The organism is Oribacterium sp. oral taxon 078 str. F0263, assembly GCF_000469565.1.
Lineage (GTDB): Bacteria > Bacillota > Clostridia > Lachnospirales > Lachnospiraceae > Oribacterium.
The window spans coordinates 106419-164089 of sequence record NZ_KI273128.1 but is presented as its reverse complement, the minus strand read 5'-3'; the positions used below and the strand labels follow the sequence as shown (position 1 = coordinate 164089).

At 57.1% G+C, this 57671-nt stretch carries 44 protein-coding genes (1 of these 44 only partly in view); 35 read left to right on the top strand and 9 right to left on the bottom strand.

Annotated elements, in window-relative coordinates; genetic code table 11:
- From HMPREF1986_RS10500 to HMPREF1986_RS10490, 3 genes are all read left to right on the top strand, one after another.
- A protein-coding gene (locus HMPREF1986_RS10500) for an NCS2 family permease (protein WP_021774816.1) crosses the window boundary here: on the top strand, window positions 1–995 show its 3' portion. 364 nt of this gene lie to the left of the window's left edge; the window shows 995 of its 1359 coding nt (coding positions 365–1359); its start codon lies off the left edge, out of view; its stop codon occupies window positions 993–995.
- A gap of 309 nt (window positions 996–1304) precedes the next feature.
- Complete coding sequence (locus HMPREF1986_RS10495) at window positions 1305–2600, top strand: amidohydrolase family protein (protein ID WP_036600319.1); 1296 nt, start codon at window positions 1305–1307, stop codon at window positions 2598–2600.
- 167 nt (window positions 2601–2767) lie between these two features.
- A complete protein-coding gene (locus tag HMPREF1986_RS10490; RefSeq protein WP_036600317.1) occupies window positions 2768–3478 on the top strand; it encodes a nucleotidyltransferase family protein in 711 nt (236 codons plus the stop codon).
- On the opposite strand, the gene yqeC is transcribed toward HMPREF1986_RS10490, so the two are convergent.
- Entirely contained in the window at window positions 3469–4314 is an 846-nt protein-coding gene (yqeC, locus tag HMPREF1986_RS12970) for a selenium cofactor biosynthesis protein YqeC (protein ID WP_196806131.1), read from the bottom strand. The two genes, HMPREF1986_RS10490 and yqeC, sit on opposite strands and share 10 nt — an antisense overlap.
- A 193-nt stretch (window positions 4315–4507) precedes the next feature.
- On the opposite strand from yqeC, the gene HMPREF1986_RS10475 reads away from it, so the two are divergent.
- Window positions 4508–5737 (top strand): polysaccharide deacetylase family protein, encoded by a 1230-nt coding sequence (locus tag HMPREF1986_RS10475; RefSeq protein ID WP_021774811.1) that lies wholly within the window; start codon window positions 4508–4510, stop codon window positions 5735–5737.
- Window positions 5738–5798: 61 nt separating this feature from the next.
- A complete protein-coding gene (yqeB, locus tag HMPREF1986_RS10470) occupies window positions 5799–6635 on the top strand; it encodes a selenium-dependent molybdenum cofactor biosynthesis protein YqeB (protein WP_021774810.1) in 837 nt (278 codons plus the stop codon).
- Window positions 6636–6822: 187 nt separating this feature from the next.
- Here the strand turns inward: yqeB and hydA are convergent, their stop codons facing one another.
- The 3 genes from hydA to ssnA form a co-directional block, all read right to left on the bottom strand.
- On the bottom strand, window positions 6823–8232 hold the full coding sequence (gene hydA, locus HMPREF1986_RS10465) for a dihydropyrimidinase (protein WP_021774809.1): 1410 nt from the start codon (window positions 8230–8232) through the stop codon (window positions 6823–6825).
- Window positions 8233–8348: 116 nt separating this feature from the next.
- On the bottom strand, window positions 8349–11342 hold the full coding sequence (gene ygfK, locus HMPREF1986_RS10460; RefSeq protein WP_021774808.1) for a putative selenate reductase subunit YgfK: 2994 nt from the start codon (window positions 11340–11342) through the stop codon (window positions 8349–8351).
- A gap of 269 nt (window positions 11343–11611) precedes the next feature.
- The gene (gene ssnA, locus HMPREF1986_RS10455) at window positions 11612–12943 is read right to left on the bottom strand and encodes a putative aminohydrolase SsnA (RefSeq protein WP_036600259.1); all 1332 of its coding nucleotides are present in this window, start codon (window positions 12941–12943) and stop codon (window positions 11612–11614) included.
- Window positions 12944–13168: 225 nt separating this feature from the next.
- Here ssnA and HMPREF1986_RS10450 point away from each other — a divergent pair, with 225 nt between their 5' ends.
- From HMPREF1986_RS10450 to HMPREF1986_RS10370, 16 genes are all read left to right on the top strand, one after another.
- On the top strand, window positions 13169–13816 hold the full coding sequence (locus tag HMPREF1986_RS10450; protein WP_036600256.1) for a helix-turn-helix transcriptional regulator: 648 nt from the start codon (window positions 13169–13171) through the stop codon (window positions 13814–13816).
- A gap of 50 nt (window positions 13817–13866) precedes the next feature.
- Complete coding sequence (gene dpaL / locus HMPREF1986_RS10445; RefSeq protein ID WP_021774804.1) at window positions 13867–15063, top strand: diaminopropionate ammonia-lyase; 1197 nt, start codon at window positions 13867–13869, stop codon at window positions 15061–15063.
- Between the two features lie 288 nt (window positions 15064–15351).
- Entirely contained in the window at window positions 15352–16680 is a 1329-nt protein-coding gene (locus HMPREF1986_RS10440; RefSeq protein WP_036600310.1) for a YgeY family selenium metabolism-linked hydrolase, read from the top strand.
- A gap of 233 nt (window positions 16681–16913) precedes the next feature.
- The gene (gene ygeW, locus HMPREF1986_RS10435) at window positions 16914–18119 is read left to right on the top strand and encodes a knotted carbamoyltransferase YgeW (RefSeq protein WP_021774802.1); all 1206 of its coding nucleotides are present in this window, start codon (window positions 16914–16916) and stop codon (window positions 18117–18119) included.
- A gap of 53 nt (window positions 18120–18172) precedes the next feature.
- The gene (gene arcC / locus HMPREF1986_RS10430) at window positions 18173–19114 is read left to right on the top strand and encodes a carbamate kinase (RefSeq protein WP_021774801.1); all 942 of its coding nucleotides are present in this window, start codon (window positions 18173–18175) and stop codon (window positions 19112–19114) included.
- 483 nt (window positions 19115–19597) lie between these two features.
- The gene (locus tag HMPREF1986_RS10420) at window positions 19598–20434 is read left to right on the top strand and encodes a GGDEF domain-containing protein (RefSeq protein ID WP_021774799.1); all 837 of its coding nucleotides are present in this window, start codon (window positions 19598–19600) and stop codon (window positions 20432–20434) included.
- Window positions 20416–21861, top strand: coding sequence for an MBOAT family O-acyltransferase (locus HMPREF1986_RS10415; RefSeq protein ID WP_021774798.1), 1446 nt, complete (start codon window positions 20416–20418; stop codon window positions 21859–21861). Before HMPREF1986_RS10420 ends, HMPREF1986_RS10415 begins: the two co-directional genes overlap by 19 nt.
- A gap of 12 nt (window positions 21862–21873) precedes the next feature.
- Window positions 21874–23157 carry an alginate O-acetyltransferase AlgX-related protein gene (locus HMPREF1986_RS10410; RefSeq protein WP_021774797.1) on the top strand — a complete coding sequence of 428 codons (1284 nt, stop codon included), beginning with the start codon at window positions 21874–21876 and terminating at the stop codon, window positions 23155–23157.
- A 19-nt stretch (window positions 23158–23176) separates the two neighbouring features.
- Complete coding sequence (locus HMPREF1986_RS10405; protein WP_021774796.1) at window positions 23177–23893, top strand: polyphosphate polymerase domain-containing protein; 717 nt, start codon at window positions 23177–23179, stop codon at window positions 23891–23893.
- 82 nt (window positions 23894–23975) lie between these two features.
- Window positions 23976–24659, top strand: coding sequence for a DUF4956 domain-containing protein (locus HMPREF1986_RS10400; protein ID WP_009216136.1), 684 nt, complete (start codon window positions 23976–23978; stop codon window positions 24657–24659).
- Between the two features lie 127 nt (window positions 24660–24786).
- A complete protein-coding gene (locus HMPREF1986_RS10395; RefSeq protein ID WP_009216135.1) occupies window positions 24787–26394 on the top strand; it encodes a CotH kinase family protein in 1608 nt (535 codons plus the stop codon).
- Window positions 26395–28665, top strand: a complete 2271-nt coding sequence (locus tag HMPREF1986_RS10390) for a glycosyltransferase family 2 protein (RefSeq protein ID WP_021774795.1) — start codon at window positions 26395–26397, stop codon at window positions 28663–28665.
- 43 nt (window positions 28666–28708) lie between these two features.
- The gene (locus HMPREF1986_RS10385) at window positions 28709–29725 is read left to right on the top strand and encodes a glycoside hydrolase family 5 protein (protein ID WP_009216133.1); all 1017 of its coding nucleotides are present in this window, start codon (window positions 28709–28711) and stop codon (window positions 29723–29725) included.
- 6 nt (window positions 29726–29731) lie between these two features.
- Window positions 29732–31105: a serine hydrolase domain-containing protein gene (locus HMPREF1986_RS10380; protein WP_021774794.1), complete on the top strand. Its 1374-nt coding sequence runs from the start codon at window positions 29732–29734 to the stop codon at window positions 31103–31105.
- 32 nt (window positions 31106–31137) lie between these two features.
- The gene (locus HMPREF1986_RS10375; RefSeq protein WP_009216131.1) at window positions 31138–31386 is read left to right on the top strand and encodes an acyl carrier protein; all 249 of its coding nucleotides are present in this window, start codon (window positions 31138–31140) and stop codon (window positions 31384–31386) included.
- On the top strand, window positions 31383–32864 hold the full coding sequence (locus tag HMPREF1986_RS10370) for a class I adenylate-forming enzyme family protein (protein ID WP_021774793.1): 1482 nt from the start codon (window positions 31383–31385) through the stop codon (window positions 32862–32864). Before HMPREF1986_RS10375 ends, HMPREF1986_RS10370 begins: the two co-directional genes overlap by 4 nt.
- A gap of 301 nt (window positions 32865–33165) precedes the next feature.
- On the opposite strand, the gene HMPREF1986_RS10365 is transcribed toward HMPREF1986_RS10370, so the two are convergent.
- Entirely contained in the window at window positions 33166–34518 is a 1353-nt protein-coding gene (locus HMPREF1986_RS10365; protein WP_021774792.1) for a uracil-xanthine permease family protein, read from the bottom strand.
- Between the two features lie 520 nt (window positions 34519–35038).
- On the opposite strand from HMPREF1986_RS10365, the gene xdhA reads away from it, so the two are divergent.
- From xdhA to xdh, 4 genes are all read left to right on the top strand, one after another.
- On the top strand, window positions 35039–37462 hold the full coding sequence (gene xdhA, locus HMPREF1986_RS10360) for a xanthine dehydrogenase subunit XdhA (protein ID WP_036600252.1): 2424 nt from the start codon (window positions 35039–35041) through the stop codon (window positions 37460–37462).
- A 72-nt stretch (window positions 37463–37534) separates the two neighbouring features.
- Complete coding sequence (gene xdhB / locus HMPREF1986_RS10355; RefSeq protein WP_021774788.1) at window positions 37535–38425, top strand: xanthine dehydrogenase subunit XdhB; 891 nt, start codon at window positions 37535–37537, stop codon at window positions 38423–38425.
- Window positions 38418–38903 (top strand): xanthine dehydrogenase subunit XdhC, encoded by a 486-nt coding sequence (gene xdhC, locus HMPREF1986_RS10350; protein ID WP_009216124.1) that lies wholly within the window; start codon window positions 38418–38420, stop codon window positions 38901–38903. Before xdhB ends, xdhC begins: the two co-directional genes overlap by 8 nt.
- Window positions 38904–39034: 131 nt before the next feature.
- Window positions 39035–41623, top strand: coding sequence for a selenium-dependent xanthine dehydrogenase (gene xdh, locus HMPREF1986_RS10345; RefSeq protein WP_021774787.1), 2589 nt, complete (start codon window positions 39035–39037; stop codon window positions 41621–41623).
- Between the two features lie 164 nt (window positions 41624–41787).
- Here the strand turns inward: xdh and HMPREF1986_RS10340 are convergent, their stop codons facing one another.
- Window positions 41788–42012, bottom strand: a complete 225-nt coding sequence (locus HMPREF1986_RS10340) for a hypothetical protein (RefSeq protein WP_021774786.1) — start codon at window positions 42010–42012, stop codon at window positions 41788–41790.
- 194 nt (window positions 42013–42206) lie between these two features.
- On the opposite strand from HMPREF1986_RS10340, the gene HMPREF1986_RS10335 reads away from it, so the two are divergent.
- The 10 genes from HMPREF1986_RS10335 to HMPREF1986_RS10290 all read left to right on the top strand — a co-directional run bounded on the left by HMPREF1986_RS10335 (window position 42207) and on the right by HMPREF1986_RS10290 (window position 51621).
- Complete coding sequence (locus HMPREF1986_RS10335; RefSeq protein ID WP_021774784.1) at window positions 42207–42431, top strand: helix-turn-helix domain-containing protein; 225 nt, start codon at window positions 42207–42209, stop codon at window positions 42429–42431.
- 44 nt (window positions 42432–42475) lie between these two features.
- A complete protein-coding gene (locus HMPREF1986_RS10330) occupies window positions 42476–43504 on the top strand; it encodes a PDDEXK nuclease domain-containing protein (protein WP_021774783.1) in 1029 nt (342 codons plus the stop codon).
- A gap of 538 nt (window positions 43505–44042) precedes the next feature.
- On the top strand, window positions 44043–45089 hold the full coding sequence (locus tag HMPREF1986_RS10325) for an ATP-binding cassette domain-containing protein (RefSeq protein WP_036600300.1): 1047 nt from the start codon (window positions 44043–44045) through the stop codon (window positions 45087–45089).
- Window positions 45070–45750, top strand: a complete 681-nt coding sequence (locus tag HMPREF1986_RS10320) for a methionine ABC transporter permease (protein WP_021774780.1) — start codon at window positions 45070–45072, stop codon at window positions 45748–45750. The genes HMPREF1986_RS10325 and HMPREF1986_RS10320 overlap by 20 nt, the downstream gene beginning before the upstream one ends.
- A 30-nt stretch (window positions 45751–45780) precedes the next feature.
- Window positions 45781–46740 carry an L-lactate dehydrogenase gene (locus HMPREF1986_RS10315; RefSeq protein ID WP_021774779.1) on the top strand — a complete coding sequence of 320 codons (960 nt, stop codon included), beginning with the start codon at window positions 45781–45783 and terminating at the stop codon, window positions 46738–46740.
- A gap of 21 nt (window positions 46741–46761) precedes the next feature.
- Window positions 46762–47658 (top strand): MetQ/NlpA family ABC transporter substrate-binding protein, encoded by an 897-nt coding sequence (locus HMPREF1986_RS10310; RefSeq protein ID WP_021774778.1) that lies wholly within the window; start codon window positions 46762–46764, stop codon window positions 47656–47658.
- A gap of 92 nt (window positions 47659–47750) precedes the next feature.
- The gene (locus HMPREF1986_RS10305) at window positions 47751–48926 is read left to right on the top strand and encodes a pyridoxal phosphate-dependent aminotransferase (RefSeq protein ID WP_021774777.1); all 1176 of its coding nucleotides are present in this window, start codon (window positions 47751–47753) and stop codon (window positions 48924–48926) included.
- Window positions 48927–49260: 334 nt separating this feature from the next.
- Window positions 49261–50340 carry a hypothetical protein gene (locus HMPREF1986_RS10300; protein ID WP_021774776.1) on the top strand — a complete coding sequence of 360 codons (1080 nt, stop codon included), beginning with the start codon at window positions 49261–49263 and terminating at the stop codon, window positions 50338–50340.
- A 71-nt stretch (window positions 50341–50411) separates the two neighbouring features.
- On the top strand, window positions 50412–50906 hold the full coding sequence (locus tag HMPREF1986_RS10295; protein ID WP_036600297.1) for a methylated-DNA--[protein]-cysteine S-methyltransferase: 495 nt from the start codon (window positions 50412–50414) through the stop codon (window positions 50904–50906).
- 22 nt (window positions 50907–50928) lie between these two features.
- On the top strand, window positions 50929–51621 hold the full coding sequence (locus HMPREF1986_RS10290; RefSeq protein WP_021774774.1) for a YggS family pyridoxal phosphate-dependent enzyme: 693 nt from the start codon (window positions 50929–50931) through the stop codon (window positions 51619–51621).
- Here the strand turns inward: HMPREF1986_RS10290 and malQ are convergent.
- The 3 genes from malQ to HMPREF1986_RS10275 are packed head-to-tail and all read right to left on the bottom strand — an operon-like array spanning window position 51593 to window position 57569.
- Entirely contained in the window at window positions 51593–53176 is a 1584-nt protein-coding gene (gene malQ, locus HMPREF1986_RS10285; RefSeq protein WP_021774773.1) for a 4-alpha-glucanotransferase, read from the bottom strand. The genes HMPREF1986_RS10290 and malQ overlap by 29 nt on opposite strands.
- On the bottom strand, window positions 53173–55659 hold the full coding sequence (gene glgB, locus HMPREF1986_RS10280; protein ID WP_021774772.1) for a 1,4-alpha-glucan branching protein GlgB: 2487 nt from the start codon (window positions 55657–55659) through the stop codon (window positions 53173–53175). The genes malQ and glgB overlap by 4 nt, the downstream gene beginning before the upstream one ends.
- Complete coding sequence (locus tag HMPREF1986_RS10275) at window positions 55656–57569, bottom strand: alpha-amylase family glycosyl hydrolase (protein ID WP_051273925.1); 1914 nt, start codon at window positions 57567–57569, stop codon at window positions 55656–55658. Before HMPREF1986_RS10275 ends, glgB begins: the two co-directional genes overlap by 4 nt.
- Window positions 57570–57671: the final 102 nt, after the last annotated feature.

Sequence of the window (57671 nt, the reverse complement as noted above, 5' to 3'; positions counted from 1 at the left end):
TCTTCAACGCGATTCCGAAGACACTGAAGATCGCGGTCTCCGTCGGAATCGGGCTTTTCATCACCTTTATCGGGCTTCAGAACGCGCATATCGTCGTGGACGGCGCTACGCTGGTCACGATGTTTTCCTTCCACGGGGCGCTGACGGGGGGGACCTTCCACACGGAGGGAATTACGGTACTGCTTGCTCTGATCGGAACGATGATCACGGCTTTTCTGGTCCTGAAAAATGTCAAGGGAAATATCCTTCTGGGGATTCTGATCACCTGGCTCCTCGGCGTGCTCTGTGAGCTCAGCGGTCTCTACGTTCCGGACCCCGAGCTCAAATTCTTCAGTTTGATTCCGTCCGGCATCCTTTCCATGCCTTCTTCTCTTGCACCGACGCTTTTAAAGATGGATTTCAGCGGACTTCTGTCTCTCAACTTCCTGGTCGTGGTCTTCGCCTTTCTCTTTGTGGATATCTTTGACACTCTGGGGACGCTGATCGGCTGCGCCTCCAAGGCGAATATGCTGGATCAGGACGGGAAGCTTCCGGGCATCAAGGGGGCGCTCTTTGCGGACGCGATCGGAACGACGGCGGGAGCCTGCCTGGGGACCTCCACCATCACGACCTTCGTGGAGTCCTCCTCGGGGATCGCGGAGGGCGGACGCACCGGACTTACGGCCGTGGTGGCGGGAGCTCTCTTTGCCCTCTCCCTCTTCTTCTCCCCGATCTTCCTCGCGATTCCGTCCTTTGCGACGGCCCCCGCTCTCATCATCGTCGGATTTTTCATGATGCAGCAGGTCGCGAAGATCGACTGGGAGGATGCGCTCTGCGCGATTCCGGCCTTTATCTGCATCTGCGCGATGGCCTTCATGTATTCGATCTCTGAGGGAATCGCCTTTGGAATCATCAGCTATTCGCTGCTTCATCTCCTGATGGGGAAGGGGAAAGAGGTCACGCCGCTGATGTATGTTCTATCGATCGTTTTCATTCTGAAGTACGTGTTCCTGTAGGCAGGGGAGGCCGCCGGATCAGCGGCGGATTCCTCGTGAAACGGCGACGACAGGGAGGGCGGTCCGAGAGGACTGCCCTTTTCTCTATATCGGCGGCTGTCCCCGCCGGACGGATTATGTAGGCTTTGGCTTTACAGATGGCTTTACGGTAAAGATCATTGGAAGCTGTCCCCGCCGGGCGGATAGATACCGTTTGGTTTTATGGTCCGGCTTTGCGGCAGAGAGCATTAGAAGCCGTCCCCGCCGGGTGATATAAGCGCTGCGCTTTTTGGCGGCGGATAGGGCATGCTGTGGGAATCGGAGGGAGAGATGAAGAGGGAAGAGAATTTTGTATTGAGAGGAAATATCTGCTATAGTGTGAAAAGCACGGAGCTTCGCTGTGTGCGGAGGGGGGATCTTCTGGTATTGGACGGAAAAGTCGGAGCTATTTTCCCGGAGGGGGAGCTTCCGGAACGCTTTTCCGCCCTTCCCCTTACGGATTATGGGGAGGATATCCTGATTCCGGGTATGACGGATCTCCATATCCACGCGCCGCAGTACAGCTTCCGGGGGACCGGGATGGATCTGGAGCTTCTGGACTGGCTTTCGACCAATACCTTCCCGGAGGAGGCAAAGTACCGGGATCTCTCCTATGCGGAGCGCGCCTACACGGATTTCGTTTCGGATCTCCGGGAGAGCGTCACGACCCGCGCCCTGGTCTTTGCGACGATCCATGTGCCCGCGACGCTTCTCCTCATGGAAAAGCTCGATGAGAGCGGGCTGATCACCATGGTCGGGAAGGTCAATATGGACAGGAACAGCCCGGACTTTCTGAGAGAGACGACGGAGGAGAGCAGGAGGAGCACGGAGGAATGGCTTTCGGAGTCGGCGGGGAGATTTCAGAGGACCTTTCCGATCCTTACGCCTCGATTCACGCCGAGCTGCACGGATGAGCTCATGCGGGAGCTCGGGACCCTGAAGGCCCGGATGGGACTTCCCGTGCAGTCCCATCTCTCCGAGAATCTCTCGGAGCTTGCCTGGGTAAAGGAGCTCTGCCCCTGGGCGGACTGCTATGGCGAGACCTATCGGCGCCCGGGACTTCTCTATGGGGAAGGGAAGACGGTTATGGCGCACTGCGTCTATTCCTCGGAGGAGGAGCTCTCCCTCCTTGCGGAGAGCGGCTCTTATATCGCGCACTGCCCCCAGTCGAACACGAACCTCTCCTCCGGCATCGCGCCGATCCGGCGTTATCTTGATCGCTCCCTCCGCGTAGGGCTTGGGACAGATGTCGCGGGAGGGGCCAATCTCTCCATGCTCCGCGCGCTCACGGATGCGATCGCGGTCTCCAAGCTTCGCTGGAGGATCATGGACGAGACGCTCCGTCCGCTTTGCTTCGAGGAGGCCTTCTATCTCGCGACGAAGGGCGGGGGAAGCTTCTTCGGCAATGTGGGTAGCTTCGAGGAGGGCTATGAGGCGGACATCCTTGTTCTCTCCGGCAGGAGGGAGAGTGTGCGGGAGCAGGGGATCCGGGAGAGACTGGAGCAGCTTGTGTATCTGGGAGGAGAGGGGACGAGGCTCAGGGCAAAGTTTGTTGCGGGAAGGGAAATCGCTCTTGACGCTGTATGAGCCGGGAGCGCGGCGGATTGACGCGGAGACTGCATTTACCGACGCTGCCGGAGATTTCGGCAGGGATTTTTCAGTGAGAGATGGAGATATGCTCCGGAGGAAGAAAACGGCGGCTGAGCTTTCGCTCTGTTTCAGAGGGGCGGATCTTTGGCGGAGAGGAGGGACTTATGGCGGAGAAGATGGGGGAAGGAGAGCCGGTCCTGGGGCTTGTGCTGATGTGCTCCGGCTGGAGCAGACGGTTTGGCAGGAATAAGCTCATGGAGGAGCTCGGGGGAAAGCCCATGAGCGCCTATATCTTTCAGACGCTTTCCTCTCTCCTTTTCTCGCAGGCGGGGAGCGGTGCCCACTCGGAGGCGGTGGGGAGCGGGCTCTCCCCCTCCCGGGAGCGGGGGGGCGTGAGCTTCGATATACCGCTGGTCGTGACGCGCTTTCCGGAGCTTCGGAGGCTGGCGGAGCGCTTTTGCTTCCGGGTCATTATGCATAATGATCCGGAGCAAAGCGATACGATCCGCCACGCGCTCTCCTCCGGTCCGGCGTCCCGCTGGGACGGGGCGATGTTTCTGGCCGGGGATCAGCCCATGCTCTCGGAGCGCTCTCTCCTTCGGCTTGCCTCCTCCTTTTCGCTTTTTCCGGACAAGGTTTCCCGCTTAAGCTTTAACGGAGAGGCCGGAAATCCCGTTATTTTCCCGAAAAAGTATTTTCCGGAGCTCAAGAATCTGACCGGAGACCACGGCGGGGGGGTCATTTTGAAAAACGGGCTGATCCGGCCGGAAGAGATCCTTCTCGTACAGGCGGAGCGGGAATTTGAGCTCTGGGATGTCGATACGGAGGATGGGATACGGAGGATCGAGCAGGTGCTGAGACTTCGCTATGGCTGACAGTTGGCCGCTAGGGGCATGGGAAAGCAGTAGTTCTCCCGGAGACTTGCGGCGATGAAGGGACGCCGGAAAGCCAGGGCGAAGCGGGAGAGGGAGGGGGCGGAGAGGATATCCGCCTGGTTTAAGAGGAGCTTGTCAAAGAGGGCTTCTCTCTCCAGGACGAGGGCTGCCATCTCCTCCGTGACCGGACTTCGTTCTGTGAGCGCTTCTGAGCCGGAGGGATTTTCGGAGAGCTTTTCCCGGAGGATCGAGAGGAAGAGCTCCGGGCGATGCACGGCCTCCTTTATGGGATGCCCCAGTCCGCTCCCCCCGATGACCGCGATCGTCCGCGCATTTCCCTCCGGGATGACCGGCTCCCAGGGGGCGTGGGCCTTCAGCGGGAGACGCTTGGATCCGTCCGCTTCGATCAGGATATAGTCCGCGTAGGGGAGGAGGTCCTTCCAGGGGACGGGGGGCGGGGAGAGCTTCCCGGATTCCGCCATGCTTCCGAGGCAGAGGATCGGAAGCGGGGAGAGGGAGAAGGCTGCTTCAAGACAGGAGGAGATTTCCGTAACCTCGGCTTCCTTTTCGCTGTCCTTAAGGATGCGTGCCTCAGCTGAGGGTCGCACGGAGATTCCGGAGGAGGAGAAGAGGACGAGGGGGCAGTGGGGAAAGGGCAGGATGTGGGTGCTGGTTCCGAGGATCACCCTCCCTCTTTTTGCGAGCTCCAGAGAGAGAGAAAGAAGGAGAGAGCTCTTTCCTCCGCTCCCGATCACGGAGCAGATGCCGCTCGGGATCGAGAGGAGCTCCGGAAGGGCGGAGAGGGGTCTTGGATTTGCTCTGTTTTCTGTTTTCATGGGAAGCTGCCCTTTCTGCGAGACACTGCCGAGGCAGCGGATTTTTGAGACTGGAATCATTATAATAGACCCTGCGGAAAGAGGAAAGCTTCAGGGCGGGGAACGTTTTGGAACAGAAACGGAGACGCCCCGCCCCGGGGCGGGAAATGCTCCGGGCCTTTGGAGCGGATGGAAGAGATGAGGAGGCTTTTATATGAGAGAGTGGGGGTATCGGGGGAAGCTTCGGAAGCGGGCATATATTTTTCGGCTGCTTCGCTTAAGTTTTTTGTTGCTTTCCTTCCTCCTCCTGGGAGGGAAAATCCAGGATCTTAGGGGGAGAGCGGAGGAGGCGGAGCAGCATCATCTCAAGTGCTATTACGCGCTGGAATACAGCGGGAGGGGCTGGTCCGACTGGAGCAATGACAATCAGCCCCAGAGCCGCCGGGACAGCTTTCCGAGCGCGCTGAAGATCGCGCTGAAGCATCAGCCGGAGGGGATGAGCGGAACGGTTCAATACCAGGTCAACATAAGCGGACAGGGCTGGAGTGGAGTGCTGGAGAACGGCCAGAGCGCTGGTCTGGAGGGGGGAGCCGTCCCGCTCGAGGGACTTAAGGTCTGGCTGAACGGACAGCTCTCGGAGAATTACGATGTCTACACGAAGGCCATGGTGAACGGAGAGTGGCTGGACTGGGTCATGAACGGACAGGAGGCGGGGAAGGTCGGAGTGGGGACCCATATCGACGGCATCCGGGTCTCTGTCGTGAAGAAGGGGGAGCAGCCGACAGCGGAAGAGGTGGGGCAGGCCCAGAGCGCCCAGAGCGCTGTGGACCCCGACCGGCCGATGGTCGCCCTCACCTTCGATGACGGCCCCGGGAAATATGAGGACCGGATCCTGAGCTCTTTGGAAGCGAACAAGGCTCGCGCGACCTTCTTCATGGTGGGAAATCTCGTCGCCCGTCACAGCGCGGTGGTAAAGAGAATGGCGGATGACGGCTGTGAGCTTGGAAATCACAGCTGGGCGCATGAAAACCTCTCAAAGCTCTCCTCGGCCGCAGTTCGGAATTCCATTCAAAAGACCAATGATGCGATCCGCGCGGCGGGGGGACATGCTCCGACCCTGGTTCGCCCGCCCTACGGGGCGACCGGCGGGCAGTGCAAGAGCACATTGACGGAGATGGGATACGCGCCGATCCTCTGGAGCATCGACACGCTGGACTGGAAGACCCGGAACAGCAGAAATACGGTGAAGGTGGTCCTGAGCCAGGTGAAGGACGGGGACGTGATATTGATGCACAGCATCTATCCGCAGAGCGCAGAGGCCGCGGAGCTGTTGATCCCGGAGCTCACAAGGAGAGGCTATCAGCTTGTCACGGTGAGCGAGCTTGCGGCCGCCCGGGGCGGGATCCATCCGGGGCATTCCTACGGTTCGTTCCGAAAAAAATAAAGTCCGTGCGTTTAATGCATAGGCCCTTTTCCGGGAGAAAGCGGGGCGGGAGGGAGGTAAGATGCTTGTCTATATCAGAGGGGCAGGGGATATCGCGAGCGGCATCGCGGTCCGGCTCTACCGGGCGGGGATGGAGCTTGTGATGTCGGATCTCGCCGTGCCGACCGCGGTGCGGCGAAGCGTCGCATTTTCCGAGGCGGTGAGGCTCGGAAGCGCAACGGTGGAGGAGATCAGCGCAAAAAGGGCGGAGAGCATAGAGGATGTGAGAGAAATTCTCTCGGAGAGGAAAATCGCGGTTCTCGTAGACAGCGGGAAGGAGAGCATCCGCGCGCTGAGACCGGACGCCGTCGTGGATGCGATCCTCGCAAAGCGGAATCTCGGAACCTCCCGGACGGACGCTCCGATCGTACTGGGAGTAGGGCCCGGCTTCTTCGCGGGGATCGACTGCCACGCGGTCATAGAGACGAAGAGGGGACACACGCTCGGAAGGGCGATCTACCGGGGCGCGGCGATCCCCAATACCGGAGTCCCCGGAAATATCGCGGGAGTCTCCGCGGAGAGGGTGCTCCGCTCCCTGGCGGAGGGGATATTCCGCTCCTTAGCAGAAATCGGGCAGCTCGTTGCAAAGGGGGAGACGGTCGCCTATGTGGATGATGTCCCTCTAAAGACAGAGATCCCCGGCATGCTCCGGGGACTCCTCCAGGACGGAATCCCTGTCTGTAAGGGGATGAAATGCGGGGATGTCGATCCGAGGGGAGAGAGCGCGGATTATAAGACCGTCTCCGACAAGGCGCTCGCAGTCGGAGGCGGCGTTTTAGAGGCTCTGCTCCATTTTAGTTCAGTGGAGGAGAGCGCGGGAGAGCCCTTCCATACGCCGGGCCGTGAGCGCATTTTGTGAGAGGGAAAAGCTCTGAGCTGCTCCGAAGGCTTATGCTCCTGTTTCGCTAAAATGCCGGATGCCGGTACAAAGCATCCGGCATTTGTCTGCCTGACGGGAAAGTATATGCGTAAATCCCAAAGGATAGGGAATTGGAGCGGGGAGCTGGAGCCATTGCCGCACCGCGAGACAGCAGCGGCAGCAAGGCTTAGAGCACCGGCTCGAAGGGCTTTCTCTTAAGGTATTGGCCGCGCCCCTCGGAGAGGACCTTCCCTTCTCTCGCGCTGAGCGTCCCGCGGAGGTAGACCTCTTCGATGACACCCTGGACCTCCATCCCCTCGAGCGGCGCATAATCACATTTTGAGACCTGATTTTTTATGCTGATCGTCTTTCTCCGTTCCGGGTTCAGGATCACGATGTCGGCGTCGCTTCCCTCCTGGAGCACTCCCTTTTTCGGATAGAGGCCGTAGAGCTTTGCGGGATTCTCCGAGAGGACGGCGCACATCCGCTCCCTGCTGATCCGCCCCTTGGCTACGCCCTCGGAATAGATCAGCTCTCCCCTTGTCTCCACGCCCGGCATCCCGCCGGGGATCTTTCGGAAATCCTCCAATCCGAGCTCCTTTTGCTTTCTCGTAAAGGCGCAGTGGTCCGTGGATACGGTCTGAATCTCCTTCTCGCGGAGCGCCTTCCAGAGTGCCTCCTGATCGGATTTTTCCCGAAGAGGGGGTGAAATCACATATTTTGCGCCTTCAAAGCCCGGGAGATCATAGAGCTCCCGGGTCTGCGTGAGATACTGAGGACAGGTCTCCGCAAAGACGGTCTGTCCCCGCCTTCTCGCCGCGCGGATCTCATTCAGACCCTTTTCGCAGGTCAGGTGAACATCGATGACCGGGGCGTGGGCCATGTCCGCGAGATAGAGCAGGCGGTTGATGGCCTCCGCCTCCGCGTCATCCGGGCGGGAGAGATAGTGGGAGGAGACGCTTCTCCTTTTTTTCGGGTCCTTTGCGAGCTCCTTCTGGAGAGCCGCGATGAGACCGGAGCTCTCGCAGTGCACACCGGTGATGCCTCCGAGCTCCCGCAGGCGGACGAGGATCTCAAAGATCGTCTCGTCGCTTAGCTGGATATCGTAGGCCATGTAGAGCTTAAAGGTGCTGAGCCCTTCCTCCATCATTCTCCGGCAGTCCGCCCTGGTCCTTTCGTTCCAGTCGGTGATGGACATGTGGAAGCCGTAGTCGCAGGATGCGCCGACGGCCGCCTTTTTCTGCCAGTTGTGGAAGCCCTCCTCGAGGGTCTCTCCCTTGTACTGTGTGCCGAAGTCCACGATGCTCGTTGTGCCGCCGCTCAGCGCGGCCCTTGTGCCGGAGGCGAAATCGTCACAGGTCACGGTTCCGGCCACATGCAGGTCGAAATGGGTGTGGGCGTCGATGAAGCCCGGGAAGATCAGTTTTCCTCTCGCATCCAGAGTCTCCGCTTTTTCGGGAAGAGAGGAGAGAAAGCGCTCCTCCTCCTCTCTCTGCGATTCGGAAAAAATCCTCTCGATCCGCTCGCCGCACAGGAAAAGATCGCCGGGGAAGCTTCGCTCCGCTGTCACCAATGTGCCGCCTTTTATCAAAATCATAGCCTGCTCCTTTCTTTACGCCATACTCCCATAGCAGCGCCGATCCTCTCGGCGTGGGCGTTTACAAGCGGATCTATGGCAGTCTTTCCCCGGGCTCCCAAGCTGCGGGGAGCGTCTTAGATCAGATAGGGATAGTCGCGAAAGACCGTATCCACGAGCTCCGCGATCCGGTAGAAAAGCCGGGAATTTCTGTCTCCGACCCGGTAGTCCATCTCCTGCCCGCCCAGACGGACGCGCGCATTGCCCTCGCTGTCCTGAAAGAAAAAGCCGTCATTCGTGGAATCCGCCATATCCGAGGCGTTCCGAAAGAGCGTGAACTTATCCTTATAGGGAGCGGAGTCATAAGGGCAGAAGGTCCTGCAGTTTCCGCATTCGTTGCACATGGAATCGATGTGGATGATCTGGCGCATCTCTTCCCCGGGAACCGAAATCGAGACATTTGCGCGGTTCGGACAGACATCCGCGCAGTTTTCGCAGATATAGTCGCAGCTTAAGCAGCGGCTGTCCGCCTTCCCCGCCTCCGGCGCCTCTGAGAGGATGCCCTTTTTCCCGTGGATCTCCTCCGCGCTCGAGCGGGAGGGGCGATCCGTCCCGATTCTTTGATTCAGGATCGCCTCAGAGGCGAGCTTTGCGTTCGCAATGGCCTTCACGATGACGGAGGCGCCAAACGCGCCGTCTCCTGCGGCGTAGACCCCCTTTACGCTGGTCTCATTGCTCTCCGGCTCCAGGACGGGACGGCCCTTTTGGTCCGTGCGGATGCCGTTTTTCTCGTAGAAGGAGCCGTCGACTCCCTCTCCGATCGAGGCGATGAGGCTGTCGCAGGGGATCTCGACGACTTCCCCGGTCTCCCGCACGGATCTCCTTCCGCCCTCCTCCATCTCGGAGAGGACGGTTCTATGACAGCGGAGAACTCCGTTTTCCAGTGTGAAGGGGGAGAGCAGCTCCCGGAAGAGGACGCCGTCTTCGATGGCCTCCTCGAGCTCCTCCTGGTCCGCCGGCATGTATCTCTTGGTTCTTCGATAGACGAGAAAGACCTTTTCCACGCCCTCGCATCGGATCGCCGCCCTCGCGGTATCCATCGCGGTATTCCCCGCGCCGACGATCACGACATTTTTCCCGATGCGGATCCTTCCCTCCTCTTCCTTAAAGCGGCGGAGGAAGTGAAGCGCGTTTTCCGCCTCTCCCTTTTCCAGGGGAAGGGGCATCTCCCGGTGCGCTCCGATCGCGAGGATTACGGCGTCGAAGCCCTCCTTCTCCCGGAGCGCTTCGACATCCTCGATCCTCTGCCCGAAGTGGAAGACGGCGCCGCAGGACTTCGCGAGCCCGACATCCTTCTGGATCTCCTTCTCATCGATCCGAAAGGAGGGGATGATGTAGCTCACGACACCGCCCGCCCGCTCGTTTTCCTCATAGACATGGACCTCCGCCCCGGCCCTTGCGAGGAAGAAGGCTGCGGCGATTCCCGCGGGACCGGCTCCGATGACGGCGACCCTTTTCCCGCAGGCCGCTCCCTTTTTCAGCGTCGGAAGCACGGCCTCATAGCCGTTTCTTGCGGCGATGAGCTTATTGTTTCGGATCTGCACGGCAGTTTCATAGTGATTCCTCGTGCAGGCAGTCTGACAGCTGTGGGTACAGATCCTTCCCGTCATAAAGGGAAGCGGATTCTTATCCAGAATCACTTCGAGCGCCTCCCGATAGGCCCCCTCCTTCACGAGCCTTCCGTAGCCTGTGATATCCTGGTGGATCGGGCAGCGGTTCCGGCAGGGCATGGTATAGCAGTCGACGAGGGGGACGGAGTCCTCGGATTTCCGATTCGGGATCGGCTTGATCGGCTTTAAGAGATGCGGATCCGTGACGGCCTTTTTCAGGATGGCATCGACAGCGGAGAGGGAGACGAACTTCCACTCCACGGCCTTCTCGGAATCCAGGAGCTCCGCCATCTGGATGAAGCGGAGGTAGCCTCCGGTCTTTAAGAGGGTGGTGGCCATGGTCACGGGCCAGATGCCGCTCTCCGCGACCTCCTTGATGTTGAAAAAGTCACAGCCTCCGGAGTAGGAGATCCGGAGCTCTCCGCCAAAGTCCTCCGTGAGCATCCTCGCTACGGACAGAGAGAGCGGGAAGAGGGACTTCCCGGACATATACATCTCCTCGGAGGGGAGCTCATGATTCTTCACATCGACGGGGAAGGTATTCGTGATCTTTACGCCGAAGCTGAGATGCTTTGACTCCGCGAGGGCCTTGAGACGCCGAAGCATCGGGACGGCATCCCGATACTGCAGATCCTCCCGGAAATGGAGGTCCGTGAATTGGATGTAGTCGTAGCCCATGCTGTCCAGAAGCTCCCTCGCCTTCTCATAGCCGAGCAGCGTGGGATTGCACTTTACGAAGGTGTGCAGTCCCTTTTCCGTGATCAGATAGGAGGCGATCGCCTCGATCTCCTCGGGGGGACAGCCGTGCAGGGTGGAGACGGTCACGGAATTTACGATATCCTCCCGGATCGCCTCGACGTCCTCCCTCTTGAGATGCTCGAAGCGGTCCAGGTTCTTGAGGAGCCAGGTCCTGCAGCTTTGGAAGCTCTCCGTCTCTCCCGCGTGCATCATCTCGTTGATAAAGCGGTCCACCTTCGGCGTCTGGATGCCGGCGAGATCGTAGCCGACAGAGATATTGAACTGGAAAGCATCCGGGTCGCCCAGCCCCCACTCCTTTGCCATCACCTTCAGCAAAAACCAGGCCTTTACATACTCATCAAAGGCCTGGGGGACCTCGAGCTCTGTGGACCATTCGCAGTTATAGCACTCGTCCTCCGCGCTGATGCAGGGCTTCTTCACGCAGGAGGCGAGCTCCCGTCCGTCCATTTTCTGGACGGTCTTCAGCTCAAAGAAGCGCGCTCCGCCGTAATAGGAGGCGGCGATGTTCTGCGCAAGCTGCGTGTGGGGACCGGCCGCCGGTCCGATCTGGGTCTCCAGCTTCCTGCCAAAGAGATGGAAGGGGGCGGGAGACTTCGCTTTATAGCAGCGCGGGACGCCGAAGACGGAGCCCTCCTTCTTATATTCCAAAAGCATTCTGTTCATCAGCTTCCCAAAGGGAATCGGGATCATAATATCACTCATAGCGTATCTCCTTTTCCGAAGGCGGCATCATTCCGCTCCTTTCGGGAGAGGAGAGCACTGTCTCCTCTCCTCCTCCCCTCCCTCAGGGGAAAAGAGCGGATGGACCCGGACCTTCGCTTCCGGCGGGACGGCCTCCTGACAGCAGTCCCGCGGGACGGGTTTTATGGGAATGCGGCGGATTGGCGGAAGCTCCGCTCAGCCGCCGATCCGGCCTTTTAGGATAAAGGTAAAGTGCGGAAGGCCGCGCTTAAGCGGGAGCTTCCGGCCGCTCAGCCGTTGATCTTTCCGGCAAGTCTCCTCGCGCCCTCACGGACCTTTGCGAGGATGGCCGCTTCGTCCAGCTCCTGAAGCTCCCTGTCCTTCATGAGGACCTTTCCGTTTGCAACCGTTGTGACGACGGATCTCCCCTCCATGCCAAAGAGCAGATGGGAGTCCAGATTCGAAGCATCCATCGGAGTGAGAGGGATATAGTCGGAGATGATGATATCCGCCGCGGCCCCCTCCTCGAGCACGCCGAGCTTTTGCCGGAAATAGCGGTTTGCGATCCTCGCATTATTGACAAAGAGCATTTCCGGGACCTCGGACCAGGCCGCCGTCGGGTCGCAGAGATGGTGCTTATGGAGGATATTCGCGACCTTCCAGGACTCCAGCATATCGTGGGTGTAGCCGTCCGTCCCGAGCCCCGTCAGGATGCCGCGGTGCACAAGCTCCATCGTGGGGGGGCAGCCGCAGGCATTCCCCATATTGGACTCCGGATTGTGAACCACCATGCTGCCGCTGTCTTGGATGAGCCGCATCTCGTGGGGGTTAATATAGATGCAGTGAGCGAGCAGGGTCTTTTCGCCGAGGATATCCCAGTCGAAGAGGCGGTCGACGATGCGCTTTCCGTGCTCCTTTAAGCAAAGCTGCAGGTCCTCGATGCCCTCTGCGACGTGGATGTGATAGCCGATCTCCTCCGGCTTTTCGCTTCGGCAGAGCTCCATGGTCTCATCGGAGATCGTAAAGCTTGCGTGCATGCCCATCATTGATGCGATGCGGTCGTCGTTTGTCTCCCGCACATGGCGCGCGAAATCCACATTTTCCCGCACGGCGAGCCGCGCCTTCTCCGGCCCCTCCCGGTCCGAAATCTCATAGCAGAGGCAGGAGCGGATGCCGCATTCTCTTGCGGCTCTTTCGATCGCGAAGAGGGAGCCGCTGATCTCTCCGTAGCTTGCGTGGTGATCGAAGATCGTCGTCACACCGTTTTTGATGCAGTCGATATAGGTCGCCATCGCGGAGAGATAGGTATTTTCGTTGTCCAGATTCCGGTCGATGGTCCACCAAAGTCCGTCCAGAATATCCAAAAAGCCGTGGGGATTATAGCCCTTGACGGCGAGTCCGCGGGCCATCGCAGAGTAGATGTGTTCGTGGGTATTGATGAAGGCCGGCAGGATGAGCCCGCCCCGCGCGTCGAGGAAGTCCGCCCCCCGGTACTTTTCTCTCAGCGCATCGAAATCCCCGACCTCTAAAATTTTGTTGCCCTCCGTCGCGACGGCCCCGTTCTCGAAATAGGGGCGGGCCTTATCCCTCGTGAGGAGCCTTCCGTTCCCGATCAAAAGCATGGCTCTGTCCTCCTGTTTTTGCCACTCCATATAGTAATAATGCGGATTTATCATGAGTTTATCATTGGGAAGGATAAATTGCAATGGAGATGCAAATTTATTTTCTGAAACCAAAAAGATTTTTTGGGAGCATCTTGCAAAAGCAAAAAAAAATGTTATGATAGTCCTGTGCAAAAAATTTTTTAGGTTCCCGGGGAAGCCGGAGCGAAGCGAAAGGAGATGGGGATGAAGCAGGAAAACAGTCTGGAAATGCTGGTCTTCGTCGCGCACGGAATCGCGAGGCAGTTCGGGAGGAACTGTGAGGTCTGCATCCATGATCTCGCGGTGGAAGACCTGGAGCACACCATCGTCTTCATCATCAACGGGCATGTCACAGGGAGAAAGACCGGAGACGGGGCCTCGAAGGTGGTGCTGGAGACCCTGGAGACCCTGCAGGACGGCGGGGCGATCAGCGATCATCTGGGATATCGGACCCACACGCAGGACGGCAGAATCCTGAAGTCGTCCTCCATCTTCCTGAAGGATGAGGAGGGGAAGTACCGCTACATCCTTGGGATCAACTACGATATCACCGCGCTTATCAATGCCCGGGAGGCGCTGGACAGTCTGACCCTCGTGGAGGAAGAGGAGTCCTCCGGAGACGGAAGGATCCCCTTGAGCGTGAATGACCTCCTGGACAATCTGATTAACCAAAGCGTGAAGCTGATCGGAAAGCCGCCGGCGCTCATGAGCAAGGAGGAAAAGATCCGCGCGATCCGCTATCTCCGGGACGCGGGGGCCTTTTTGATCACGAGATCCGGGGACAAGGTCTCCGCTTTCTACGGGATCAGCAAATTTACCATGTACAGCTACATCGACCAGGCAAAGAAATAGGAGGACGCGGGGGAGCGGGCCCGGAGTCCGGAGGCAGGAGGAATCAAGCAATGAGTCAGGATCTGAAATGGAAAATGAATGAGATGCCGAAGACGGAGGACAAGAATCTTCCGCTCATGGCGATCGAAGAGGTGAAGAAGGCGAGAAGCTTCCACGAGAGCTTCCCCCAGTATTCGGAGACTCCGCTGGCGGATCTTAAGGGGATGGCGGAGTATCTGGGGCTTGACAGAGTCTGCGTAAAGGATGAGTCCTACCGCTTCGGTTTAAATGCCTTCAAGGTGCTCGGCGGCTCCTATGCCATCGCCCGCTATATCGGGGAGGAGACCGGGAAGGATATCTCGGAGCTTCCCTACAGCGTGCTCACCTCTCAGGAGCTCCGGGAAAAGTTCGGCACGGCGACCTTCTACTCCGCGACTGACGGAAACCACGGAAGGGGCGTCGCCTGGGCGGCCAATAAGCTCCATCAGAAGTCCGTCATCATCATGCCGAAGGGCTCCACGGTGACGAGGCTTGATCACATCAAGGCGGAGAACGCGGAGGCCTGGATCTCCGATGTGAACTACGATGAGTGCGTGCGGCAGGCCGCGAAGCTCGCGGAGAAGACCGAGCACGGCGTCATGGTGCAGGATACCGCCTGGGAGGGCTATGAGAAGATCCCGGCCTGGATCATGGAGGGCTACGGCACCATGGCGGACGAGGCAGGGGATCAGTACGGCGAGCGTCCGACCCATATCTTCGTGCAGGCCGGTGTCGGAAGTCTGGCCGGCGCGGTGGTGGGCTACTTCGCAAACCGCTATCGGGAGAATCCCCCCGTCATGGTCGTGGTGGAGGCCTCCGCGGCGGACTGCCTCTACCGGGGGGCAGCGGCAGGAGACGGGGAGATCCGGATCGTGGACGGAGACATGGAGACGATCATGGCGGGGCTCGCCTGCGGGGAGCCGAACATCACCTCCTGGGATATCCTGAAGAATCATGTTTCCTGCTTTATCTCTCTGGAGGACTGTGCCGCGGCAAGAGGCATGAGGATGCTGGCCGCCCCCTTAAAGGGAGATAGGCAGGTCGTATCCGGAGAGTCCGGCGCGGCTTCCTTTGCGGCTCTGGCCGCCATTATGCGAAAGGATGAGTACAAGGAGCTCAGAGAGAAGCTCGGGCTCGGGAAGGATTCCAAGGTTCTCTGCTTCTCCACGGAGGGAGATACCGATCCCGAGAGATGGAAGAACATTGTCTGGGAAGGGCTCGAGCGCTGAGGAGCTGCCGCTGCTTTACCGGGCGGACGGACGCTCTCGCTCCGCCTGCCCTTTGGCAAGGGGCTGTCAAATCGCCGGGCGCCTGCCAATCGCCGGGGTTAGGATGCTGCAGCGATTGTGTGGGAGCAAAAGAGCGGCGCTGCGGCTTGGTTTTTGAGCTATGGAACAGCCTGTTTTGCGGGAACGTAAGCTTTTACCGGGGGTTTTACAGGAATGGGGATGGACTCCTCCTCTTAGGAGGAGATTTATCTTTGGATGTGCCCGAGAGGGCCGGGAAAGGAGAAGGATATGGGGAAGCTGACACAGGAGGAGCTGAAGAAGATCAGGGAGAAGGCAGAGAGCTATAAGGCGGATATGAGCGCCTTCCTCCGCGCGATTGTGAAGAATCCGGGGGAGTCTGCCGATGAGAAGGCCCATGTCGAGACCATCAAAAAGGAGATGGAGAAGGTCGGCTTTGATGAGGTCAAGGTAGATCCGCAGGGCAATGTCATGGGATTCATGGGAAGCGGAAAGACGCTCATCGCCTTTGACGGGCATATCGATACGGTGGGCATCGGAAACAGAGACAACTGGAGCTTCGACCCCTACGATGGCTTCGAGAGCGAGACCCAGATCGGAGGACGCGGCGTCTCGGATCAGCTCGGAGGTACGGTGTCTGCGGTCTATGCCGCAAAGATCATGAAGGATCTCGGACTTCTGAATGAGAAGTACCGTGTCATGGTGGTCGGCACGGTGCAGGAGGAGGACTGCGACGGTCTTTGCTGGGAATATATCATCAATAAGGACAAGATCCGGCCGGAGTTCGTGCTCTCCTCCGAGCCGACGGACGGGGGCCTCTACCGGGGACAGAGAGGCCGCATGGAGATCCGGATCGATGTAAAGGGCGTATCCTGCCACGGCTCCGCTCCGGAGAGAGGCGATAATGCGATCTATAAGATGGCTGATATCCTCCAGGATGTCCGGGCCCTGAACAATAACGGCGACGCAGAGTCCACGGAGATCCGCGGCCTCGTAAAGATGCTGAATCCGAAGTACAACCCGCAGTGGAAGGAGGCGAGATTCCTCGGCCGCGGCACTGTCACCGCCTCTCAGATCTTCTTCACCTCTCCCTCGAGATGCGCTGTCGCGGATTCCTGTGCGGTCTCTCTCGACCGGAGGATGACCCTCGGCGAGACCTGGGAGTCCTGCCTGGAGGAGATCCGGGAGCTCCCGGCTGTGAAGAAGTACGGTGAGGATGTAACGGTCTCCATGTACCGCTACGACCGCCCCTCCTTCACGGGGGAGGTCTACCCGATCGAGTGCTACTTCCCGACTTGGGTTCTTCCGGAGGATCACAAGGTCTGCACTGCTGCGGTTTCCGCCTATAAGGATCTCTTCGGCGATAAGAGGATCGGGGAGAGCGATACGGTGGAGGAGCGCGCTGTGAGACCGCTGCTCGACAAGTGGACCTTCTCCACGAACGGAGTCTCCATCATGGGGAGAAACGGGATCCCCGTCATCGGCTTCGGACCCGGCGCGGAGGCGCAGGCCCATGCCCCGAATGAGGTGACCTGGAAGAAGGATCTTGTGACCTGCGCGGCCTTCTATGCGGCGCTCCCGCAGTATTACTGCGATTAAACGGAAAGGCCGGGGCGAGCTCCTAAAGGAGAGGGCGGTCAGGAAGCGCCCTCTCCCCTCTTCCCTAAACGGGCGGCCATAAGCCCGGCGCTTTGCGCTTTTTCCCGCGGATTTCCCGGAGAACGTGGAGGACAGGAGCTTTTAAACAGGCGGACAAAGAGGCAAAAAGCGCGGCAGAGTAATAAAAATATCGTTGATGCCGGAAATCCCGGCGAACAGGAGGACAGAAAGAGATGGACAAGCAGAAGAACTTTGATGAGCTTTTGAAGGCGATCGCGGGACGAAAGACCGAGAAGATGTATCAGAACGACTTTTTCCTCACCTGGGAGAAGACAGAGGATGAATTAAAGGCAGTCTGGGAGGTCGCGGACGCCCTCAGAAATCTGAGAGAGAGAAATATTTCCACCAGAGTCTTCGACTCCGGCCTCGGCATCTCCCTCTTCCGGGACAATTCCACGAGGACTCGCTTCTCCTTCGCCTCCGCCTGTAACCTCCTCGGACTGGAGGTCTCAGATCTGGACGAGAAGAAGTCGCAGGTCGCCCACGGGGAGACGGTCAGAGAGACAGCGAATATGATCTCCTTCATGGCCGATATCATCGGCATCCGCGATGATATGTATATCGGTAAGGGCAATAAGTACATGCACGAGGTCGCGGATTCCGTGGCGCAGGGCTATAAGGACGGCGTGCTCGAGCAGAGGCCGACGCTCGTCAATCTCCAGTGCGACATCGACCATCCGACGCAGTGCATGGCCGATGCCCTCCATGTGATCCATGAGATGGGAGGGATCGAGAATCTGAAGGGGAAGAAGCTTGCGATGAGCTGGGCCTACTCTCCCTCCTACGGAAAGCCGCTCTCCGTCCCCCAGGGCGTCATCGGCCTTTTCACGCGTCTTGGCATGGAGGTCGTCCTCGCCCATCCGGAGGGCTATGATGTCATGGGAGATGTCGTCGAGGTCGCGAAGAAGAATGCGCAGCAGTCCGGCGGCTCCTTCCGGCTCACGCACGATATGAAGGATGCCTTCCGGGATGCGGATATCGTCTATCCCAAGTCCTGGGCGCCGTTCGCCGCGATGGAGGAGAGGACGGAGCTCTACGGAAGAGGAGATCAGAAGGGGATCGATGAGCTCGAGCAGAGACTCTTAAAGCAGAACGCGGCTCACAAGGACTGGGCCTGCACCGAGGAGATGATGAAGCTCACAAAGAACGGAAAGGCGCTCTATCTCCACTGCCTGCCGGCGGATATCTCCGGTGTCTCCTGCGAGGAGGGAGAGGTCGACGCCTCTGTCTTCGACCGCTACCGGGATCCGCTCTATAAGGAGGCCTCCTTTAAGCCCTATGTGATCGCGTCCATGATCCTTCTGGAGAAGTTCCGGGATCCGGCGAAGCTTCTCAGAGAGCTTGAGAAGCGCGGACAGAGGAGGCAGTTTGAGGCGTAATTCGGCCGGGGAAGCGCTTTTTCATCGCGGTCCCGCGGGGGAGTAAAGAGGATATGGATAAGAAAAAGATCGTCATCGCGCTGGGGGGGAACGCCCTGGGGAACAACCTTCCGGAGCAGATGGAGGCGGTGAAGACCACCGCGAAGGCCATCGTGGATCTGGCGGAGGACGGAAACGAGATCGTCATTGTGCACGGAAATGGTCCGCAGGTCGGCGTCATCAACAATGCGATGACGGAGTTTGCGCATAAGGATGGGAGCGATCCCACACCGCTCTCCGTCTGCGTCGCGATGAGTCAGGCCTATATCGGCTATGATATTCAAAATGCGCTCCGCGAGGAGTTTCTGAACCGGGGGGCGAAGCTTCCGCCCGTCGCCACGATGGTGACGCAGGTGAGGGTGGACCCGGAGGACCCGGCCTTTCGGGACCCGTCGAAGCCGATCGGGCGCTTCATGGCAAAGGATGAGGCCCTGAAGGAGGCCGGGGACAGGGGATGGATCGTCCGGGAGGACGCCGGCAGAGGCTACCGAAGAGTCGTGGCCTCCCCGAAGCCGAAGGAGATCATCGAGCTCTCCGCGATCCGCGCCATGGCGGATGACGGGCAGATCGTCATCTGCTGCGGCGGAGGAGGAATCCCGGTGGTGGCGGAGGGAAAGCACCTCGCCGGTGTTCCCGCGGTGATCGACAAGGATTTTGCGGCGGAGCTCCTCGCCGAGAGTCTGGATGCGGACATGCTTCTGATTCTGACTGCGGTGGAGAAGGCCGCGGTCCATTTCGGAAAGCCGGAGCAGCGCTGGCTCTCCGAGATCTCCGCGGAGGAAGCGGAGCGCTACGCGGAGGAGGGACAGTTCGCCGCGGGCTCCATGCTTCCGAAGGTTCAGGCCGCGATCCGCTTCGCAAGATCCCGGAAGGGAAGAACGGCAGTTATCACACTTTTGGAGAAGGCGAGGGAGGCCCTGCAGGGGAAGACCGGAACCAGAATCTGCGAGAAATAGAGAGGAGAGCGCGGCGCCCCGAAGGAGCAGGGGCGGGAAAGTCTTTCCAGGGGGAGCGGCGGAGCCGCTCCCCCCATTTCCTGCCCTTCCGTTTTCCTCTTTTATTTCCTGCCCTGTCATTTTTCCGGAGCTCCCCGGAGCGGTGGCTTTCCTTTGGCGACAAAGCTCGGAGGATTTGTCACAAAACGCGTAAAAATGACAAATTTATTCCATTTTTATTTCGTTAAGACAGTGAACCGTAAAAATATTTTATGATTTAGAGTATGGACAGGCAATCATCGGCATAGTAAAGTGCCTTCGAGAGATGCAGACAGTTCTTATTGCGGCGGGCGGAGAATCGGGAGAGCAGAGAGCCCCTGTGCTTTCTGCAAACTTCCGCGGAGAGGGGACGTGTCATAAGAGAAGGAGAATCGGCAGTTTTCCTTTTCCCGGGACGCAGCAGTTCGGGAGGAGGAGAAGGGGATTTCGGAGCAGGAGGAGAGGATGAATGGCCTTGATTTGCTGATCCGCTCCTATGAGACTATGAGAGAGAAGGGGACCGAGGGAGGGCTTCGGGATACTCTCTCTCTGGCACTCCGCCATACGGGGGCGGTCTGCCTTAGACTGGAGCTTACAGAAGAAAAGAAGGAATATCTCGTCGGAAAAGAGAGCCGAGGAAGGGAATGGGTGCTGGGACTTCCCCTCCGCTTTGAGCGGGAGAAGCCCGGGACCCTTTTTGTTCACTTCCCTTCTCCTCTTTCCCGGCTTTGCTGGAGGCGTTTTTTTCGTGCCTTTTCCCGCTTTCTCTCCTCGGAGCTTGGGAGGATGAACCGGATGAGGCACCTCCTCTACTTGGGAAACACCGACATCTTACTCCGGGTGAACAACAGGAATGCAATGGAGGAGAGGGTCCGGGAGCTGGAGAAGCGCGCGGATCTTCCGGTCGGGCTTTTGATCCTGGATGTCAATGGCCTGAAGGAGATCAACGACCGGGAAGGACATGATGCGGGGGACCGCTTCCTGAAGGAGGCCGCGGACATCCTGGCCTCCGTCTTCGGGAGAAGCCAGATCTACCGGATCGGGGGGGATGAGTTCGCCGTGATCGTCCCCGGCATGATGAGGGAGAGCTTTCAGGAGCGCTGCCGCAGGCTGAAAAGAGAGCTCGAAGAGAGCGATACACTTACGGCCGCGACCGGATTCTCCTGGAAGGAGAGCGCCGCCGAGATTCTGGAGGCAAAGCGCGAGGCGGACGCCGGGATGTACCGGGACAAGAGAGAGTTTTATCAAAAGCACGAGAGAAGAGGGAGAAAGAAGGATTCAGGATGGTATTTTCGAGCATAGTTTTTCTATTATATTTTCTGCCCCTCGTCTTCCTCGTTTATTACGCTTTTTTCTTTTCCAGGAGACTTCAGAATATCTGGCTTCTTGCGGCAAGCCTTATCTTCTATGCCTGGGGCGAACCGATCTATGTCCTTATCATGCTCGCATCCATCTTTATGAACTGGATCTTCGGCCTGCTCCTTCTCCGTTTTCCGAAGGAGGAGAGGGTGCGGAAGCTTATCCTGCTCTCCTCCTGCGTCTTCAATCTCGGCCTTTTGGGAGTCTTTAAGTATCTGGGCTTTATCGTGGAGACCGTGAACGGCATCATGGAGAGGGCCTTTCTGCCCTACCCGGGGATTTCGCTTCCGATCGGAATCTCCTTCTTCACCTTTCAGGCGCTCTCTTATGTTATAGATGTCTACGAGGAGAAGACGGAGGCGCAGAGGAATCTTTTGGATATTGCGCTCTATATCTCCTTCTTTCCGCAGCTCATCGCGGGGCCGATCGTCCGCTATTCCACGATCGCGGAGCAGATCCGGAACCGCCGCTCCGACTGGGACGGCATTGCGGGCGGCATCTGCCGCTTCGCGGAGGGGCTCTGCAAGAAGGTTCTCATCGCGAATAATCTGGCGGTGGTCGCGGATACCGTCTTCAACCTGACAAAGGGAGGGGACAGCACGATACCGGTTCCGGTGCTTCTCGCCTGGCTCGGGGCGATCTGCTATATGTTCCAGCTCTACTACGATTTCAGCGCCTATTCCGATATGGCGATCGGGCTCGGAAGGATGTTCGGCTTTCAGTTTCAGGAGAATTTCCGCTATCCCTTCGTGAGCCGCTCCGTGCGGGAGTTCATGACGAGATGGCATATCTCTCTTGCGACCTGGTTCAGCCAGTATGTTTATAAGCCGCTCGGGGGCGGGAGCACGGAGAAGATGGACAAAATGATCCGGAATCTCTTCATCGTATGGCTGCTCACGGGGCTTTGGCACGGAGCTGCCTGGACCTATGTCTGGTGGGGACTTTACTTTTTCCTTTTGATCGTACTGGAAATCGTGTTCCGCCTCGACAGAGTGGAGGGGCACGAGGCCCTTCGCCATGTCTATGTCATTGTGGCCAGCATCTTCGCCATGGTGATCTTTCGCTGTGAGAGCGGGGAGCAGATGTCGCTCTTCTTCTCCGACCTCTTTGGTCTTGGCGGAAACCGCTTCTACAGCCCCTATGTGCCGATGCTCCTGAAGGAATACGGGCTTCCGCTCCTCGGGGCCATTCTCCTCGCCTTTCCGATCCGGGATTATATCCTGGAGAAAACGGAGGATCTGCCGGGGCATGAGATTCTCTTTCGCGGCGGCGCGGCACTCTATGTCCTCTCTCTCTCGGCCTTTTTGTTTTTCTCCCTGCTGGTGCTGGCCAAGGGAGGCTATAATCCGTTTATCTATTTCAATTTCTAGGGGGAAGCGGAGATGAAGCGCTATCAGAAAATATTTGCTGTTCTCTTTCTCCTCCTGCTCCTTCCGTTTTCGATCCTCAACTTCTTCTGGGAGCGGGGGGCGATACGGGGGGGCATCGCGGAGCTGGAGAAACCGAAGAAGGCGGCGGAGCTGAAGGAATACATGCAGTCCGTGGACGGACTTATCACGAAAAATATCGCGGGAGGGCATCGCTGGAACGAGCTCTACGGGAGCATCTACCGCGCCCTCGGGAAGAACGAGGAGAACTCCTTTAAGTACGTGCGGGATAAAAAGGGCTTTCTCTACTCCGGGAATTTCTACAACAATTCCGATGTCTCCGCGGCGGAGCTTGCGGGAAGGGTGAGGAGACTGCAGGATAAGCTGAAGGAGAAGGATACGAAGTTCATGGTCATCATGTATCCGACGAAGTACAATAAGGACTGGTCGGACGGCTATTACGGGATCCCCTACAATGACTTGAACCGCTTCGGGGACGACGTGCTCCGCTACTTCCGGAGGTACGATGTCGACTATATGGATTTTCGGGAGATTCTGAAGGACGCCGGGATGGGGATGGACGATATCTTCTATCGGACGGACCATCACTGGACGGTTCCCACCGCCTTCTTTGCGACGGGGAAGCTCATAGAGCATCTGAATCAGCATTTTAACGCGGGGCTCGATCCGGACGGCTTCTACCGGGATATCCGAAACTATCGGACGGAGACCTATGAAAATATCTATATGGGCTCTCAGGGGAGAGATACCGGGGAGATCTATGCGGGCCCGCTGGATGACTACACCTTTATCTATCCGAAATTCGACACAAAGTTCAAGTATTATTACCGCTACCGCGGCGGTAAGGAGGGGCAGAAGGAGGGTGATATGGCCCACACCCTGATTGAGCGGAAGTACCTGGACTATAAGGATCCCTATGAGCGGGAGATGAACAACGGATATTTGCAGGGAATCGTCCGCTTCGACCGGATCGAGAATGAGCTGAACCCGGGAGGACCTTCGATCGCCTTTATCCGGGATTCCTACTCCTCTCCCGTCGCCGCCTTCCTCTCCCCGATGTGCAGCAGGATCGAGCTCGCCTGGTCGATCCACTTCAATCCCACGGGGCAGGGGACGATCGAGAAAATGGTTCTGGGGGAGAAGCACTTCGACTATGTCATCCTGGCGCTCGCCATGGATAATTTCAGCAATGAGGGGCTTCCCTTCTGCATCGAGGAGAAGAAAACGGACGCGGCAGGAGCGGCTCCGCCAAAGAACGCGGCGGAGAACGCGCAGTAGCAGAGGAGAGGAGGAAGTCTTGGATATAGCGGCGGAGGTCAGCAGGGTAGAGCGGAAATTCGTACTGAAGCGGGGCGTGGCGGAATCGCTCTATGGGAAGCTTCGGAAGATTCTCCCCGGGGATGAGTTCCAGGGTTATAAACCCTATCTGGTGCGTTCCCTCTATTTTGACTCTTATTTTGACGACGATTACTTCGACAAGCTGGACGGAATCCGGGACAGAAAAAAGATCCGGATCCGGATCTATCACCCCGAGGATCAGAAGGCAAAGCTTGAGCTGAAGCAAAAGCAGGGGGAAAATCAGCACAAGGTCTCTCTCTCCATCTCGAGAGAGCAGGCCATCCGGATGGCGGGCGGGGATTACCGCTTCCTCTGCGAGGAGGATTTCGGGGCGGGACAGGATCTTGCGATGGAGCTCTATTATATTATGACGAAGGAGCTCTACCGCCCCCGCTGCATCATCAATTATCAAAGGAGGGCCTTTGCCGTGCCGGTCAACAGCATCCGCATCACCTTTGACAGTCATATCGAGACCTCGGAGGGGAATTTCGATCTCTTCTCTCCGCTCCCCTCCCTCTGTTATCCCGCGGATACAGAGACGCAGCTTGTGCTGGAGGTGAAGTACAATCACTTCCTGCTAAGCTATGTAAAGGATGCTTTGCAGCTGCAGGATATGACGGAGGAGTCCTTCAGCAAATATGTGGCGGGGCGGCGCTATGGTCTCGATGATGCCTGATGAGAGCGGTCCATAATGAATAGCACAGCGGTGCGAAAATTTGACGCAGATCTTGATTTTTTGATTGGGAAGGGGAGTATCCATGAAAGAGAATTTGTATCAGTATCTGTCAACACAGAGCGGAAGTCTGTCAACCGGAGATATTATAATGAGCTTTCTCGCGGCGGCCGTGATCGCGGGAATTATTTTTGTGTCCTATCAGTTCTCCCATTCCGGGACGGTATACAGCGCGAAGTTCAATGTATCCCTTGTGATGCTGACCCTGGTCACGACCCTTGTCATGAGCGTAATCGGAAATAATATCGCGCTTTCCCTGGGTATGGTGGGTGCGCTTTCCATCGTCCGTTTCCGGACGGCGATCAAGGATTCCAGGGACACCGCCTATATTTTTTGGTGCATCGCGGCCGGGATCTGCTGCGGCATCCAGGACTATGCGGTCGTCGGGATCGGCACGGGGGTGATCTTTTTTGCGATGCTGCTCCTTGGAAATGTCCGGAATAATGACCGCTATCTCCTCGTAATCCGGGGGAAGAGGGATGCGAAGGAGATCCAGCAGACGGTGAATGAATATTTCTCCCACAAGGCACTGTTCCGCGTCGATAATTCCGACAGGGAGAGGACGGAGCTGATCTATGAGGTCTCGAAGAAGAATCTGGATCTCTCCCTGAAAAAGAACGAGGGGATAGAGATCAACGCTCTCCTCTTTGCGATAAAGGGCGTGGAATCCGTCAACCTCGTCTGCCAAAATGACGAGATCAGCCGCTAGGGAGCGCTGAAAAACAGCATTTTGCGGCCTCCTGAAAGCGGGGGCGGCGAGGGATCTTCAGAGTGGGAAAGGGGAGCTCTCCGGAAGAATCCGGAGAGGAATCGTTTCGGGAGGAGTCCAGACAGGAATGAAAAAATCAATGATAAGCGCGGCGGCGGTCTTTCTCGTCCTGCTTCTTTTTGTTCGGGTTTTCCGCTACGGGAAGGCCCTTCTTTCCACGAAGTTCCGCCCCTATCAGCATGAGGAGGATGCGGGGGCGGATTCCGGGATCGGACCGGACAGCATGCCGGGAGACGGGAGCGTCGACCCGGAGAGCTTCGTCTCGCATCTTCCGCTCGTCGTTTTGGACATGAACGGACAGACTCCGCCGGATATCTTTAAGATGGTGGGGGACGGCCAGATCCGGGAGTACCGGGACCCCGCGGTCACGGATCCCTGGATCAGCGTGAACTTCAGTCTGATCCAAAACGCGAACGATCAGAATCATATCACCGATCAGCCGTCCTTTGTGAACCACGGGAAGATCAAGCTCCGCGGGGCGAGCTCCCGCTCCTTTCAGAAGCAGCAGTACGGTCTGAAGCTCCTGGATGAGGAGGGGAAGGAGCTGGAATATCCCCTTCTCGGCATGGATAAGGACGAGGACTGGGTGCTCTCGAATTCTATCCTCGATGCGAGTCAGATCAGAAATTATATCGCCTACAATCTGGGCGGGCAGCTCATGCCCTATACGCCGGAGTGCCGCTTCTGCGAGCTCTTCATAAAGGATGGGGAGCAGTATAACTACCGCGGAATCTATCTCCTGACGGAGCCGGTGAAGCAGGGGAAGGGGCATGTGGATATCCAGGACTTCGATCCCAGGGAGAAGCACCCGAGCTTCATCCTCGTCCGCGACCGGGCAGACCGGACGAAGACGACGCTCTCCACCTGGGCCTCGGATACGCAGCTTTGCTACGGCTGGTTCACCTTCAAATATCCGAAGGAATCCCTGCTCACGGAGAAGGCGATTCAACGGATTCAGGATGAGCTCTCGACGGTGGAGAAGACGCTCTACAGCGATGACTGGAGGATCTTCCGAAAGTATCCCCAGTACATCGACGTGGACTCCTTCGTGGATTACTTCGTGATCAATGAGTTTTTCATGAACTATGATTCGGGGAATAACTCCACCTATTATTATCAGGATCCCTCCCGGAAGCTCAGCATGGGGCCCCTCTGGGACTACGACAACTGCTGGGACAACTATAAGTTTGCGGCGGGGGGCGCGGAATATATGGTCATGCCGGAGCGGCCCTGGTTTGAGCGGCTCGTCCGGGATCCCGCCTTCGATGAGCGGGTCGTGCGCCGCTACCGGGAGCTTCGGAAGGGGATTTTCTCCGAGCAGAATGTCCTCTCCTTCATCGACAGCACGGTGGCCTATCTGGGCAATGCCTCGAAGAGGGACCGGAGCCGCTGGAGGGAGGTCTACAAGGAAAAGCATATGCTGGCGCCCGCGGAGGAGGGGCACGGCTATATCATTGACCGGAACCGGGAAACCTATGCGGAGGAGCTTGTGCGCTTAAAGGATATGGTCCGGGGACACGGGCTCTGGCTCGATCAGTATATGGACGACTACCTCTCCGGCTTCGTGACGGAGACCATGGAGGAGAGGGAGAGACGGACCTATTCTGCGCTCGCGCTGGCCTTCGTGCTCTGCTTTGTCGCGTCGATCTATGTGATCGGCAAGAGGGTGAAATAGATGTCTGAGAAAAAAAGAGACGGGACGAAATCGCTTGGCCTTGGGATCTTCGTGGGGATTGTGATGCTTGGCTACAGCATCTGGAGAATCTTCTTCACGCTGCCCCTTCCCGGGAAGGAGGGCTGGCTCGCCTTTTTCGGGGGGCTTTTGCTCCTGATCGCGGAGATCTTCTCCTCCTATGAGGCCATGACGCATTATCTTGCGCAGAGGGATGTCTGGGAGCCGGAGATGCCGGAGATCCCGGAGGACTGGTACCCGGATGTCGATGTCTTTATCTCCACGCACAATGAGGATACGGAGCTTCTCTTTAAGACGGCGAATGCCTGTACGATGCTCCATTACCCGGACCCCTCGAAGGTCCATATCTACCTCTGCGACGACACGGCGCGCCCGGAGGTGGAGGAGCTTGCGAAGAAGCTGGGCGTGGGGTATTTCGGGCTGAAGAACAATAAGTTCGCGAAGGCGGGGAATATCAATAACGCGCTCTCGAAGTCCCACTCCCCTCTGATTGCGACCTTTGATGCGGATATGATCCCAAAGAGCAATTTCCTGATGGAGACGATCCCCTACTTCTTCCTCCCCAGGATGAAGAGGGATGAGGAGGGAAACTGGCTTGAGAAGAGCCCGGAGGAGATCGATGAGAAGGAGGAGGTCGGCTTTATTCAGACGCCGCAGGCCTTCTATAATCCCGATCTCTTCCAGTACAATCTCTACGCGGAGAAGAGAGTCCCGAATGAGCAGGACTATTTCTTCCGCCAGGTGAATATCGGAAAGAACAGCACGAATTCCGTCCTCTACGCGGGCTCCAATACCGTGATCTCCCGGAAGGCCCTGGAGGAGGTCGGGGGGATCGCGACGGGGACGATCACGGAGGACTTTGAGACGGGGCTTAGGATCGAGGCCAGGGGCTACCGCTGCTACGCGGTCCGGAAGGTCGTCGCACAGGGCCTCGCGCCGATCACCATCTCCAGCCTGATCAAGCAGCGCGTCCGCTGGGGCAGGGGCTGCATTTACTCCCTTCGGAAGGTGCACCTTCTCACAAATAAGGAATTCAGCCCGCAGCTCAAGCTCTCCTACTATTCCTGCCGCATCTACTGGGAGAGCTTCTCCAGGAGACTCATCTATATCCTGTCCCCGGTCTTTTTCCTGCTCCTCGGGATTCCGCTCGTCGTCCTGAATCTCCGGCAGCTTCTCTTCGTCTGGCTGCCCTACTACATCCTCTACTCCTTCCTCCTTCGGCATGTGTCCAGCGAGATCCGGGATGCCCGCTGGAGCAATACGATTGACACGATCATGTTCCCCTACCTGCTGATCCCGATCTGGGCGGAGGAGCTGCACATCAATGAAAAGAAGTTCAGCGTCACGGCGAAGTCCAGAGATCTAAACGAGCAAAATGAATTTTACCTTGCGATTCCGCACATCTGCCTGCTCGGGATCTCCCTGCTTTCTCTGCTCTTTGCGATGCGGGCGCTGATCCTGCACAGGGCCTTCGGTCTCATCATCATGACGGCGTGGATCGCCGTGAACTCCTTCAGCCTCCTCATGGCGATCTTCTTCATGAAGGGGCGGATCAATGAACGGGGATCGGAGCGCTTCCGCGCGGACATCCCGCTGGAGATCCTCGCGGGGGAAAAGCCGCTCGAAGGGCGGATTCAGGATATCTCCGAGGGGGGCTTTGCCTTCTGGAGCAGCCACGCGCTGGAGCTCGATACGGAGGGGGAGAAGGAGCTTCGCTTCCGCATCAAGGACAGAGACTACACCGCGCTTCTCTCCGGGGAGCTGATCTCCGTCAACCGCGAAAAGAAGGAGAAGCGCTGGGTCTACCGGGTGAAGCTCTCCGGGGAAATGGACTGGGAGACGAAGAGGCAGTACATGCAGATCGTCTACGACAGGGATAATCCGCTGCCGCAGAAGCTCAGCGAGGATACGAGCTACTTCGACGATGTCCTAAAGATCATGGACAACTCAACGAGGGAGAGAGAGGAGCAGAGGAGGCGGCTTCCGCGCTTTCGCGTGAGAGAGAAATGCAGGCTTGAAGACGGGACGGAGCTGATGCTGGAGGACTTCAATTACCGCTATCTCAGGCTGAGCCCCTTGAAGGGTGCGAGGCTTCCGAAGAGACTGGTGCTTTACAAAGGCACAGGCTATGAAGTAAACTGTCAACGTTCCGGGCTTCGGAACGGCATCTATAAAATCACCAATTCGAAGGCACTCCTGAAAAACCAAAGCTTTTTGGAGAAGCTCAGGGAATGGGAGAAAAAGCAGAAATAGGACAGCGGGAAAGAGGCGGAGGAGGGAAACAGTGTTGAAAGGGATGAAGTTTTTTGCAGCGGCTGCGGCGGTGGGACTTGGCGTTCTCTCTCTCTCCTTTCTCCGGGGGAGCGCCATGGAGAACCGAAATTATGTCGCAGAGCACGGGAAGCTCTCGGTAAAGGATGGAACGTTGTGTGACGGGCGCGGGGAAAAGTTCCAGCTTCGGGGCGTGAGCAGTCACGGCCTGAACTGGTATCCGGAGTTTACCACGAGGGAGGCGATGCAGAGCATGAAGGGCTACGGCATCAATGTCTTCCGCGCGGCGATGTATACGGAGCAGGCGGGAAGCTACAGCGTCGATCCGAAGACCAATACAGAGCGGCTCTACAGTGCCGTCGACAATGCGCTCTCCGAGGGACTCTACGTGATTGCGGACTGGCATGTCCTCAGGGAGGAGACACCTCTTAAGTACAAGGAGCTTGCGAAGGACTTCTTTTCGAAGCTTTCGGAGCGCTATCGGGATCAGCCGGGCCTGATCTATGAGATCTGCAATGAGCCAAACGGTGCGACGAGCTGGGAGGATATCCGAAGCTACGCGGAAGAGATCATCCCGATCATCCGGAAGAATTCCCCGGATGCGCTGATCCTCGTCGGCACGCCGGAGTACTGCGCCAACCTGGACGGCCCTCTCCAGGCACCGCTGAATTTTCCGAATCTCATGTACAGCATGCATTTCTATTCGGACTGCTCAAAAGACAAGGACTATAAGTCCGTCTACCTGGAAAAGCTGATCCGGAGCGGGCTCCCGATCTTTGTGAGTGAGTGGGGGATCTCCTACGGCTCCCTGGATGATAAGCATATCTCGAGCAGTCAGGACAGCAGGCTCTCCTTCCGGGAGGCCTCCCAGTTTCTGGACATTTTGAAGAAAAACAATATCAGCTGGTGCTTTTGGTCCCTCTCGAATAAGCCGGAAGCACACAGTATGATTCTCCCCTCCTCTGGGAAAAAGAGCGGCTGGGAGAAGAAGGATATGACCCCGGGCGGAGCCTTTATCTGCGGGGAGCTCGAGAAGGGATGAAGCGAAATGAAGGAAGAACGGAACAAGAGGATATTTTCCGGACTGATTGCCGCGGCCTTTTTACTGGCAGCGCTCTTTGTGTTCCGGATGTATTCGGTGCGTTCCTACAGCAGCATGAAGAAGCATTATCAGAAGAAGCTGGAGGGGATCTTCCGAAGCTTCGGCTATCACGGCTCCTATCTCCTGTCTAAGGACGGGAAGATCCTCTTCTCCGGCGGCTACGGAAGAATCAGCGCGGAGGGGAAGGAGAAGATCGGGAGGGACAGCAGCCTCCCCATCAACTCCATCACGAAGCAGTTCACGGGGGCCGCGGTTTTTCGGCTGATCTCCGAGGGGAAGCTCTCGCAGGATGAGACGCTGCGCCGCTTCTTTCCGGACTGCAGCTATGCGGACAGGGTGACGGTCCGGCAGCTTCTCGAGATGAACTCCGGCATCCCAAACTATACCGATGATCAGGACTTTCTGTCCCGCTTCTCCGGGGGCACGGGGATAGTAGAGACAGCGAAGCTTGTGGATGCGATTCTCCAGTTCAAGCTGGACGGAAGCACCGGAGGAGAGTTTCACTACAGCAATTCGAACTATGTCCTCCTGGGCGCAATCATTGAGAAGCTCTCCGGGCAGAGCTACGGGGACTATATCGAGTCGGAGTTCTTAAAGCCGCTGGGGCTTTCGCATACCGGCAGCTCCGCCCAGGATGCGGAGGTGAAGCCCTATGACGGAGAGACGAAGTCGGACGGGGAGGAATACTCCTCGAATTTCAGCTTCAGCGCGGGCGGGATGAGCTCCGATGTCATCGACCTCTATGAGTGGCAGAATGCGCTGTATCAGGGAGGGATTCCCGGAGTAAAGCCGGATGAGATTTTTTCGGACGGGAAAAGCTATACCATGGGTCTTAGCAAGGAGGGCAGGGTTTTCCATCACAGCGGCGCGGGAAAATATTGCCGCTCCTATATCTTCTATGACGAAGAGACGGACGGGCAGATCATCCTCCTGAGCAATCGCTCGAATGCGGATCTTTCGAAGCTTGCGGAGAAGCTCTACAGCTTCGCAAAGCAATACTACGTGGCGGAGCGGAAGCTCCGGCATGGAATCGGGGGAGAGGAAGTCCGTGGGGACGGAAAATTCCGCTTCCTGGAATCCTCCTCCACGGAGCAGGAGAGCGCGGCGGAAGCTCCGGCACAGGGCGTCACGGCAGAATCTTCGGTACAGGGAGGCATGACAGGAGCCCCGGCACAGGGAAACGCGGCAGAACCCTCGGCACAGGGTGGCATAGAGCCATCCTCGGAGCAGGGAAAAGCCGCGAAGGATATGAGTCCGCCCTCCTCCTTGGCGGCGGGAGAAGCAAAGAAGACGGAAAAGGCAGAGGGCGCGGGAAGCTGAGGCGCTGTTTCGGGAAAGAGAGGTTTTAGAATATGGACAGAGAAGAGATTTTGGAGAAGCTGATCCCGATCATACGGGAGGTGATGGACAGTCAGGAAGAGATCGACGAGGAGACCTCCATGCAGGAGGATCTTGGGATCGATTCCCTGGATTTTTATAATCTTTTGGGGGCGCTGGAATCCGCCTTTCATATCCGGATGCCGGAGCGAGTCCTCGCGGAGACGGAGACCGTCGGAGATATCGCGGATGCCGTGATGAAAAGGATGGAAAAACAGGGATGACTCTGATCAGATTTTTAAAGCAGTATTTCTCGTCCTTCCGGGGGCGGACGGCCTTTTTCTACACGGATCCCGAGCAGGCAGAGCCCGCGAAGGTCACGACAGAGGAGCTGGAGAGAGATATCCGGAGGGCGGCGGCCTTTTGGGAATCGTGGGGAAGAGGGAGGAAGAGCCGGAGCGGAGGGAGCTTTCGGATCGGAATCGCCTCGGAGAATTCCTATGCTTATCTCGCCGAGTATCTCGGCATCATCGCCTCCGGCAATACCGTGATTCCGCTAAACCAGAGCTTTTCCCCGGAGAGAATTCTGGAGATCGCGGGGGAGATCGGTTTTGACGCGCTCCTCCTCGGGGAAAATCTCCGGGAGCTCCCCGAGCTTCCCGGAAAGGATTTTCCCGAGGAGGAGGGGAGAAGCTTCTCCTTGGAGAAGCTTTTTTCGGAGCACAGGCTCTCTTCCGAGGAGGCCTCGCTTTCCGACGGGGATCCGGATGCGGTCGTCCTCATGCTGCTTTCCTCCGGAACCAGCGGAAAGAGCAAGGTCGTGCAGCTCAGCAGTCAGAATCTCTCGGTCTATGCCTGGGAGCTCTTCCAAAGCGGGGAGGAGAAAAAGAGCACAGACCCCTCCCATATGATTTTTTCGATCCACATGCTCCCGCTCTACCATATCGGAGGTATTATCGGGATTCTGGACGAGATGGCGCGGGGGGACTGCTGCTATCTGAGCAGCGCAAAGCGCTTTCTGGGAGACCTCGAAAGAGGGGGCTTCGACCGCCTCATCACGGTCCCGGCGGTGATGAAGAAGCTGATCGAGAGAGCTCCCCGCTCCTCTGCTCTCTCAAAGAGCCTTAAGAGGGCGGAGGAGGCCCTCTGCCTCGGAGCGGGAATGAACGCCTCTCTCATAAGCGGGATGAGGAGCTTCGGGATCGAGCCCAGGACGTATTTCGGCATGACGGAGACGGCGGGAACCGTCACCTACCGCGGAGCCTACCGGGACGGCGCATGCGGAAAGCTCGCCTCCTACTGCGAGCTGAAGATCGAGGACGGAGAGATCCTCGTGCGCGGGAAAAATGTCATGAAGGCGTACCTGAACAATGAGGAGGAGAACCGGAAGGCCTTCCGGGACGGCTGGCTTCGGACCGGAGATCTGGGGAGGCTGGATGAGGACGGCTATCTCTATGTCACGGGCCGGATCAAGAATATCATCATTCTCTCAAACGGAGAGAATGTCTCCCCGGAGGAGCTGGAGGAGAAGCTCTACGCCTGTCCGCTCATCGACGAATGTCTCGTCTTCTCAGAGGGGGAGAAAATCGCCGCGAAGATATACAGCTCCGCCCTTTCGGAGAGGCCGGAGCTCGCAGAGGAGATTCGGGCCTATGTGAAGGAGATGAACCGTGGGCTTCCGATGGCGGAGCAGATCAAGGAGCTCTCGATCACGGAGGAAGAGCTCCCGAAAAATGCGATGGGAAAGCTCCTGAGAAGATAGACAGAGGTGAGGAGCTGCCGCCTTTTCTGCCCTTTGTTCGCCCGGCCCAGGACGCTCTCGCTCCGGCTGCCGCGGCCAGCGGCGCATAAGCGATCTTGAGAAACCAGATCGCTAAACGCCGGGGCGGCAGACGGCCTGTGCGCGGACAGACAAAATGGCAGGGCGGCAGCTTGGTGCGTCCCTGAGTCTTCTCGAAGAGAAGTGTCTCCTGGGGAAGGGACAGCTGGGAAAAGGGGGAGTCGGCCTTCCTGCGAAAGCCGACTCCCCTTTCCTTGGCTGTACATCGCGTTTTCCGGAGAAGCTATTCCTGAGCCGGAAGTCTCCCGCTCTCCATGTTCTTTGGCAGAATGCCGTTTAGAAGGAGAGCGACGACGAAGACCACGGCGACGACGTTACCCCCGAAGACCGTCTGGATGAGAGGCGGGAAATTCTTCCAGATCTCGCTCTCCGGGCTCGTCGTAAAGCCGATCCCGACCGCGAGGGAGAGGGAGGTGATGATGATGTTCCTCTGGCTGAAGCCGCAGGCGGAGATCATCTGGATGCCGGAGCTCACGATGCTTCCGAACATCATGATCGTGCAGCCCCCGAGGACGCACTGCGGGAGGGAGGCGAAGAAGTTTCCGACGGGGGGCAGAAGGCCCGCGAGCAGCATGGCCGCGGCTCCGGTCGCGATCGTGAAGCGGTTTACGACCTTTGTCATCGCGATGAGTCCCACATTCTGAGAGAAGGAGGTCACGGGAGGACAGCCGAAGAGGGCGGAGACGCTGGAGGCGAAGCCGTCGCAGCCCAGGGAACCGGAGACCTCCTGTTCCGTGATCTCCCGGTTTAAACCGGAGGAGACCATGGCGGAGGTATCTCCGATCGTCTCTGCGGCGGAGACCAGGAAGATGATGCAGACGGAGAAGATCGCCCCGGGGTGGAAGACCGGACGGAAGGGAAGAAGATGCGGGAGCGAGAGGAGACCGCCGGAGAAGATCCCGCTGAAATCCACCATCCCGAGGACAGCGGATAGGATATAGCCGACGATGAGTCCCGCGAGGACGGAGAGCTGCTTTAAGTATCCCTTCGCAAAGATGCTCCAGAGAATGCAGGTGAGAAGCGTGATGCCCGCGACAGAGAGATTCTGAAGAGAGCCGAAATCATCATTGTAGCCGCCTCCGAAGGAACGGGCCCCCACGGTGAAGAGGGAGAAGCCGATCGCGGTCACGACGGTCGCGGAGACGATCGGAGCGATGAAGTGCTTCCAGTAGCGGGCGAGCAGGCCGAGACTTCCCTCGAAGATCCCTCCCACGAGCACGGCGCCGATCATGCTCGGATAGCCGTAGTTTGCCGCGATACTGCTTAGAATTGTCACGAAGGTGAAGCTCACACCCATGACGATCGGGAGTCTGGCCCCGATCTTCCAGAGGGGGAAGAGCTGGATCATGGTCGCGATTCCCGCGACAAACATCGCATTTTGCAGGAGCATTGCGAGCTGTCCCGGCAGAAGGGCAGGCTGCGCGGCTCCGGCGATGATCGTGATCGGCGCCAGATTGGAGACGAACATTGCGAGCACATGCTGAAGACCGAAGGGGATCGCCTTTCCGATCGGGACCCTGCCGTCCAGCTGGTAGATGTTTTCCATGCGGGCCGCCCCGCTGCTTTTCTGACTCATGGTAAAAGGCCCCTCCTAAAGCCGGTACCGCGAAAATGAAAGCCTTCTGCCTGAGATTGCCTGAGCTCTGCCTGTCCTTTCCCGGTGTTTTTCTCATCCTCTATGAATAATAAAGTCATGCGCAGGGAGCGGGAGCTTCCTGTGTCCTCCGGGCGGACAGAAGGCAAGAAGACAAAGACTAATATAAGGACTAATATACTGAAAGTGCAGCATGATGTCCACCGGACAGAGCTGCGGAAAAAGGCAGGCTTTTTTCTCGAATGATAAAAGCGTGACAAAAAATATTTTAGGCTCTATTGACGTAAATATAGGATTTATGCGGCCCTTTTTGGTTCACGGATCGGGTTCTCAAAGAGATTTTTAGCGATATCGGAGAGAGAAGGGGAGGGAATCTAAAAAAGTTTTTTGTCGCTTGTCCACAGAAACGAAGAGAGATTATTAGAAAGAACTGTTAATGGACGCCCGCTTTCGTATTTTTTATAATGAGATGAGGGAACAGGAAGGATCAGGAGGTATAAGCATGGAAGTGGGTCAGGGAAAGGTCAGGGTCGACGCGTATGCGAAGGTGTGCGGGGAAGCGAAGTATACTGCGGACCTGGAGCCGAAGAATATCTTGCATGGGAAGGTACTGCACTCGGAAATCGCAAATGGTCTGGTGAAAAGCATGGATATCTCCGAGGCGGAGAAGGTGCCGGGAGTCGTAAAGGTACTGACCTGCTTCGATGTGCCGGACTGCCAGTTTCCGACTGCGGGGCATCCCTGGAGTGTGGAGGAGAAGCATCAGGATATCTGCGACAGGAGGCTCCTGAACCGGCGCGTGCGCTTCTATGGGGACGACATCGCCTGCGTCATCGCGGAGGATGAGGTCGCGGCGCAGCAGGCCCTCCGGAAGATCAAGGTGGAGTATGAGGAGTATCCTGCGATCCCGACGGTGGAGCAGGCGATGGCGGAGGGGGCCACGCCGCTTCATCCGGATCTCCGTAAGGACAATGTGATCGTGCACAGCCATATGACGATGGGGAAGGCGGACTTTTCCTTCGAGAAGGCCCTCGAGGAGGCGAAGAAAGAGTACGGAGAGGAAGAGCTCGTCTATGTGGAGGAGAAGCTGGATACGCCGAGGATCTCCCACTGCCACATCGAGCTTCCGGTCTCCTGGGCCTATGTGGACAATAACGGGAAGGTCACAGTGACCTGCTCCACGCAGATCCCCGCGATCGTGAAGCTGTGCACGGCCATGGCTCTGGGGATCCCCACGGGGAAGGTCCGGATCATAAAGCCCTACATCGGGGGAGGCTTCGGAAACAAGCAGGATGTACTCTATGAGCCGCTCAACGCCTTTATGAGCATGCAGGTCGGCGGACGGCCGGTGCGTCTTGAGATCTCCCGGGAGGAGACCATCATCTCTACGAGAACCCGGCACAAGATCACGGGCTATGTGAGAGGTCTTGCGAAAAGGGATGGCACGATCCTCGCGAGGAGTCTTGACGCCTATGCGAACAACGGCGCCTACGCCTCCCACGGGCACGCGATCTGCGCGAACTGCTGCACGGTGTTTAAGGATCTCTACCGGGACCGCATGGGGACGGAAGCGGATGGCTGGACAGTCTATACGAGCTCCCCGACGGCGGGGGCGATGCGGGCCTACGGCATCCCGCAGTCGATCTGGTTCACGGAGTGTCTGGTGGATGATCTTGCGAAAAAGCTCGGCATGGATCCCTATGAGCTCCGCATGAAAAACTGCATGGAGGAAGGCTTCCGTGATCCGGGGAACGGCATCACCTTTCGCTCCTATGGCTTAAAGCAGTGCATGGAGAAGGGGGCGGAGCTCTTTCACTGGACGGAGAAGAGGGAAAAGTACGGGCATGAGAGCGGCATGAAGCGCCGCGGCGTCGGAATGGCGATCTTTTGCTATAAGACGGGTGTACATCCCATCTCCCTGGAGACCGCCTCTGCCCGCATGGTGCTGAATCAGGACGGCTCCGCGCAGCTCATCATGGGGGCGACGGAGATCGGACAGGGCGCGGATACGGTATTCACCCAGATGGCGGCGGATACGAGCGGCCTTCGCTTCGATGAGATCTACATCGTCTCCACGCAGGACACGGATGTGACGCCCTTTGACACCGGGGCCTACGCCTCCCGCCAGACCTATGTCTCCGGCATGGCGTGCAAGAAGGTCGCGGAGGAATTCCGGAGCCGCATCCTCGATTATGCCGCCTATATGCTGAACAACAGCGTGGAGGATATCTCGAAGACGATCTATGCGAAGGAGGTCAGCAGGGCGGAGGAGAAGCTCCGCTCTCAGCTCTCCCTCTCTCCCAAGGAGAGGATCCTGCCGGAGATGCTTGAGATCGTGGATTCCCGCGTCGTCCTGAAGGAAGGGGGAGAAGCTCTCTTTCCTCTCTCGATCCTGGCGGACACCGCCTTTTACTCGCTGGACCGCGCGGTCCACATCACGGCGGAGGTCTCGAACCAGTGCAAGGACAATACCTTCTCCTCCGGCGTCTGCTTCGCGGAGGTCGAGGTGGATCTTCCCCTCGGACTGGTGAAGATTCTGGATCTCGTGGAGCTCCATGACTCCGGCATCATCATCAATCGGAAGACCGCGGAGGGCCAGGTGCACGGAGGAATCGCGCAGAGCATAGGATATGCGCTCTCGGAGGATCTCCTTGTGGATGAGAAGACGGGCCGTGTCCTGAATGACAACCTGCTGGACTTCAAGATCCCGACCGCGATGGACGTGCCGGATATGAGGATCGACTTCGTGGAGCTTGAGGATCCCACGGGCCCCTACGGCAACAAATCCCTGGGAGAGCCGCCGACGATCGCCGCGGCTCCGGCGATCCGAAACGCCGTTTTGCAGGCCACGGGCATCGGCATGAAGGTCGCCCCGATGACCAGTCAGAGACTGATTGAGGCTTTCCAGGAGGGAGGGCTTCTGTAGACGCTTTAGGACATGACCGCGCTTCCCTCTCTGGATGGGGCTGGCAGAGGATAGATAGAAGGAGTTCAGGAGATGTTTGATATCGCAGGCTTTTATGAGGCACGCAGTGTAGACGATGCTGTCAGGGCGCTCTCGGAGGATGAAAATGCCGAGCTGATTAACGGAGGAACGGATGTCCTGATCCGTGTAAGGGCGGGAAAGGATGCGGGAAGAGCCCTCGTATCTGTGAAAAATATCCCGGAGATCAAGGGGGTGAAGCTGCTTCCGGACGAATCGATCTGGATCGGAGCCGGCACGAGCTTTACCCATATTACGAATGATCCTCTGATCATGGAGCATCTTCCGATGCTGGGAGAGGCCGTGGATATGGTCGGCGGCCCGCAGATCCGGAACATGGGTACCATGGGGGGGAATCTATGCAACGGCGCGACCTCCGCGGACTCCGCGGCGAGCGCGGTCTCCCTCAATACAGAGCTTTTGCTCACGGGGCCGGAGGGGGAGAGGAGGATCTCGATCCATGACTTTTATACCGGACCGGGCCGAACGGTCCGAAGACGGGAGGAGGTCTGCACCGGCTTTTTGATCCGAAAAGAGGACTATGAGGGCTGGACGGGAAAGTATATCAAGTACGGAAAGCGCCGGGCGATGGAGATCGCCACACTCGGCTGTGCGGTCCGCGTGAAGCTGAATGGGGACAGAAGCAGGATCGAAGAGGCGCGCCTTGCCTACGGCGTCGCGGCGCCCACGCCGATCCGCTGCAGGAAGGCGGAGGAGAAGCTTAAGAATCGGAGCCTCTCGGACCCCGGGCTTCTTTCCGATTTCTCAGAGACAGCTCTTACGGAGGTGAATCCGCGGAGCTCCTGGAGAGCCTCCAGGGAGTTTCGCATGCAGTTGATTTCGGAGCTCGCAAAGCGCGCGCTGTCAGAGGCCGTGAAGCTGTCAGGAGGTGAAATCCATGCTTAAGATCATTCATGTCACAGTGAACGGCCGGGAGAGAGAGATCGCGGTCGATGAGCGGGAATCCCTCCTCGATACTCTGAGAAATCGCCTGGACCTAAGCTCCGTGAAGAAGGGATGCGAGGTCGGGGAGTGCGGGGCCTGCACCGTGCTTGTGGACGGAGAGGCCATCGACAGCTGCATCTACCTCGCGATGTGGGCGGACGGAAAGTCCGTCATGACGGTGGAGGGTCTGAAGAGCAGGGAGGGTGATCTCTCTCCGATCCAGAAGGCCTTCATCGAGGAGGCGGCGGTGCAGTGCGGCTTCTGCACGCCGGGCATTATCATGAGCGCGGTGGAGATCGTCGGGACCGGGAAGCGCTACACGAGGGAGGAGCTTCGGAAGCTGATCTCCGGGCACCTCTGCCGCTGCACCGGCTACGAGAAGATTCTGGACGCTGTCGCGCGGTCGGTGGAGGAGCATCTTCGCGGGGCCGCGGACTGAGCTTCCGGCAATGCGATGGGGATTTGTCACAATGCCCATCAGCCCGCTGTGACTGTGGCCGTATTTGTACTGTGCCGCGGATTCCTGCATGGGGCAGGGAGAACCGGGATAGAGAGTATCAGGGAGGAAAGATGGAGGAGATTTTTCGCTTTACGGTGAACGGGGAGGAGAGAGAATGCAGGACAGAGCAGCCGCTGCTTCGCTATCTCAGAGATGAGCTCAGGCTCACCTCGGTGAAGGACGGCTGCAGCGAGGGCGCCTGCGGAACCTGCACCATCATTATCGATGGGAAGGCCGTGCGCTCCTGCATCATGAGCACGAAGAAGGCCGCGGGAAAGAATATCATCACGACGGAGGGGCTCAGTCTCCGGGAGAAGGAGGCCTTCGTCTATGCCTTCGGAAGGGCCGGGGCGGTGCAGTGCGGCTTCTGCATCCCCGGCATGGTGATGTCTGCGAAGGCTCTGATCGACCAAAATCCCGCTCCGACGGAGGAGGAGATCAAGAAGGCGATCCGGGGCAATATCTGCCGCTGTACCGGCTATAAGAAGATTATCGAGGGGATCGATCTCGCGGCCCGGATCCTCCGAGGAGAGCTCGAGATCGACGAGGCGGTCGAGGAGGGGGAGAGAGGCTATGCGGTCGGGGACTCCGCCTTCCGCGTGGATGTCAGAGAGAAGGTGCTGGGAGAAGGGGAATACGTGGACGATGTCGTCATGCCGGGCATGCTCTACGGAGGAGCTGTGCGGACGGAGTACCCGAGAGCCCGCATCGTAAAGATCGACACCGAAGGGGCAAGGGCTCTGCCCGGCGTAGTCTGCATCCTGAAGGCGGAGGATGTCCCGAGAAACAAGGTCGGCCATATCCAGCAGGACTGGGATGTCATGATCGCGGAGGGCGATATCACAAGGTGTATCGGCGATGCGCTCTGCCTGATCGCCGCGGAGTCCCCGCTGATCCTGGAGGAGGCGAAGAAGCTCGTGAAGGTGGAGTATGAGGTCCTTCCGCTGGTCCATAATATTCATGAGGCCATGGCGGAGGGCGCGCCCAGAATCCACGAAAACGGAAACCTCTGCCAGAAGAGGCATGTCACAAGGGGAGATGCGAAGAAGGCGCTTGCGGAATCGAAGTATAAGATCACGGAGAGCTTCACGACGCCGTTCACGGAGCACGCCTTCATGGAGCCGGAGTGCGGTCTTGCCTTCCCCTATAAGGACGGGGTGAAGGTTCTGACGAGCGATCAGGGGGTTTACGATACCAGGAAGGAAATCGCCTACATGCTGGAGTGGGACCCGGATAGGATCGTCGTTGAGAACAAGCTGGTCGGAGGCGGCTTTGGCGGAAAGGAGGATGTGACGGTTCAGCACACCTCCGTGCTGCTCGCCTTAAAGACGGGCCGCCCGGTCAAGGTGAAGTTTTCCCGGCAGGAGTCCATCAATTTCCATCCGAAGCGCCACGCGATGGAGGGGACCTTTACCCTCGGCTGTGACGAAAACGGCATCTTTACCGGCCTGGACTGTGAGATCTACTTCGATACCGGAGCCTACGCCTCTCTCTGCGGGCCGGTGCTGGAGAGGGCCTGTACGCATTCTGTGGGACCCTACTGCTATCAGAATACGGACATCCGGGGCTTTGGCTATTACACCAACAATCCCCCCGCGGGGGCCTTCCGGGGCTTCGGCGTATGCCAGAGCGAATTTGCCCTTGAGATGATTATTAATAAGCTCGCGGAGAAGGTCGGCATCAGCCCCTGGGAGATCCGCTTCCGGAATGCGATCGAGCCGGGGAAGGTCCTTCCAAATGGGCAGATCGCGGATGAGTCCACCGCCCTGAAGGAATCCCTCCTCGCGGTGAAGGAGGTCTATGAGAGCAACCGGGGTCATGCGGGCATCGCCTGCGCGATGAAGAACGCCGGAGTCGGCGTCGGGCTTCCCGACAAGGGAAGAGCCAGGCTGGTCGTGGAGAACGGTCTCCCCGTGCTCTACACGGCGGCCTCCGATATCGGTCAGGGCTGCCGGACTGTCTTCCTCCAGATGCTGAGCAGCGGGACGGGACTTCCCCTCGAGAAGCTCAGGATCGGCTCCGGCAGCACGGAATTTGCCCCGGATTCCGGGACGACCTCCGGCTCCCGGCAGACTCTGATCACCGGGGAGGCGGTGAAGGAGGTCGCGAAGCTCTTCCGAAAGGAGCTGGAACTGCACGGGGGAAGGATCTCGGAGCTCGAGGGAAAAGAGTTTTTCTATGAGTTCTTTGATCCGACCGACAAGCTCGGGGCGGAGAAGGAATTCCCGAAGAGCCATGTGGCCTATGCCTACGCGACCAATGTGGTGATCCTCGACCCGGAGGGGAAAGTCACCGATGTCTACGCGGCGCACGATGCCGGAAAGGTCGTGAATCCGGTCTCCATCCAGGGGCAGATCGAGGGCGGCGTCCTGATGGGCATGGGCTATGCCCTGACGGAGGACTTTCCTCTGAAGGACTGCATCCCCGCGGCAAAGCTCGGGACCCTGGGACTGCTCCGGGCGAATCAGATCCCGGATATCCATGCGACCTATGTGGAGAGAGAGACGCAGCTTCCCTTTGCCTACGGCGCAAAGGGAGTTGGAGAGATCTCCTCGATCCCCATCGCGCCCGCAATCGCCGGAGCCTACTATGCGCTGGACGGGGTCTTCCGGACGAAGCTTCCGATGGACAATACCTACTACCGGAAGAAAAAATCTTGAGGAAGGACCCGCGTCGCTGACGGGACTGATATCTGAGTGCTAATACAAAAATAACGTAGAAAAAAGGGTTAGAGCCTGCGCTGTTGGCTCTAACCCTTTCCATCTGATTCACGATTCAAATAATTTTATCAACTTTTTATCAAATGTCGCTATCTCGAATTACCCTATTTTCTCGCCACAGCACGCTCCCATGCGCCGTTTTCCTTTTCTCTTAATTCCGGATCAGCGTACTGTGCGAGAACACCGCGCATTCCTTTTTTATAAACGACCTTGACCGGCTCCACAAATTCGTCCAGTATTGTTATGATGACACGCTGATTAGGCTTTGCAGTAATTTTTTCCAGGGGTTCGATTACTGCCCCGTCATAATAGCCTTGAACTGCCAACATATATAATCACCCTTTCATTTCGAAACAAAGGCGATACGATCCAGGAAGAGTGCCGCATGTATCTCCACCTGTATTTCAATCCGGACAAGTTTTCCGATGATGGTAAGGCTCTGAACAGGAAGCTGGATGCCCTTAAAGCGGAACTCCTTTCCGGAAAGCGCGTACCGTTCTCGTAAGGAACGGAGATTACTATTATGAGGCACATCAGTTATATGCCACTATGGCACACACTTCTGAATAAGAACATGAGAAAAGAAGATCTTCGTATAGCAGCGGGGCTGACTACCAATATGATCGCCAATATGAGAAAGAATAAAGGAATCAGCATGGAGACGCTGGCCAAAATCTGTGATGCATTGCAATGTGAAATCACAGACGTGATCGAACTGACGGAGGATACTCCGGAAGATGGCAAATAAGATTTGCCAGACAGTGTCCGGCATTTTCGAAAAGAGGATTTGTCATGAGTAACGAATTAATGGTTCCCCAGGATATGATCGTTCAGATCAGGGATATCATGAACAATGCACGATGCAATGTTGCTCAGCAGGTCAATAATGAACAATTACTGGCTTACTGGAATATTGGCCGTGTTATTGTTGAACATGAGCAGGACAGCAAGGAACGAGCGGAATATGGGAAGCAGACGCTGAAGCAATTATCAAAGGTCTTGACCAAGGAATTTGGGAAAGGTTTTTCAAGGTCAAATCTTCAAAATATGAGAGCTTTCTATATTTCCTATCCGAATTACCAGACATTGTCTGGCAAATTGAGCTGGTCCCATTATTGTGAGCTTCTGATCATTTCCGATCCTGATCGCCGTAGTTTTTACGAAAAAGAATGTGAACGCTCTGGATGGTCTGTCAGAGAAATGAAACGCCAGATATCCACCTCTCTATTCGAAAGGCTACTATTGTCTGACGGCAAAGCCAATAAGGAAAAGGTATATGAACTGGCAACCAAAGGCCAGGAACTTGCAGCTCCGGAGGATATCGTAAAAGATCCTTATGTATTCGAGTTTCTTGGCATTCCGGAGAATAAACCGGTATTGGAAAGTGAGCTGGAAAAAGCACTGGTCAGGCAGATTGAAGATTTTATGCTGGAGCTTGGCAGAGGCTTTATGTTTGTAGGAACACAGCAGCGTGTGACTCTGAACAATACCCATTATTACGTGGATATGGTCTTCTACAACAAGGAACTTCATGCTTATGTACTGATTGAATTGAAGACGGTGAAGCTCATGCCTGAGGCTGTCGGCCAGCTCAATATGTATCTGAACTATTATGCTGCAGAAGTAAATGAACCGGGCGACAATCCGCCGATCGGCATCATCCTTTGCACGGATAAGGATAATGTAAGTGCGGAATATGCTTTGGGCGGTCTTTCCAACAATATATTTGCATCGACTTATACCTATGTGATCCCGGAGAAGGAAAAACTGATTGCACAAGTAGAAGCTGTATTAGAGCAATGGGAAGACAAAGAGGATTGATAATCGGATTTACAGTCCGCGTGTGAACTGTAAGCGGACTGTAAAACGGATTGTAAAACCGAATATGATGTTTGCTGTAATCACTTGACAAATGGCGATAGATCATCCAGTGGACCGAATCCGGATGTAGATACATGGTGGTAAGCGGCCGTGGAGGAAGCAGGGCAAAGCGATGAATTTCCAATTGCGAAGCGATTGTGCTTTAGAGAAGACGACGGACTTTGCAAAATGGATGAAGTTCTGATTGACATTGCGGGGAACAAGCAGTACCATCTAAGCCACAATACAGGAAATACAGGATTTTAAAGGAAAGGGGCATGAGCATGTTTTATTGTAATTCTCGAATGATGAGCTGCATGGATATGGACATGGCTATGCTGATGCCGATGCCCACAGTTTCGTGTGCTCATTTGCTGCCTTTCCGGAAGATCCGGACTCGAATGTGTCTCTGCTAAGCAAGGATAAGCGGAGTTGAGGGATGCATTTGAAGCGGGGAGCCTTTGGGCTCCCCGCTTTTTTCGTTGAAGGGAGAATGGATTTGATTGAGTTGACGCATATTTCCAAGGATTTCGGGAAAGATCAGCAGCAGGTTCACGCGCTGCGCGATGTTTCATTGTCCATCGATAAAGCGGAGATTTTCGGGATTATCGGCTTTTCCGGAGCGGGAAAATCTACACTGCTTCGATGCATCAATCTTCTGGAGCGGCCCACAAGAGGCACGGTCACAGTGGACGGGAAAGAGCTCACGGCCTTAAGCGCGCGTGAACTTCGGAGGACACGAAAGAAGATCGGAATGATCTTCCAGCATTTTAATCTGATGCCGTCCCGCACAGTCGCGGGAAATGTGGCCTATCCGCTGCGGGGAAGCGGGCTTGGCAAAAAAGAGACAGAGGACAGGGTGATGGATTTGCTGGAGCTTGTGGGCATTAAGGATAAGGCGAATGCCTATCCCTCTCAGCTCTCCGGCGGACAGAAGCAGCGCGTGGCGATTGCGAGAGCATTGGCCAATGAGCCGAATGTGCTGCTCTGCGATGAGGCCACCTCCGCATTGGATCCTCAGACCACAAAGTCTATTCTTCGGCTTTTGAAGCATCTGAATGAAAAACTCGGCATTACGATTGTGATTATCACACATGAGATGGCAGTGGTCAGGGAAATCTGTCACCGCGTCGCTGTCATGGAGCACGGGCGTGTGGTGGAGCAGGGCGAGGTATTCCATGTATTTTCCAAGCCCGAGCAGGAGATCACGAAAAACTTCATCCAGACAACTTCGAATCTTCGGAAGATTGAAGAGCTGCTTTCTGAAAATTCCCCGGTGGTTCAGCTTCAGCCGGGGGAGCTGATCGTTCGGCTCTCCTATTTACAGAGAAATGTTTCCGAGCCGCTGATCTCCACGGTATCACAGAAGTTTGGCCTTTCCCTGAATATCATCTTTGCGGATATCAGCATCGTAGAGGACGCACCCATTGGCGGAACGGTGGCGATCATCAGCGGAGAGCGGGAACGGATGGAAGAAGCGATGAAATATCTCATTGAGAAGAAGGTAGGCCTGGAGGTGATCAAGGATGCAAGAATTTCTGAATAACTGGATTCCCAATGTCATGGCGAAGCTGCCGGACTTTTATGCCGCAATAGGTGACACTCTTTTGATGCTCATCTGGTCAGGCGCCATCTCCTTTGTCCTCGGTCTGATCCTTGGCGTGCTGCTCACGGTCACGAAGCCGGACGGCATTTTGGAAAATAAAATCGTCTATCAGATCCTGGACAAGCTGGTCAGCCTGTTCCGCTCCATCCCCTTTATTATCCTTTTGACATGGGTCATGCCGCTGTCCCGTGTCATCATGGGGACGGCGATTTATGTGCGCGGGGCCATTGTCCCACTGGTGTTCGGCTGTGTCCCCTTTTTCACCCGGCAGGTGCAGACTGCTTTGGCCGAGTTGGATCCCGGGCTCATTGAGGCGGCGCTCTCCATGGGCTCCAGCCCCGCAGAAATCATCTTTCGTGTCTACCTGAGGGAAAGCATAGCGGCTATCGCACGGAGCACCACGATCACAGCCATCAGTCTTCTGAACCTGACCGCTATGGCCGGTGTGGTCGGTGCAGGCGGCCTCGGTGATTTCGCCGTCCGCTACGGGCATGACAGAAATATGTCGGATGTGACCAATGTGACCGTGATCGTTCTGCTCATCCTCGTCTGTATGATGGAATGCATCGGCGCTCATATTGTCAGAAGGAGCAGGCATTAAGGAGAAAGAGCAGGCATTAAGGAGGAAAAAATGAATTTGCAAAAGAGAAAAATCGGTATTATCGGAGCGGGACACGTCGGTTCGCACGCCGGCTATTCCCTGATTTCACAGGGCCTGGCCGAGGAGATCGTCTACATTGACATCGATGAGAAGAAGGCCGCCGCGCAGGCCCTGGATCTCTCTGACGCGCTAAAGTATCTTCCGAGCAGAGCGAAGGTGCATGCAGGAGATTACACGGAGATTGCGGATGCCCAGCTTTTGATCACAGCTGCCGGACCCCTGCCGGATATCAGCAAGGGGCAGACCAGGATGGACACGCTTCGGCAGACGATCGTCATTATGAAGGAGGTCACGGAGTCGATACGAATGTCCGGCTTTGCCGGAATCATAATCAATATTTCAAATCCTGCCGATGTCATCACCCATTATATCCAGCATCAGCTGAATTGGCCTCCCAGGCGCATCCTGTCTACCGGCACGACGCTGGATTCCGCCCGCCTCTGCCGGGCATTGGCCGAGGCGACCGGTGTGGATCAGAAATCCATCCATGCCTACGCGCTGGGAGAACACGGAGAGAGCCAAATGGTCGCGTGGTCCGCCGTTACACTTGGCGGGAAGGCCCTGGCTCAGCTTCAAAAGGAAAGGCCGGACAGCTATGGCATGCTCGATCTGGATGCCATCGCAGGGGAAGGAAAAGCGGGCGGCTGGAAGATCCTCGGGGGCAAGGGCTCCACAGAATTCGGCATCGCCGCATCCATTGCAGAGGTGGTTCGAGCCATTTTTCATGACGAAAATCGAATCCTTCCCGTATCCGTTCTCTTAGAAGGGCAGTACGGACAGCAGGATGTGTATGCCAGCGTCCCCGCAGTATTAAATCAGGATGGAATCGCTGATATCATCGAGTTAAAGCTCAGTCCTGAGGAAGAGGAAAAATTCAGCGCATCCTGCAAAACCATGAGCGAAAACTACAGACTGGCTTTGACTTTGTAAAATTATCCGGAGGGAATCAGAATGAAAAGGAATAAGATTATCGCTGTTTTACTGTCTGCCGCGCTTTTGGCACTGGCACTTAGCGCCTGCGGCTCCAAGAGCCATGCATCGAAGGAGGATTCGCCTTCGGAAAGCGGACAGAAGACGGAATCCGCCGCAAAGGTCACAGTAAAGCTTGGCGTCGTCGGAAGCATCTATGAGGACCTTTGGAAGCCCGCAAAAGAGGCACTGAAGGATGAGGGAATTGATCTCGAGCTGGTGCAGTTCTCCGACTATGTGACACCAAATAATGCCCTGGCAAACGGGGAGATCGATCTGAACTCCTTCCAGCACCGCATCTATCTTCAGAACGAGATCGACAGCCATGGCTATAAGATCCAGAATATCGGAAACACCTTTATCATTCCGCTGAATCTGTATTCTCGGAAGCTCTCCTCCGTGAAGGAGCTGAAGGACGGAGATACCGTGGCGATCCCGGACGACCTGACAAATGGCGGCCGTGCGCTGAAGGTGCTGGAGGCGGCGGGGCTGATTGAGCTGGATCCCAATGCAGCGTTTAATCCCACGATAGATAATATCGTAAAGTATCATGTCGGCATCAAGATCGAGGAGCTGAAGGCCAATGTAATCCCCTCCGCTCTGTCCGATGTGACTGCCGCCGTGGTCAACGGAAACTATGCGCTGGACTTTGGGCTGAAAAGCGACGAAGCGATCTATAAGGACAGCGTTTTGGATGTGGAGGAGTATTGGAACCTGATCGCCGCCCGCACTGCGGATCTGGAGGACCCGGACAAGGCGGCTGTCTACGAAAAGGTTGTGAAGGCCTTCCAGTCTCCCGAGACGGAAAAGGTATTCAAGGATACTTACGGCGGATATTTCATCAAAGCCGGCTGGGATCAGAATCTTTTGGCAAAGTAAACGGTTTTACCCCCATGCTGCCGCCGGTATTTCTCTCGATTACCGGCGGCACTTAGCGAAAAATCTTATCTTTATTAAAGGAGGAAAAGATCATGCAGAGTCTTTCCGATCGCACTGCCGGCTTTACGGATTCCGTTATCCGCAGGATGACGCGCATTTCCCTTCAATATGGCGCTGTCAATCTGTCTCAGGGCTTTCCGGATTTTGAACCGCCAAAGGAGATCCTCGATCGTCTGGCGCAGGTGGCCTACGAGGATTATCACCAGTATTCCATCACCTGGGGAGCACAGGATTTCCGGGAAGCGCTGGCTGCCAAGCAGTCCCGCTTTATGGGCCGCAGCATCGATCCAAACAGCGAGATTGTCACGACCTGCGGAAGCACGGAGGCCATGATGGCTGCCATGATGACTATCGTAAACCCCGGGGACAAGGTCGTTATCTTCTCCCCGTTCTACGAAAACTACGCTGCCGACAGCATCCTCTCCGGAGCGGAACCCATTTATGTGCCGCTGACGCCGCCGGATTTTCATTTTGACCCCAATGTGCTGGAGGAGGCCTTCCGCTGTCACCCAAAGGCGCTGGTGCTCTGCAATCCCTCCAATCCCTGCGGCAAGGTCTTCCGCCGCGGGGAACTGGAGATTATCGCGGAGCTGGCCGCGAAGTACGATCTCTATGTCATCACGGACGAGGTCTATGAGCACATCGTCTATGCGCCCCATAGGCATTGCTATTTTGCCGCGCTTCCCGACATGTGGGAGCGCACGATCTCCTGCTCGTCCCTCTCCAAGACTTACTCTGTTACCGGCTGGCGGCTGGGCTACATCATTGCCCCGCCAAGGATCATTGAACGCGCAAAAAAGGTACATGATTTTCTGACGGTCGGTGCAGCGGCTCCCCTGCAGGAGGCCGTGATTCCGGGATTGAAATTCAATCAGGACTACTATGATGGGCTGCTGGCCCGGTATACCCACAAGAAGGAGCTCTTCCTCAAGGGCCTGGATGAGCTGCATATTATTCATAATGATCCGGAAGGAGCGTACTATGTCTTGCTGGATATCTCCGAATTCGGCTATGACAGTGATTTGAAATTCTGCGAGGATCTCGCCCGGCTGGTGGGAGTCGGGGCAGTGCCCGGCTCCAGCTTCTTCCGGGAGCCGGTGAAGCAGTTCATCCGCTTCCACTTTGCGAAAAGGGACGAGACTCTTCTGGAGGCCCTGAACCGTCTGGAGAGCCTGAGGAGAAAAATCCCCGCCCAAAAGCGTGTCTGAAGGGATAAGCTCCTGACCGAGCTCGGGCGGAAGTCCTGGGGGGAAAATCTGCAGGGGCCAAAAGGAGGCTTTTCGGCTGTCGGATCCATTAAAATGATGATATAGTAAACAGCAAAAAAGCGGCCCCTGGCTTTATGGCAAACAGGCAAAGCAAGGTGTTGGAAGGCCGCTCCTATGAGAATCAGGAATGGGAGATTCCTTAATCCTGAGCTCAGGATAGCGTGAAAGAGGACAAAGATCAAGAAATATGGGGAATATATAGAAACAAAATATCAGAATAGATGTTTATCGCAGGGACCTATAGAGTCCGCTGAGGAAGGAAGGGGTCGGGAGGATGAAGTATTTTATCGGAGCGGCGGGATTTTGCCTCATCACAGTATGCTCCCTTTGCTTTAGCATATATCTATACTGGATCCTGCAAAATGCGGTTCGGAAAGGGAGAGAGGTCCCCGGATGGATGTATCGGATCGGGCACGCGATCATCGGAAGGGGAGGCGATTTCTATGAGGATATCACGGATCATTCGGCGCTCAGAGAGCTGAACCTCTTTCTTCTGGGACTGGCTGCGGCCAATCTTCTCTTTTTTCTTTATATGCGTTTATATAAGGGGCTCAATGCGAACGCGGCGCTGTATTCTTGCCTGAAGGCGGAATTCTTTCTGATTCTCAGTGTCAGGATGCTCTGGACCGCCGTAAAAATCGGGATAGAGATCGTGCTTTGCTTTGGGAAAAAGGCGGGGAGAACGCTTCGGAATTATGCGTCCGGAAACGCGGTTTTCGGCATGATCTTTATGAGCGGATTTTTTCTTTTTCTGTCCCTGATGCTCAGCGGAGTTCCGGAGAGAGCACCTGAGTTTCGGATCGAAAAAAGCCGGATCGTAATCGGGAGCACGAGGGCGTCAGAGCTTCTCCGAGCGGGCTTTCGCTTTTATGAGGAGAGGGAGGAGAGCGAGGAGAACGAGGAGAGCGGGGAGAGAGGAGCGGAGGATGAGATCCGAAAGCCGGAGGACCGCCATTTTTATTATGACGGAGAGTTGGCGGAGCTTCGATGCGGCGGGAATTCCTATGGGACAGTTTGCCTGACGCCGCCCTGGGGAAAGAGCGCGAAATTAAAGGACTGCGTCATTAGCTTTTACCGCATTTCATCGGAGAAGCCCCGTTTCTCGGAGATCACAGTCTGCGGGAGGGAGCTCTCCGATCTTCGATGGGAGGAGATAAGAGAGAGGCCGCTTTCTGACATTTTCTCGCTCTCCCCCGCGAATTACCGGGAAGACAAATGGGAGGGGAACTGCAAATTGCAGTTACAGACTGAGCCGTACATGCTCTGGAAAAGATATACGATAGAGCTTCGCTTCCATGAGGACGGGACAGCGGCCGAGTGCAGTCTCAGAGCGCAGCACACGCTCTGGGAATGAGGAGGGAGCTTTCCTTTCTGGAAATATGCGATATAATCGAGACAGAATCGAGCGGCGGGAGGCCTTATCGCATGGAATACAGCTATCATTACGATTCTCCGCTCGGAGGCATCACGATCGCGAGTGACGGCAGGGCGCTGAACGGGCTATGGTTTGACGGACAGAAATATTTTGGAGATACTCTGGATGAGGAGCACGAGGAGAGGATGCTTCCCGTATTCGAGGAGGCCGAGCGCTGGCTCAGGCTTTATTTTAGCGGGAGGGCACCGGATTTTACGCCGCCTCTTTCCATGAAGACGACGGAATTCAGGAGAGCGGTCTGGAGGATCATGCTGGAAATTCCCTACGGAGAGACCATGAGCTACGGGGAGATCGCGGAGCGCATCGCGGGAAGGAGCGGAGGGAGAGCCCTTTCTCGGGCGGTCGGAGGCGCGGTCTCCCACAATGCGATCTCGCTTCTCATCCCCTGTCACCGCGTGATCGCGGAAGACGGCAGCCTGAGAGGTTACGCCGGAGGGATCTGGCGAAAGAAGAGGCTCCTCGCGATGGAGAGAGGGGAGAATTAAGAGGGGGAGAAAGGAAGGAGATATGAGCAATATTTCTGAAAATCTCGAGAGGATTTCCGAGAGAATCTCTGCGGCCTGTGAAAGGGCGGGGAGGAAACGGGAGAGCGTAGAGCTCATCGCGGTCTCAAAGACGAAGCCGGTTTCCGATATCCGGGAGGCGATGCGCCTTGGAATCTCATGCTTTGGGGAGAACAGGGTGCAGGAGCTTCGGCAAAAGACAGCGGAGATCCCGGAGAAGCTCCACTGGCATATGATCGGAGTGCTTCAGAAAAATAAGGTGAAGTATCTCCCCGGCATGGTGGAGATGATCCACTCCGTCGACAGTCTGGGACTCGCGCAGGAGATCGAGAAGGAGTGTAAAAAGCATGGGATTTCGATGGATGTCCTTTGTGAGGTCAATGTGGGGAGAGAGGAGTCCAAGGGAGGAGTGCTGCCGGAGGAGCTTCCCGGCTTTCTCTCCGAGGCCGTAAAGCTTCCCCACCTTTGCATCCGGGGCCTTATGACGGTCGCCCCCATTGCCTCGGAGGCGGAGGAGAGCCGTCCGATCTTTCGCTCTCTCCGGGAGCTTCTCGAATCCATGAACCGGGAAATCCCCGCCCTCTCCATGGATCAGCTCTCCATGGGGATGAGCGGGGACTTCGAAGTCGCGATCGAGGAGGGGGCGACCCTCGTCCGGATCGGAAGCGCTATTTTTGGGGATCGGCACTATTCTTAAGCTCTTCCTCTTCCGATTCCGACTTTGCTTCCTCCTTTACTTCCGGCTTCGCCCCGGCCTGGCGGTAGCGGCCGTAGGTTCCGAGGATCCTCGCGATGGAAAGTTTTTTTTCCTCGGAGAAGGCATTCTCCGGCATCCTCCAGACCCAGTTTCCCCCGGTCGTTCCGGGCTCGTTGATCCGGGCCTCCCCGGAGAGATTCAGGTAGTCCGCCGCGGGGATAACCACGGTATCCGCAATGGAGGACATGGCAAGCTTTATGAGGAGCTCCGGCATGAGATCCCGCTCCGCTTCCGAGCGGGAGCAGTACTGGAAGATATAGCCCCGGACTCCGTCCGGAAGAGTCTCAAACCAGTGGGAGAGCGTGTCATTGTCATGGGTCCCGGTGTAGCAGATGCAGTTTCTCGTCTCGAAGTTGTGCGGGAGATAGCAATTATCCGCGTCGGAGCCGAAGGCAAACTGCAGGACCTTCATGCCGGGGAAGCCGGTCTCCTTCATGAGGCTTCGGACCTCATCCGTGATGACGCCGAGATCCTCTGCGATGATCGGGAGCTCTCTTTTTCCGAAGTGGCGGTACATCGCGTCAAAGAGCGCCATCCCGGGACCGGGGAGCCACTCTCCCTGCTCCGCTGTTTTTGCGCCAAAGGGGACGGAGTAGTAGGCTTCAAAGCCCCGGAAATGATCGACCCTCAGGACATCGTAGAGGGAGAGACAGTAGTCCATGCGGGAGAGCCACCATTCGAAGCGGCTCTCCTCATGCTTTTCCCAGCGGTAGAGAGGATTCCCCCAGAGCTGGCCGGTGGCGGAGAAGGAATCCGGCGGTACTCCCGCGACACTCTCCGGATCGCCTCCGTCTGAGAACTGGAAGAGCTCCCGCCTCGCCCAGACATCCGCGCTGTCCATCGCGCAGTAAATCGGGATATCCCCGATCATCTGGATCCCGCGGAGTCCGGCATACTGCTTCAGCTCCCGCCACTGCTCCTCGAAAATCCTCTGCACAAAGGCCTGGTAGGAGATCTCCGGGAGGAGCTCCCTGCGGGCTCTCTCCATCGCGGAATCCTCCCTCTCCCGGAGCTCCTTCTCCCAGAGTGTCCAGCTCTTTCCGTCCTGCACTTTCTTGATCGCCATGAACTCGCAGTAGTCCAGCGTCTCCTTCCGAAGGCCCTGGAGGAGAGCCTCGCTTTTTTCCTTCCCCTCCTTTTCGAGGAAGTGCCGGTAGGCTGTTCTCAGGGCATGGTCCTTTGCAAGATAGAGCTTTCCGTAATCCACTCTCTCCGGCTCACTGCCGAAGTCCTCCGCGGAGAGCTCCTCTTCCGTGAGAAGCCCCCGGGAGATCAGCGTCTCAAGATCGATAAAATAGGGATTTCCCGCAAAGGCGGAGAAGGATTGGTAGGGAGAATCCCCGAAGCCGGTCGGCCCCATGGGAAGGAGCTGCCAGAAGCGGTTCCCGCTCTCTGCCAGCAGATCGACGAATTTCAGGGCTTCCCTTCCGAATGTTCCGATCCCGTATCTCCCCGGAAGGGAGAAGATGGGGAGCAATATCCCGGCCTGTCTCATGATTTTTCCTCCTGAAGCGGCTTTTTTCCTGCTGCCTTTTGACTTTCCCTCTCCGCGCTTTCTTCGCCCGGATGCCGCTTCTCGCCTTGGCTTTTTTCCGCTTCCTTTCCCTTATTTACTTTCTTTCCCTTTATACTGCTGCTTCTATTGCTGCTTCCCCGCTTCCCCTTCTTCGCCGTTTTCTTCGCTCTTTCCTCTTTTCTTCCGCGGGCGGAGCGGAGCTCCAGCTCTTCCTTACTCAGGGGCGTGAGCTGATAGATGGTCGTGGAGAGAGGCGGGATCCGGATCGCCGCGCTCTCCGCTCTCTCGTCCCACTCGATGGGCTCCGAGTGGTGCAGGATCTTTCGGACAGCGCCGCTTCCCCCGTATTTCCTGTCCTCCGAGGAGAGGATCGATCGGAGCGTGCAGGGGAAGGGGAGTCCCACGCGAAAGCCCGCGTGGTCCATCGTGTCGAAGTTTGTGACGATGAGGAGGTTGTCCTCCGCTTTCTCCGCCTTTCGGAGGAAAAAGAGCAGGGAGAGCTCCGGATAGGAGCAGTTGATCCACTCGAAGCCCTCCGGGGAGTAATCCCTTTGGCTTAGGGCCGGTTTTTCCCGGAGAAGCTGATTCAGGTCCCGCACGAGCTCATGGATGCCCTTGTGCAGAGGGTATTTCAGGATCTCCCAGGGCAGCTCTCTTTCCTCGGACCACTCCTCGACCTCTCCGAAATCCTGCCCCATGAAGAGAAGCTTCTTTCCCGGATAGCTGAAGAAATAGCCGTAGGCCGCGCGGAGGTTCTGCGCCTTTTTCTCGAGGCTGTCCCCCGGCATCTTCTGGAGGAGGCTTCCCTTCCCGTGAACCACCTCGTCGTGCGAGAGCACGAGCTGGAAATCCTCCGAATAGTTGTAGAGCATGGAGAAGGTGAGGGAGCGGTAGTTTTGCTTCCGAAAGAAGGGATCCGTCTGCATGTAGGAGAGGAAGTCATTCATCCAGCCCATGTTCCACTTTAAGTCAAAGCCGAGTCCCCCCTCCTCCACCGGGAGGGTGACATTTTCCCAGGCGGTGGACTCCTCCGCGATCAAAAGTGTCCCCGGAAAGGCCAGCCGGAACTGACTGTTCAGATGCTTCAGAAATTCGACGGCCTCCAGATTCTCATTGCCGCCGTACATGTTCCTCGGCGCGTTTCCGCCCTGCCTCCCGTAGTCCAGGTAGAGCATGGAGGCCACCGCGTCCATCCGGATGCCGTCCGCGTGATATTTCTCCGCCCAGAAGAAGGCATTCGCGATCAGAAAATTGCTGACCTCGTGCCGCGCGTAGTGGAAGATGAGGGATCCCCAGTGCGGATGGCTTCCCCGCACAGGGTCCGGATCCTCATAGAGAGCCCCTCCGTCAAAGGAGGCGAGCCCCCAGCTGTCCCGCGGAAAATGCGCGGGCGCCCAGTCCAGGATGACGCCGATCCCCTCCTGGTGAAGGCGGTCGACGAGGTACTGGAAATCCTCCGGACTCCCGAAGCGGGAGCTCGGTGCGTAATAGCCGGTGATCTGGTAGCCCCAGGACTGATCGAGGGGATGTTCCATCACCGGCATGAGCTCCACATGGGTATAGCCCTCGGCCTTCACATAGGATGCGATCTTCTCCGCAAGCTCCCGGTAATTGTAAAATTCAGAGCCGGGAACCGGGCTTCCGTCCTCATTGACCGTGAGCTTTTTTCGAAAGACGGAGCCCAGATGGAGCTCGTAGACAGACATCGGCTGCGTCTTCTGTCCCCCCCTCTTCTTTCTTTCCTGCCAGGCCCTGTCTCCCCAGTGAAAGCGGCGGAGATCGGAGACGACGGAGGCCGTATTCGGGCGGAGCTCGAAGGAAAAGCCGTAGGGATCTGTCTTCAGAAAGGGCTCCTGCCCGTGGCGGAGAATTTCATATTTGTAGATCGTGCCCTCGGAAAGACCGGGGAGAAAGAGCTCAAAGATGCCGTTGTCCGATATTTTCTGCATCATATTGCGGCGTCCGTCCCAGAGATTGAAGTCCCCGACCACGGAGACGCGGAGCGCCCCGGGGGCCCAGACGGAGAAAACGACGCCGGAAGTTCCGCGCAGGCTTATGGGATGTGCCCCCATCTTTTCATAGATCCGGTAGTGGATTCCGGCTTCGAACTTTCGGATATCCTCCTCCGTGTAGATCGAAGGGAAGCGGTAGGGATCCTGGAGCGTCTCCTCCGTATCGTTGTCATAGATGAGGCGGAAGCGGTAATCCGGAAGCTTTTCCCGGAAGCGCTTCTCCTCCGGCAGAAGCACTGCAAAAAAGCCCGCCTCGTCCGCCCTCTCCATCGGCCAGGCCTTCCCGGAGAGCATTACGGAAACCTCCTTTGCGGTGGGGAAGAAGGCCTGGATCAGGAGTCCCTCCGGGAGAAGCCTCGCGCCCAGGATCCGCTTTGGGTTCGAGCATTCAAGATAGCAGACCTCTTCCACATCCGCCCAGTTCATAAGCTCATATAATTTGTCCGTCATGGCAAGACCTCCTGTTTCTCCTGCACTGCTCTCTGTCCGGCTTCGGAGCTCTTCCTCCTCCGCTGTCCGCTCCTCCGCCTTCGCTTTTTCGGGATCTCCCCGCAGCCCTCCGCCTGCAGGAGCACGATGCTCCGGGGGAGAAGCCTCTTCTCTCCATCGGAAAGCAGGGGGTGCTCCCCCTTCGGATAGATCCCGTTTTGCTCCTCTTGGCAGCTGTCGATCACCGTGGCCCAGTTTGTCCCCGTGGGCGGATGCGGCAGGAGAAAACGGTGCTCCTCCCAGTGGAAATTGCAAAGGAGCAGGAAGGTCTCATCCTCCGCGTAGAGCCCGGAGAACATCACGCCGAGCTGCCTCCGGTAGGGCTCTCTGTCCGGCTGCCAGGCGCTCTCCCCGTGGAAGCTCAGATCCGGGATCCCCAGCCCCCGGCTGTCGAGAAGCGTGAGCTCCTCCTTTTGGTGAAAGACGGGATGCTCCCTTCGGAAGTGGATCAGATATTTCATGAATTCATAGAGATCCCGGTTTTTCTTCAGGAGCCTCCAGTCCAGCCAGTTCAGCTCATTATCCTGGCACCAGGCATTATTGTTTCCGCGCCTGCTCGCCCCGAACTCATCGCCCGCCTGGATGAGCGGAGTTCCCTGGGAGAGAAAGAGCAGCAGGCAGGCATTCCGAAACATCTTTTTTCGGAGAAGGCGCACGCTCTTTCTGCGGCTGGGTCCCTCCTCTCCGCAGTTCCAGGAGTAATTCTGTTCACAGCCGTCGGCTCCCCTCTCACCGTTCTCCTCATTGTGCTTTCGGTCATAGGAAAAGCAGTCCATGAGGCTTAGACCCGTGACATTCGAAAGATACTGAATCTCCCCCCGGTCCGACGGATTCTTCCGGATCCGTTCCATCAGGCTCCCCACCATGCTCTCGTCTCCCTTTAGAGCGCGGCGGATCTCCGTCTGGAAGCCGTCGTTGTAATCCGCCAGGTACTTCTCCCCGTCGGAGGACCTGGGAAGCGCCCCCTCCCAGTGCTCTGCCCAGAGCTTAAAGCGCGAGAGGAAGGGATCTCTCCGAAGGAGCTCGAGCGGCGCTGTGCCGATGATGTGGGCGCCGTCGATCTGATAGCGGACTCTCCAGAAGCGGAGGACCTCGCTGATCCGTTCCGGGAGCTCCCGGCCGCCATCGTAGTTAAAGTAAAAGTCGAGAACGAGCTCCATCCCCTGTTCGTGTACGGCCCGGACAAGCGCGCGGAAGCTCTCGGAGGGGTCCTGACCGCTCTGTGTGAAAGAGTGCTTGGGCGAATAGTAGAGAGCATCCTCCGTGAAGCCCCAGTAATTGATCCGGCCGTCCGGACAGCGCTCCCGGGCCTTCGGGGAGAGAGGCTCGAAGCGCTCGAACATCAGCTCCTGAAACTCATAGGGGGGCATGAGCTCCAGGACATTGACGCCGAGCTCTCTGAGATAGGGGAGCTTCTCGATGATTCCGGAGAAGCTGCCTCTTTTTGCGGCGGGCAGGCCGGAGGAGCTGTGCTTTGTAAAGCCCCGGACATGAAGGCGGTAAATGATGCAGTCCCGGTAGGGAATTCCCGGGCGGAGCGGCAGGGCCTTCGCCTCAAAGAGCTCCGCGTTTTCGCGAAACGGGCTCTTCAGGACCTCTCCGGCTCCCCGGAGCTCTCCAAAGCGCGTTCCGCCGAGAAAGTCTCTTCCCTCCGGATCGGAAAACTCTCTCCCGTCCGCCTCGAAGCAATAGAGGAGAGTCCGATACCGTTCCGGAAGAAAGAGCCGCCACACATCGCCGATCCGCTCCTCCTGCGGGAAGGGAAGCCGTGAAACCCGCCGCTTTCCCCGGTAGAGATTCAGATAGAGCTGCTCCGTCCGCGCCGCAGCGAGAAATACATAACCGCCCTGCACCTTCCTCAGTCCCAGCATTTTTCCCCCTTCCCCGTCGAAATACACTCTTGTTCGCAATATTGCTTCCCGCCGCCCTGCGGCTTTGCCTGTCCGCGCACAGGCCGTCTGCCGCCCCGGCGT

What these genes read in the sequence shown, in the direction of transcription:
- glgB (WP_021774772.1), bottom strand. Translation starts at nt 55,659, where the DNA reads ATGACGGACAAATTATATGAGCTTATGAACTGGGCGGATGTGGAAGAG.
- hydA (WP_021774809.1), bottom strand. Translation starts at nt 8,232, where the DNA reads ATGATTTTGATAAAAGGCGGCACATTGGTGACAGCGGAGCGAAGCTTC.
- HMPREF1986_RS10295 (WP_036600297.1), top strand. Translation starts at nt 50,412, where the DNA reads ATGGAATACAGCTATCATTACGATTCTCCGCTCGGAGGCATCACGATC.
- ygeW (WP_021774802.1), top strand. Translation starts at nt 16,914, where the DNA reads ATGGACAAGCAGAAGAACTTTGATGAGCTTTTGAAGGCGATCGCGGGA.
- HMPREF1986_RS10450 (WP_036600256.1), top strand. Translation starts at nt 13,169, where the DNA reads ATGAAGCAGGAAAACAGTCTGGAAATGCTGGTCTTCGTCGCGCACGGA.
- HMPREF1986_RS10320 (WP_021774780.1), top strand. Translation starts at nt 45,070, where the DNA reads ATGCAAGAATTTCTGAATAACTGGATTCCCAATGTCATGGCGAAGCTG.
- HMPREF1986_RS10495 (WP_036600319.1), top strand. Translation starts at nt 1,305, where the DNA reads ATGAAGAGGGAAGAGAATTTTGTATTGAGAGGAAATATCTGCTATAGT.
- arcC (WP_021774801.1), top strand. Translation starts at nt 18,173, where the DNA reads ATGGATAAGAAAAAGATCGTCATCGCGCTGGGGGGGAACGCCCTGGGG.
- HMPREF1986_RS10365 (WP_021774792.1), bottom strand. Translation starts at nt 34,518, where the DNA reads ATGAGTCAGAAAAGCAGCGGGGCGGCCCGCATGGAAAACATCTACCAG.
- HMPREF1986_RS10335 (WP_021774784.1), top strand. Translation starts at nt 42,207, where the DNA reads ATGAGGCACATCAGTTATATGCCACTATGGCACACACTTCTGAATAAG.
- xdh (WP_021774787.1), top strand. Translation starts at nt 39,035, where the DNA reads ATGGAGGAGATTTTTCGCTTTACGGTGAACGGGGAGGAGAGAGAATGC.
- xdhA (WP_036600252.1), top strand. Translation starts at nt 35,039, where the DNA reads ATGGAAGTGGGTCAGGGAAAGGTCAGGGTCGACGCGTATGCGAAGGTG.
- yqeB (WP_021774810.1), top strand. Translation starts at nt 5,799, where the DNA reads ATGCTTGTCTATATCAGAGGGGCAGGGGATATCGCGAGCGGCATCGCG.
- HMPREF1986_RS10390 (WP_021774795.1), top strand. Translation starts at nt 26,395, where the DNA reads ATGTCTGAGAAAAAAAGAGACGGGACGAAATCGCTTGGCCTTGGGATC.
- HMPREF1986_RS10315 (WP_021774779.1), top strand. Translation starts at nt 45,781, where the DNA reads ATGAATTTGCAAAAGAGAAAAATCGGTATTATCGGAGCGGGACACGTC.
- HMPREF1986_RS10305 (WP_021774777.1), top strand. Translation starts at nt 47,751, where the DNA reads ATGCAGAGTCTTTCCGATCGCACTGCCGGCTTTACGGATTCCGTTATC.
- malQ (WP_021774773.1), bottom strand. Translation starts at nt 53,176, where the DNA reads ATGAGACAGGCCGGGATATTGCTCCCCATCTTCTCCCTTCCGGGGAGA.
- HMPREF1986_RS10375 (WP_009216131.1), top strand. Translation starts at nt 31,138, where the DNA reads ATGGACAGAGAAGAGATTTTGGAGAAGCTGATCCCGATCATACGGGAG.
- ssnA (WP_036600259.1), bottom strand. Translation starts at nt 12,943, where the DNA reads ATGCTTTTGATCGGGAACGGAAGGCTCCTCACGAGGGATAAGGCCCGC.
- dpaL (WP_021774804.1), top strand. Translation starts at nt 13,867, where the DNA reads ATGAGTCAGGATCTGAAATGGAAAATGAATGAGATGCCGAAGACGGAG.
- yqeC (WP_196806131.1), bottom strand. Translation starts at nt 4,314, where the DNA reads ATGAAAACAGAAAACAGAGCAAATCCAAGACCCCTCTCCGCCCTTCCG.
- HMPREF1986_RS10400 (WP_009216136.1), top strand. Translation starts at nt 23,976, where the DNA reads ATGAAAGAGAATTTGTATCAGTATCTGTCAACACAGAGCGGAAGTCTG.
- HMPREF1986_RS10380 (WP_021774794.1), top strand. Translation starts at nt 29,732, where the DNA reads ATGAAGGAAGAACGGAACAAGAGGATATTTTCCGGACTGATTGCCGCG.
- HMPREF1986_RS10395 (WP_009216135.1), top strand. Translation starts at nt 24,787, where the DNA reads ATGAAAAAATCAATGATAAGCGCGGCGGCGGTCTTTCTCGTCCTGCTT.
- HMPREF1986_RS10475 (WP_021774811.1), top strand. Translation starts at nt 4,508, where the DNA reads ATGAGAGAGTGGGGGTATCGGGGGAAGCTTCGGAAGCGGGCATATATT.
- HMPREF1986_RS10290 (WP_021774774.1), top strand. Translation starts at nt 50,929, where the DNA reads ATGAGCAATATTTCTGAAAATCTCGAGAGGATTTCCGAGAGAATCTCT.
- HMPREF1986_RS10370 (WP_021774793.1), top strand. Translation starts at nt 31,383, where the DNA reads ATGACTCTGATCAGATTTTTAAAGCAGTATTTCTCGTCCTTCCGGGGG.
- HMPREF1986_RS10275 (WP_051273925.1), bottom strand. Translation starts at nt 57,569, where the DNA reads ATGCTGGGACTGAGGAAGGTGCAGGGCGGTTATGTATTTCTCGCTGCG.
- xdhB (WP_021774788.1), top strand. Translation starts at nt 37,535, where the DNA reads ATGTTTGATATCGCAGGCTTTTATGAGGCACGCAGTGTAGACGATGCT.
- HMPREF1986_RS10415 (WP_021774798.1), top strand. Translation starts at nt 20,416, where the DNA reads ATGGTATTTTCGAGCATAGTTTTTCTATTATATTTTCTGCCCCTCGTC.
- HMPREF1986_RS10300 (WP_021774776.1), top strand. Translation starts at nt 49,261, where the DNA reads ATGAAGTATTTTATCGGAGCGGCGGGATTTTGCCTCATCACAGTATGC.
- HMPREF1986_RS10440 (WP_036600310.1), top strand. Translation starts at nt 15,352, where the DNA reads ATGGGGAAGCTGACACAGGAGGAGCTGAAGAAGATCAGGGAGAAGGCA.
- HMPREF1986_RS10340 (WP_021774786.1), bottom strand. Translation starts at nt 42,012, where the DNA reads ATGTTGGCAGTTCAAGGCTATTATGACGGGGCAGTAATCGAACCCCTG.
- HMPREF1986_RS10420 (WP_021774799.1), top strand. Translation starts at nt 19,598, where the DNA reads ATGAATGGCCTTGATTTGCTGATCCGCTCCTATGAGACTATGAGAGAG.
- xdhC (WP_009216124.1), top strand. Translation starts at nt 38,418, where the DNA reads ATGCTTAAGATCATTCATGTCACAGTGAACGGCCGGGAGAGAGAGATC.
- HMPREF1986_RS10310 (WP_021774778.1), top strand. Translation starts at nt 46,762, where the DNA reads ATGAAAAGGAATAAGATTATCGCTGTTTTACTGTCTGCCGCGCTTTTG.
- HMPREF1986_RS10490 (WP_036600317.1), top strand. Translation starts at nt 2,768, where the DNA reads ATGGCGGAGAAGATGGGGGAAGGAGAGCCGGTCCTGGGGCTTGTGCTG.
- HMPREF1986_RS10385 (WP_009216133.1), top strand. Translation starts at nt 28,709, where the DNA reads ATGAAGTTTTTTGCAGCGGCTGCGGCGGTGGGACTTGGCGTTCTCTCT.
- HMPREF1986_RS10330 (WP_021774783.1), top strand. Translation starts at nt 42,476, where the DNA reads ATGAGTAACGAATTAATGGTTCCCCAGGATATGATCGTTCAGATCAGG.
- HMPREF1986_RS10410 (WP_021774797.1), top strand. Translation starts at nt 21,874, where the DNA reads ATGAAGCGCTATCAGAAAATATTTGCTGTTCTCTTTCTCCTCCTGCTC.
- ygfK (WP_021774808.1), bottom strand. Translation starts at nt 11,342, where the DNA reads ATGAGTGATATTATGATCCCGATTCCCTTTGGGAAGCTGATGAACAGA.